Below are 57,671 nucleotides of genomic sequence, written 5' to 3'. Positions count from 1 at the left end.
CCCGCACGCGACCGTGCACGGCACCGTGACCGACGTGGACACCGGCAAGCCGGTCGCGGGAGCCGCGGTCGACATCGGTTACTACCACACCACCACTGCCAAGGACGGCAGTTACCGAGTCAGCGTCCCGGCCGGGTCCTATCCGGTCACAGTCGGCGCCTTCGGCTACGCCGACCTCGACCTCGGCACCCTCGACCTGCCGGACGGCACCGACCTGACGAAGGACGTCGCGCTGACGGCGGTGCCCACACAGACCGTGTCGGGCAACGTGAAGGACAGCGCGCACCACTGGGGCGTCTACTCCAGGATCACCCTGGACGGTGTCCCCGGTGAGACGTACAGCGACCCGGCGTCCGGCGCGTACAGCCTGACGGTCCCGATGAACCGCGACTACACCGTGCACGCCACCCCGCTCGTGCCCGGCTACCAGCCGGTCACCCAGCAGGTCGGTGTGGGCACCGGCCCGCTGTCCGGCGTGGACCTCATCCCGCAGATGAGTACCTACGGCGTGCTGCCCGCGGGGTACGACATCACCTACCACGGCGGTGGGCAGCAGAGCTTCGACACCGCGAGCACGCCGAGCGGCTGGACGGTGAAGAACAACACCCCGGCCGGCGGCTGGCAGTTCGACGACTCCCTCAACCGCGGGAACCAGACCGGCGGTTCCGGTCGCTTCGCCGGCGTGGACGACTTCGCCCTCGGCTGGGCTCCGGTCGACACCGAACTCATCAGTCCCGTATACGACTTCAGTGCCGAGAAGACCCCGGAACTGGACTTCGAGAGCGCCCTGCCCTACACCTACCGCCTCGACGGCGCCGTCGCCGACGTGGACGTCAGCACCGACGGAGGTGCCGACTGGACGACGGTGTGGCACCACGACGACGTGCTGCCCGGTCCTTCCCACCAGAGCGTGCCGCTCGACGCCTACGCGGGCGCCGCGTCGGTGCAGGTCCGCTTCCACTTCACCGGCAGCCTGACCGGTATCTGGCAGATCGACGACATCGCCGTCGGCACCCGCAAGCTGGAGGCGCTGCCCGGCGGGCTGCTCGTCGGCCACGTCACCGACGCCAACACCGGCTCGGGCGTGCCCGGGGCGGCCGTCACCAGCGTCGCGGCGCCCGCGGACAGCACGAAGGCCGTGGTCTCGCCCGGCGACCCGGCGGTCGGCGACGGCGTCTACTGGCTGTTCTCCGGTCTGACCGGGAAGCAGTCCTTCACCGCGGATCTGGCCGGCTTCGGCTACCCCGCGGTCACGTCCAAGGTCAACGTGGGCGCGGACAAGGCCACATGGGCGGACTTCGCGCTGCATCCCGCACGGCTGGCGACCTCGGTGAACGCCCTTGCGGCGTCCGTCGCCTGGGGGAACAGCAAGACGGTGAGCGTGAAGCTGACCAACACCGGCGGTTCCCCGGTCACCTTCTCGCTCGGCGAGCAGGGTGTCGGCGCCGGTGCCGCACCGGCCGGCGCCTCGCACGCGGTGACCGCGCCGACCTCGATCACGCCGAACACGGCGCTGGCCCAGGCCGCCGCGGCGTCCGCCGCGGGCACCGGTGTCCGAGCGGCGGCGACCGGTTCCGGCCAGTCGTGGCAGTCGCTCACCAACCTGCCGCACACGACCTTCAGCGGTGTCGCGGCCGTGAACGGCGGGGTACTCTACGCGGGCCTCGGCGTCGACGGCAGCGGGGCGTGGTCGAAGGACTTCTGGTCCTACGACCAGAGCACCGCGAGCTGGCACCAGTTGGCCGCCCCGGTCACCAAGCGGGCCGCTCCCGCCTACGGGTTCATCCGCGGCAAGCTCTACGTCGTGGGCGGCCGTGACGAGGCGGGCCGCGGCATCCGTGGCGGCGAGGTCTACGACCCGGCGTCCGACACCTGGTCCCAGATCCCCGACGCCCCCCTGGGCTACGGCGGTTCGGGCTACGGGGTGGCCGGCGACAGCCTGTACGTCATCGGCGGCTGCGACATCCAGATCGGCTGCGGCACCACCGACGTGCAGGTCTACCATCCGGCCACCGGCACGTGGTCGGTGGGCAAGTCCTACCCTCTACCGGTCTCCTACCCGGCGTGCGGCACCGTGGAGGGTTCGCTGACCTGCGCCGGCGGCGCGTACGAACCGGACGGCGGGGCCGCGCAGGACACCCCGGAGACCTACCGGCTCGACGCGTCCACCGGCGAGTGGAAGCAGGTGGCCGACGCCCCGGTGGACTTCTGGGGCGGGGCCGGAACCAGTGCGAACGGCCGGCTGCTGGTCGCCGGCGGATCACAGCTCAGCTCCGGCGTCGTGACCAGCCGGACGTTCGCGTACGACCCCGGGTCCGACTCCTGGTCGGAGCTCACCCCGCTGCCGCTGCCGCTGCCGCAGATGCTCGGCCAGGCCGCCCCCGGCTGGTACCTCACCGGCGGGAAGGGCGCCGACGGCTTCGTCATGGACAGCGCGCTCGAACTGACCGGCTGGGACGCGCCGCACGCCGACGTGCCCTGGCTGTCGGAGAGCGCCACGACCGTGACCCTCAAGGGCGGCGCGTCCACCACCGTCAAGGTGGCCCTGGACGCCGGCGCCATGGGCGCGGCCGACTACGGCGACCACCGGGCCAACCTGGTCATCGACAGCGACACGCCGTACGCCTCGCTGACGGTGCCGATCACCATGTCGGTGACCGCGCCGGCCGGGTGGGGCGAGCTGTCGGGCACGGTGACCGGTACGACGCAGAACGGGGCGGTGCCGCTGGCCGGTGCCGTGGTGGAGGTCGACACCATGAACGGCGACACCACCGTGACCACCGACGCGCAGGGCCACTACCGGCTGTGGCGGCCGGTCTCCGACGGCACGCTGACGGTCATCGTGGCGGCCGACGGCTACCGTCCGTCCACCCGAACGCTCAGGCTGATCAGAGGAGGCGCGGTCACGGCCGACTTCGCACTGTCGGCGCTCGCACCGAAGTGACCGGTGGGGCCGCGGGGTTCGGCTCAGACCCGCGGCCCCGCCGCGTCCACCGCACCGGCTGCCGGCCGGTGCGGTGGACGCCACCACCCGCGGTCGGCGGCCAGTACACCGGCCTGGAAGCGGCTGCCCGCGCCGAGCCGGACCAGCAGCGCCTGCACGCGGCGCTGCACCGTCCGCAGCCCGATGCCCAGTTGGCGGGCGATCGCGTCGTCCGAGAGCCCGACGGCGAGCAGCGACAGGATGCGCAGCTCGTCCTGGGTCGGGCCGCCGTCGGCCTCCCCCGCGGCCAGAAGCCCGTCGGGCACATACGGCTGGGCCTGCTGCCACAGCGTCTCGAACAGCGCGGAGAGCGCATCGAGCAGCGCGGAAGGGCGCACCAGGATGCACGAGTCGAGCACCTCGGGCGTGGCTACCAGCGGGATCAGTCCGGCCTGGTCGTCGGCCAGGATGATCTTCATGGGCGCATGCGGCAGGATACGGGCCTCCTCGCCGTCGGCGAGGTCCCGCTCCAGCCGGCCTATGGTGCCTTCCAGCGTCAGGTTGTCCCGGCCGTAGACGAAGCGGCTGCGCACACCCCGCTCGGCCATGTGCGCATGGGAGTTCACCATGGAGCCGTCCCTGGCCTGCGCGTAGGGCGGTGCGTCGATGCCCCTGATCTCACGCTCCGCGCTGTTGAAGAGCTGCTGGCCGCAACGCGCCACCGCCTCGGGGCCGTTGATCACCTCGACCAGGGCGGCCGCGTTGTTGTCGCCCCGGCCCTTGCGGTGCTTCTCGCCGAGCCACTGGGTCAGTGTCCGCACCTTCCTGATGTCCCGCTCCTGCGCCAGCAGCAGCACCTCGATGGCGTGTTCCGGCGGTAGCACGGTCCAGCGGGTGCGGTCGCCGGTCAGCCGGGAGAGCAGCCCGCGGTCCTCCAACCGGGTCAACGCGCCCTTGAGGGAGTCCACTTCGATTCCGGTCCTGCCGTGCAGCTCGTCCAGACCCAGTGGCGGCCCGTCCAGCAGCGCGAAGTACGCGTTCTCCTGCGATTCGTCCAGCCCGAGTACTTCAAGCACGCGCATGCCTTTCCGTTCCACCGCCCCGCGCGCTCCATCCTGCCTGCGCTCGGTGTCGGGGGGCTGGCGGCGTTGTTACAGACCGACCGCGAGGCGCCGGGACATCACCGCTGACGCACTCGCCGCACCGGCGACGCTGCAAGCTGCCGGCAGGGCCTGGGCGGCCCCGGGGGCCGGACCGGCTCGACGAGGTCTCCGACCGGCTCGACGCCCGGCGTACCAGGGCCTTGGAGCCGCACCGGTGCGCGCGGCCTGAGGGTCGCCTTCGTCAGCCGCGCGTTCGCCTCTCCCGGGATGCAAGCGGTTGGCCGGCCGCATCTCGTGCGAACCAGCAGTTCAAAGCTTCGTCCGGCCGTGGCGATTCGCTCCCGCCCGCCGGCTGCCCTGCCGCCCCGGGGGATGGGAGCGGCAGGGCGCCGGCCGGCGGCGCCACGACCTGTTCAGCACGGCAGGCCGGGTGGGGTGGCGCGGACGGGTCGGCCGAAGCTGTGGCCTGATGGTGAGCGGGCTGCCCTGGAGGCAATGCCGCTGCCGTCAAGCCGATCACGGCGTGTTGCGCCGGGTAGCCCCGGCCGACCCGGCACCGCTGGGTTCACCTCACCGGGTCGTGAGTGCCACGTTCACCGGCGGGACGGTGTAGGGCGTGTCGGTGACGAATGCCAGCCGGGCCTGGTACGTGCCCGGGGTGGACGTCGCGGAGGCATCCGTACGCACCTGGACGGTCACTGTCCGGCCGGCCGGGACGGTGACCTTGGTCTGCGAGGTCGAGAGCCATCCGACGTCCGAGCCGGTGACACACCCCTCCTGCCCCGGCAGCACCTCGGCGTACGGCGTTGCCATGGAGGAGGAGTACCCGCCGCCGACGCGTGTCAGACCGCAGGCCGCGCCGCCGCGGAAGACCGCGTACGTCGCATTGGGCAGTGCCGACCACACACCCGTGGTGGGGTCGTACTCCTCCGCCTGGTTGGTGGAGTCGTAGGTGACGATGCCGCCGACGATCTGCAGCTTTCCTCCGGCGCCCGTGTAGCCCATTCCCCAGGTGGGATTCGGCATGTCGGTCACGCGCTTCCAGGTGTCGGACCCGGCGGCGTACTGGTACGCCGAGTCGGACGCTTCGTCCGTCACCGGCCCGATGCCGCCGGCGCAGACCAGACCGTCGCCCGATGCCGCGCAGCCGAGCAGCACCTCGTCCTGCGGGTAGTCGGCCAGCCGCGTCCAGACGTTCGTTCGCGGGTCGTACCGGTAGACGGACGACGCGGTGTCACAGAGGGCGGTGGAGCAGCCCCCGACGACGTAGAGGCGGCCGCCCACCACGGCGGCGGCCGCGTCCGTTGCCGGCGCCGGCAGGTCCGCCACCCGCGACCAGGAGTCCTTGGCCGGGTCGTAGACGTACGTCGTCGACATCGGGTTGCCCTGCGGGTCCCAGCCGCCGGCGACGTACAGCTTCCCGTTGACGAACCCGCCCATGGCGTTCTCGCGTGCTTGCGGCAGGGGGGTGATCGCCCGCCACGTCCCGGCGGACGGGTCGTACGCGGCTCCGTCGGCCGTGACTCCCGAGTCACTCCAGCCGCTCACCGAGTAGACGATCCCGTCGTGCTCCGCCACGACGTTGTCCATGATCGGAGTGGGGTAGTTCGGCAGGTCCGACCAGGCCGGGTTGACCTCGGCCTCCATCGGCGGCAGCGGCCCTGCTTCAGCCGCGTGCCGGGGGCCGAAGGGACGCGGCGACGCCGCCACCTTCGTCCGCTTCAGCGGCGCTCCGGGCGAGGTGTCCTGGTGCTTTCCGCCCGGAGGAGTGAAGCCGCCGTCCTGCTCGACGACGGTCACCGTCGCCGGCTGCGTGCCGGAGTTGGTCAGCGTCAGGGTGTTCGTCTGCGACGTCGTCGAGGAGCCCTTGCCGGAGCGCACCGAGATCGATGCCGGTCCGGCCGTCACCTGTCCGGCCTTCAGCGCCCAGTCCTGGTCGACGGCCGCGTGGGCCCGGGGGGTGACCGTGGCCGTGGCCGTGGTGTAGTGGCGACCGGCCGCGGTCGTCGGCCGGCCGTCGGTACCGGGAGCGAAGAACCAGTAGAAGCCGTCGCCGAGTGCCGGGTCGTCGTTCGTGGTCCGGCTGACGGCGGGAGTGCCACCGGGCATCGAGACCTCGGCGCCCGTCAGCGGGGCACCGGTGTTCGCGTCCGTGACCTGGCCGGTGACGAGGCCGCCCGCCAGGGCTGTGCACGAGCGCGAGCCCACGAAGACGTTGTCGAGCTCCCAGTAGTTGTCCCACTGCCCGACGAACCGGAAGCGGACCTTGACGTTCGCCTTTCCGGCCGCCTGCGGAACGGGCATGGCGAAGCTCGCCTGGAACGTCGTGCGCGGTGTCGTCCAGAGCGTCTGCCAGGTGGTGCCGCCGTCGAGGCTGAGATCGATGTAGCCGGTCTGGTTGCCGAACCCGAGGTCGCTGTAGTAAGTGCTGAGGCCGATCTGGGGGTTCGTCTGGTGGGTGAAGTCGAGCAGGGGGGTCACCAGGCTGCTGTCGTGGGCGGCCGGGTGGTACCAGTCGTCGAGGATCGCGAACTGGCCGCTCGCACCGGTCAGGTTGCCCTTCTGACCGAGATCGTCGAAGACCCACTGCTTGCCCTGGCCGGCGTCGTCGGTGACCGACCAGCCGTCCTGCGCGGCCGACCAGCCCTGGAAGTCGGTGCCGGCGCCGTCGTAGGTGTAGGCGTAGCCGGCGGCGGTGCAGGTCGAGGCGTCGATGTGGAGCCCGATGTCGCGGGTGACCGTGCCGGATCCGGCAGCGAGGTCGACCGTGCCCGTCGCGCTGTTGTAGCCGGGCATGTCGACCGGCGTCGCGCTCAGTGTGTACGACGCCCCCACCGGCAGTTGCAGGCTGTACCGCCCGGTGACCGGGTCGGTGAAGACGGCGCCGTCCGGATCGTCCTTGACGGTGATCTTGGCGTAGATCGGCCAGCCCTGCCCCGAGGCATCGCGGACCGTGCCGCTCACGGCGCGGGTCTGCAGCTTCCTCAGATCGACGGAGCGGCTGACGCCGGCGCCCGCCGTGACGGTCACCCCGTCGAGGGTGTCGCCGTCGTACCCGAAGTCGGAGACCGTCATCCGGTAGGTGCCCGCGGCGACTGCGACGTCGTAGCGGCCGTGTGCGTCGGTGACGCCGTGGAAGGCGTAGCCGTCGGGGCCCGTGAGGGTGACCGTGGCGCCGGGGAGCGCCTTGTTGGCCGCGGTGACCTTGCCCGTGACGTCGGCGGACGGGCCGAGCGTGAGCGCGGAGACGCCGTTCGGGGTTCCGACGCCGGTGGGGCCGTCCCAGCCGGGACCGGCGGTGCACGAGATGCCGCCGCAGGAGTCGTTGCTGCCGTCGGTCACGTCGTTGAGCGACGCGTTCTTGCGGTAGACGTAGTCCGCCGGGTAGGTGCCGGGCACCGCCGGGCCGGCGAGCGCGTACATCGCGGCGACCAGCGGTGAGGCCAGGGAGGTGCCGCCCCACTGCGCCCAGCCGTCCTGGCCGAGGGTGTTGTAGACCGCGAGGCCGCTTTCCGAGTCGGCGTCGGCGGCGACGTCGGCGGTCGCCCGGTTGCCGGCGCACCCGGTCGTGATGTCCTGCTGGAAGTCGGGCGCGGGCTCGTACAGCGAGCAGCCGCTGCCCCCGCTCCACCAGGCGGTCTCGGTCCACCCGCGTGGCGAGGACGCGTCCCTGTTCAGGGTCGTACCGCCGACGGCTATGACGTCGGGGTCGGTCGCGGGATAGCTCTGCACATGGCCGGAGTCGCCACTCGAGACCGTCACGGCGACGCCCGGGTGGTCGTAGTAGTGGTCGTAGTACGACTCGTACGGGAACTCGCCGTCCACTCCGTACGAGTTCGAGATGGCCACGGCGCCCAGGCGGGCCGCGGTGTCGACCGCCTGCCCGAGGTTCGGCGAGCCGTTGTTGTCCGCCTGCACCAGCAGGATGTGGCAGCCGGGGCAAGCCGCGGAGACCGCGTCGAGGTCGAGCGCCGTCTCGATCGACCAGTCGGGGTTCTCGGCCGGGTAGTCCGTTCCGCCGCGCTGGTCGACCTTGGTGAAGCAGCCGTTCTCCGTCGTACAGAGGGAAAGCCCGTAGTGGGCGCGGAAGACGGCCAGATCGGACTCCGCGCCGTCGTAGCCGAACGCGTCGACGATGGCGACCGTGCGGCCGTCGCCGCCCGACGGCAGGTTGTACGCCTGCTGGATGTCGGCGGGGCCGAGCGAGGTCGGCAGCGGCTCGTCGTCCTGCTGTACGAGGCGGCCCTGCGCGTCGGCCATACCGTCGGCGAGGCAGCGTGCGTACGGGACGTCGTTGCCGTCGTCACCCCGGCCGGTGTCATGGCCGACGTTGCATCCTGCCGGCACGGCGAACTTGCCAGGCGTGGGCCGTGCCGTCGCACGGGTGGGTGGCGGCGGTGCCGTCGCGGCTGCGGGCGGGGCCGTTCCGGCAGCGGTGCCGTCGGCAGCGTGGGCGGTGGTCGGCAGGACCACCGCGGTCGCGGCTGTGAGGATCATCACCAGAGCCGCTGTCGATGAGCGGAGCGACGGGTGTGTCGTCCGTCTGCGTCGTCGAGTTCGTGAACGCATGTGTGCACGGGCTCCCATCTCAAATCCCACGGCGTGTCAGGTATCGGTCACGTCAGGGGGGTTGGCGGGATCCTGTCAGACGGTAGACTCGGCCGACAATCATTTCCGGGTGCGGATTCCTGTCATGTGTCAGGTTTCTGACGTGCACTGACGCGGGGTGAGCATGTGGGAGGCGGTCGGCATCTCGGGCGTCGACGCACTGGCGTACGAGGCCCTGGTGCGGCGAGGCAGGAGTGAGGCCGAGACCCTTGCGGCCGACATCGCACTGCCGCGGGGCCAGACGACCCGGATTCTGGGGCGGCTGGTCGAGCGCGGTCTGGCCACCAGGCTGCCCGTCAGTCCCGTCCAGTACGTCGCCGTACCTCCCGATGCCGCAGCGAACGCGCTCATCGCGGAACGGCAGCGGGAACTCATGCAGTTGCGGGCACACGCGCAGCAACTCGCGACCGAGCAGGCAGCGCTCGACCGGGACACGCCCGATCCTGCCTCGCTGATCGAGATCGTCGACGGCGCGGTCAATGTGCAGAACGCCGTCATCCGGCTCCAGCGCACCGCGCAACGCCAGATCCGGGCGCTCGACATGCCGCCCTATCTCGACCACCCGGTGGCCGGCAACCCCGAGCAGTTCAGCCAGGCCGAGCAGCGCTGCCTGGTGTACCGCGTCGTCTACCATCCGTCGGCCCTCGAGATTCCGGGTCGCCTCGACGACGTCTGGCGGCGCATCCAGCACGGCGAGCGCGCACGGGTCTCCGCGCACGTGCCGATGAAGATGGTGCTCTGCGACGACCAGCTCGCGTTGATCCCGATCTCACGGCGAGCGGTGGCCGACGCGGCCTACCTCGTGCGGCCCTCCTCCATGCTCGACGCCTTCAGCGCGCTCTTCGAGGCGATCTGGGATCGGGCGGTCTCCTTCAACCGGCTCAAGCAGGCCGACGGCGAGACCGATCAACCCGCCATCGCCGGGGAGCTCCTGGGCTTGCTCGCCACCGGGGCCACCGACGAGACGATCGCCCGGACGCTCGGCTGGAGTGTGCGGACGGTCCACCGCCACATCCACAAGATGATGGCGGAGACGGGGGCCGAGACCCGTTTCCAGGCCGGGATGGAGGTCGTACGCCGCGGGTGGGTCTGACCACGAGCCCCACACGACCCCTGCTCCGCGCCGGGCCCGCGCAAGCCGACGCTCCGTTACGTCCTCGCTCGCCTCACCCGTACCCGCCTCTCACCTGACCGGGCCGTTCACGCTCCGGTCCGGGCGCACTGCCCCACCGGTTGCCGCGTTCCCGGCCGGGCACCGGTGCACGTCCGGTCGGAGCGCCCGGTCCCCCACCCACATCGCCGCCGCCCGGACTGCTCGCCCGCGCGCTCCGCGCAGTCAGCGGCAGGACTTGCCCGCGGGAACGGGGGCGGAGGGACAACGGGCACCTCGGCAGCTGCATCGGTCGCCGGAACGACCCAAGCACGCCCGCCGAACACGCAACCGCCAAAGGTCCCTCCGCCGTGATGACGGAGGGGCCCCTGACCTGGGCCTCCGGTGTGGGCGTGGACGGTTTCGAAACGCCGCGTCTACCAGCGGCGACACGCGCCGCGCATCTGTCGGCGACCCCACCAGGGCTGCCGATTCACAGCTCCTCCGGCAACTCGGACCGGTGAGTCCCACGGCGCACCGACGGCACTCGCCGGGGGGAGTCACTGTTCCTGCCGGTGAAGTGGCACAGGTACTCGCTCTGCGCCGGACCCACGAACGAGTTGCATCAACACACCCGCCCCTTGATCTCCACGCGGATCGTGCTGTTCCCCACCTACCTGCGCATCAGCTGGTTCCCTGGGTGGAGTTGAGGGGACGCAGCGTCACAGGTGGCGGTAACTTCGGTGAGTCTGCCACAGCCGGAGGGGGCACCAGTGTCGATGGCGACGGGAAGCGCCGTTCTGCTACTTGAGGGTGAGGGAGGTGACCGGCCCCAGCACCGGGGCAGTGGTTACACCATTTCGCCGACGCTGATCCTTACGGCTGCGTTCGTTGTCCAACGTGATGCCGGAAGGCTCTTTGCCCGCCTACCAGGGGGCGGCCAGGTGCGTCCATGCACAGTCGTGTGGAAGTCGTCTTCAGGAGAACTCCCTGTTGCGATCCTACGGATCGACGACCCTGACCTGCGGCCCACTGACCCGCAGGCTCTGGTGGAGTTTGCTCGATTCATCGGCCAAGGCGAGCGGGATTGCACAGTTATCGGGTTTCCCGAATCGCATTGGGGAGACTATGAGCCAGAAACGCGGCGCATCACGGGGACCATCGACCCGGGGGAGTTCCCTGACTCACGGCGTCTGCTGTTCCGGCCCTCCCGTCCCTTGGAAAGGCCGAACGGGATCGGTGGTGCTGCGGCGTGCGCCGAAGGGCGAGTGGTCGGGGTCATCACGAGCTACTCCCTGGCTACGCACGCGCTGACGGTGGTTCCGGTCGCTCAGATCATGGAGGACGCCAGCTTTCGGGATACGTTGAAAAGGGAGCTTGGACTCGTTCCCGAGCCAGTTGACCTACCTCCCTCCGAGACGGATGTCATCGATGCTCTGATTGACGTCTCCCGGGCCGATCCCACCAACATCCAGCAGGTAGCGGCAAGCCAGTTCCGGCTGAGCAGCCTCTACTACGAGAATGTTCTTGCACAGGCTCGGCGGAGTTTCAACGCCGCCGTCGTCGCCGCAGTGGCCGGCTCCGCCTTCTTCCTAGCGGCAGTCACCTTCGCCATGACAACCTCCCAACTGGCCGCGCCGTTGGTCAGCCTCCTGGGAGGTGGTGTGGTTGAGGTAGTGGCGGGCCTGAACTTCTGGCTCTACAGCCGCACCTCGCATCAGCTAAACTCTTTCCACCTACGGCTTGAGCGTATGCAGCGGTTCCTCGTCGCTAACAGCGTTTCCGTCGGACTGTCCGGGGATCGCCGTGAGGAAGCCCTGTCAGAACTGGTGAGGATCATCGCCACAGTCGAGACCGCCGAACCGCCATCCCCGTAGGCCGCTTGAGAAGCATTTGCGCGGAGGAACGTACTGTCGTCCACCGCCGACGGCCTCATGCACATCGCACTTCACCCCTGCCTGGGCGCACGCCGCATGCCTGGAGGAGTCGCCGACCGGTCCCGCGAGCGACTGGCCGAGCTGTTGAGCGCCTGCGGGACGGGCTGCGCGCTGGCCTCACCGACGTCGACGGGACGCTCACTACTTCCTGAACGACGACTACGATTATCCGCCTCCGCGACATCGCATCGCGGAGGCGGTGGGATTTGAACCCACGGTGACGGATTGCGCCCGGCTCTTCTTCCCCATCCCTGGTTCGGAAAAGGGCGGACCCGCCTCCTTACAAGCTGATCCCCGAGCCGTCACCCGCTCGGGTCACGCGCATCGCCAACTTGGACTCATCTTCTTAAGATCGAGCGAAGACGGCCTGCCGGGCAAGCTACCGTCCAGCTCTCACCGGACAGTGACCACCTGCAGCGACAACGGAGGCGTTGTGGAAAGCGACAGCAAGTACGAGTTCAAGTTCGTTCTCACCGATGTCGAACTCACCGAGGAGCAGCAGGAGAGAGTCGGTCGTGCGGTCGCACAGGCCGGCGCCCTGGCGCTGGGCGACCTTCTGCCGAAGGATTCCCTCATGGTTCCGGTGAGGTCGAACGTGTATTGGCACGGCATTCCCCGACCAGATCTGATGACGGAACTTCAAAGGTCGGCGACCGAACGGGAGAATTAATGACCACGGCAGCCGCCGACTACCAGGGCAGGGACCGGGCCTGCCCGAGCGGTGTCTGCCACGAGGGCGGCTCGATCATCGGTGTGATGACGGAGCAAGGCCGACTGGCGTACTTGCCGACGCCCGTCGTGTTGGACACCGCGTTCGCCTCCCGCCTGCAGGATGCGGGGGAACCGGAGCGCCGGTACCGCTTCAGCCAGCCCTGCATCGAAAGTGCCTGCTCGCAGTGGACCGGCGAGGGATGCGGTGTCATCGATCACGTGCTGGACGATCCCCCCGGCAGCGAGTGCGCACACCACCACGGCCTGACGCGTCCGGGCGTACTTCCGAGCTGTGCCATCCGCCGCGACTGCAGGTGGTTCTCGCAGCGTGGCCCAGCCGCCTGCAGGGTCTGCCCCACCATCGTGGCCGATACCGGCGGGTCGGCCACATAACGGCAAAGCTGCTATTTATCGCAGCCGAAGGCCACGCACCCCAGAATGACTACTCCCACCATGGCGATGTAGAACCACATGCCACCTTCTTGCCGTTGAAAAGATTCCTCGTTCAGGCCGAGGCGTGTCGCGATTTCCTTGGTCTCGTCCGTGCGTCCAGCCACAATACTGTTGAAGATTGCGACCATCTCGTCCGGATGCTCCTTCAGCAAAGAGGTTACGATTTCGGCGTCGGCTACCACCTTCTCCATGTCTGCGGAGCGCATTGGCTCCCGAACCCCTAGGTCGATCGTAGCCAGGCTCTGGTGGCTGACGGGGAAGCCTTCTCGCTCTGCCGCAGCGCGCGTGATGCCAAACGTGAATGTGGTACCACCGGTGATCTCGTTGGTCTGCTGCATGAACTTCTCCCTTCGAGAGGTTCTGAGGGGGTTCAGAGTTCGAAGTAGTGCTGCGGGGGCACAGCTTTCAGGCACACGGTAACCCGCTACCGCCGAGGCAGCACGGCTTACGGTCGCCAGGGTGACAAGGGCGCCCGCAATGGCGGAGCAGAGTGATCTTTTCACCCGGAGGTGCCGGGTGCCGTCGGTAATGGGGCTCTGGAAGAGCTGGGCGTGCTGCCCGGCAGCGGGTGGAGGCCCGGCGTGGCGGAATGGCTCGACGCAAGCGTGCCGGCGCCGAACCACCAGCGGATCATGAATGCCCTGGAGGAGCTGAACGGGGCAGGCAGAAACGAGATGGACTGTCGGCAGCTCGCGGCCGCGCTCGGACTTGAGCCGGTTCCGGCGAAGGTCGAGGGCGTGCGGTCGAAGGCCAAACGCCTGACCGCTCGCGGTTGGTCGGCCGAGGGCAGGCCGGGGATGGTCTCGACAGCCAGGTGACCCAACGCCTCCTGCGCACCCGCCTGCGCGGTGCCCGGGACTTCCTCCGTCTTCATGAAGAGCACCCGAAGTGCACCAGGTTCGCGGTGACCCGGGACGGCGCCGGTGCGGCGGCGACGGCGCCCAGGCGGTGATGTACCGCATCGTGCACGACACGCCTGACCTCGCCGCGCTGTCCGGCCCGCTGCGGACGGTCGTCGAGAAGTGCCTGTCCAAGGACCCGGCCGGCCGCCCCGCGCCCGACGACGTGACGGCCGCGCTCGCTCCGCATGCGGCACGGCCCGACTGGCTCCCTGGGCCGGTGACAACCCTGATCCGCGCCACCGCGGCCCAAGCGCGTACGTTCGCGGCGACGCAGGGCGACACGTCGCCCGCTCCCCCGGCGGCGCGGCCGGCCACACGGGACCGCGCCCCCGTCCATGACCGGCCCACCGCCCCTGCCGTCCCTCGCGGCACCGCGCACGCGCCGACCCAGGTGGACCCACCACCCCACCCCGGCCACGGTCGAAGGGTGCTCACGTACACCGCTGCCGTGGCCGCAGGGCTGGGCGTCGCGGCGCTGCTCGTCGTGCTGACCCGGCCCGGCGGAGGGCACCACGCCGGTCAGGATCCGCCCGCGTCCGCCGTGCCCGTGTCCGCCTCCTCCTCCGCCACCACCTCCGTGTCCGCGTCCGCCTGTTCGGCGACACCCGCCTTGCAGAACAGCGACGTCACGGTCGCCGTGTACAACGCGACCACTCGCGGCGGCCTCGCGAAGAGCACGTCGGACCAGCTCGCCGGAAGAGGTTTCCGGGTCACGGAGTTCGGGGTCTACGACGGCTCGGAGACCGTCCCGGGCACCGCGGTGATCGATTACGGTCCGGCCGCCGTCCGCCAGGCCGCCGTCCTGGCCCGCGAAGTACCCGGCGCCCGCCTGACCCCCTCGGGCCGCGCGGGTACCACGGTGGACCTCGTCCTGGGCGACGACTTCACCTCGCTGGGCCCGGAGCCGTCGCCCTCCGCCCCGGCTTGCGGGTGACGGGGCAGGAGAAACAGCCTGGCACGGTCGAGGTCGACGCGCGTGCCGGTCACAGCAAGCCTCCGTCCGCCCAGGGGCGGGGATGCGTACGGCAACGCCGGAGGCCCCTCCGTCGTCGTGACGGAGGGGCCTTCGACCTGGGCTTCCGGTGTGGGCGTGGACGGTTTCGAACCGCCGACATCCGCCTTGTAAGGGCGGCGCTCTACCACTGAGCTACACGCCCCGCAGAATGCGACGTCACAGGTTACCTTGCCGCGGGGGCCGGTGGGCAAGGGCATACGGGGGCGTGTACGGGGGCCGGGCTGCGGGTGGACCGGGCCGTGTGTTCGGGGCGGGCGGGTGGGAGGATGGGACGCGACGGTGTGGGGCGGCGACACGGGGAGAGAGACTTAACGTGACGACGGCACGTTCGTGGTGGCGGCGCGGCGAGAACATGCGCGCCGAGGCTCAGGCCGCGAAGGACGCCGCCGCGCAGGCCTTCTACGAGCTGGACACCGCGCAGCGAGAGCTGGAGATCTCCGTCGAGACGATCTCGGCGGTCGAGCAGTCCGCCGAGGCCCGCCGGGCGCTGTCCGGTTTCGAGGCGCTCAAGAACCGCATCGACGAGGTCAGCGCGGCCTACATCCGTACCGTCGACGCCCACGACCTGGACCGGGACGACCTGGACCACGGCGCCGCGAACCGCGCGATCGCCGAGCTGAACCGCGCCAAGGACGACCTGGCGAACGTACGCAAGGAGCTGGACCGCTACCAGTCGCAGACGGCCCCGCTGCTGGACCGGGCCGAGACGCAGCTGGCCCGGCTCGCCCCGGCCCGCGAGCAGGCCAAGCAGACGCTGCTGGCCGCCAGCCGGGCGCTGGACGCGGTACGGGCCGCCGGGCTCGCCGCGGACGACCTCGCGGCCCGGCTCGCGGCGCTCGCCCCGGAGCTGACCAAGCTCAACGAGGGCGCCGCCAAGCACGGCGTCCAGGACACCGTGCGGCGCGCGAACGACATCCGCCTCAAGGCCGAGGCTGTGCGGGCCGAGGCCGAGCGGCTGCCGGAGCAGGCCCGGGAGATCGACAAGCGCCTGGTGTCGCTGCGCACCCGGGTGCAGGCGCTCGGCACCCGCGCGGAGGGCGTGGCCCCGGTCCTCAGCGAGTTGCGGCGGCGCTTCTCGCTCGCCTGCTGGCAGGACCTCCAGCCCGTGCCGGAGCAGGCCGCGCAGGCCGTACGGCAGGCGGAGGCGACGCTCGCCGAGGCCCGCAAGGCGCGGGACGCGCAGGCGTGGTCGCAGGCGACCGAGAAGCTCGCCACCGTGCGCGCGCTCATGGACGACGTGGACGGCGCGGTGGGTGCCGCGCGGGACCGGCTGCAGCGGCTCAACGAGGTCAGCAAGGACCCGAAGGCCGAGGTGGAGCGCACCCGCTTCGCGATCCGGGACGCCCAGCGACTGGCGATGCAGGGCCGCAACCAGCCCGAGCCGCGGCACGCCCGCCCGCTGGACGAGGCGGTCGCCCGGCTGGACCGCGCGCTGGCGGGCCTGGAGGGCGCGCACCCGGACTACTGGGCGTTCCTGACCGAGACGGCCGCGGTGCGCGAGAAGGTCAACCGCGTGGTGTCCAACATCCGCGAGGACCGCGCGGCGGGCCGCTGACCCGCCCGCGGTCCGCCGCGTCGCGTACGCGGCCGTAGCGGGCCGTTCGCCGGTACGCCGGTTCGCCGGTACGCCGGTACGCCGGACGTCGCAGGTCAGCCGCAGCAGCCACCGCCGCAGCAGCCACCGCCCCCGCCGCCCGCGGGGGCCGGGGCCGGGGCGGAACCGCCGGCGGCCGAGGCGGTGCCGCCGACCGAGACCGTCGAGAGCAGCTTGACGGTGTCGCCGTGGCCCTGGGGGCAGGGCGCGGGGGCGCCGGACTGCGACATGGGGCGGCGCATTTCGAAGGTCGCGCCGCACGTCTTGCAGCGGTATTCGTAACGAGGCATGGCCACAGCGTATCCGGGCCGCGCTGCTGGGCGCCGGTCCCCGGCCTATCCTGGGAAGTGGCGTCCTCGAACGGCCAACTCCCAAGGAGGCGCCCATGCAGCTGAACGACCACGTCCCCGTCGACCACCGGCTCAGCCAGGTCTACCGCTTCGGCGCCGGGCTGATGGGCCTGATCCTCGTCGTCTTCGGCATCCTGGGCCTGCTCAACCACGTCTCGTTCCTGAACCAGGCGGGCGAGCGCGTCGCGGGCCTGAACTCCAACGGCGCGCTCAGCTCGATCTCGATCGGCGTCGGCGCGCTGCTCTTCGTCGGCATGGTCATCGGCGGCAATTTCGCCTCCACCCTCAACATCTGCGTCGGCGCCGCCTTCCTGATCAGCGGTTTCGTCAATCTGGCGCTGCTGGACACGGACAGCAACCTGCTGGCGTTCAAGATGTCCAACGTGCTCTTCAGCTTCGGGGTGGGGCTGCTGCTGCTGTTCTTCGGGATGTACGGGCGGGTGACGGGCGGTCTCCCGCACGACAACCCGTACTGGCGGCAGCGGCACCCTGACCGGGAGGGTTTGCCGGTAGCTTGCGGCGTCCGGTGCGGTGCGTCGCAAGGCGCCGGATCGGCCTCGTAGTGGGCCTGCTCGGTCGATGCGGCAACCCAGCGAGGTGCCGTGCCGGACGCCACAAGCCGGTGGATCCTCCCGGTCACAGCACTAGCGGCGGCGGGCCAGCGTCAGCCCGTCCGCGACCGTGAGCAGCACGTCGTCGACCCGGTCGTCGGCCCGCACGTGGTCGTTGAAGGCGCGGATGGCCGCGCCGCCGCCGGTGGTCTCCGGGTCGGAGACGTCGCCGTGGAAGAGGGTGTTGTCGACGACCAGCAGGCCGCCGGGGTTCATCCGCGGCACCAGCTCCTCCCAGTAGTCGATGTACGCGCCCTTGTCGGCGTCGAGGAAGACCAGGTCGATCCACGGGTCCTGCGGCAGCGCCCGCAGCGTGTCGAGGGCCGGCGCGATCCGCAGGTCGATGCGGTCGGCGACGCCCGCCTTCTGCCACGCCTCGCGGCCCACGGCCGTCCACTCCTCCGAGATGTCGCACGCGATGACGCGCCCGCCCTCGGGCAGCGCCTGGGCCATGGACAGCGTCGAGAAGCCGGTGAACGTGCCGACCTCGACGATCTGCCGCGCGCCGGTCAGCCGTACCAGGAACGCCAGCAGCGGGCCCTGCTCCTCCGCCGTCTGCAGGCCGGCGACCTCGCCGAGCCGCTGGTGGGTGACGTCCACCAGTTCGCGTTGCACCGGGTCGAGCGGATTGTGGTCCAGGACGTATGCGTACAGCTCGGGCGTGAGCTGCGGGTTTTTCGTTTCGTACACGAGTCTGCTCCCAGGTCTGGCACTTAGGGTGACGGGATGCTTGTCGATGACGCGGTCGCCCTGGTGCCCAGCATTCCAGGCCGGCGCGCGCTGCTGGGGCTCGCGGGCGCGCCCGCCGCGGGCAAGTCGACGCTGGCCAGGCGGCTGGTCGCGGGCGTCGACGAGCGGCTGGGCGCCGGGACGGCCGCGTACGTCCCGATGGACGGCTTCCACCTGTCCAACGCGCAGCTGGACCGGCTGGACCTGCGGGACCGCAAGGGCGCGCCCGAGACCTTCGACGTGGACGGCTACGTGGTGCTGCTGGAGCGGCTGCGCGCGGAGCGGGCGCGCCCGGTGTACGCGCCCGACTTCGACCGCGGCCTCGACGAGCCGATAGCGGCGGGGCTCGTCGTGCCGGCGGGCACGGCGCTCGTCGTCACCGAGGGCAACTACCTCGCCGACGACGGGCCCGGCTGGGCGCGGGTGCGCGACCTGCTGGACGAGCTCTGGTACGTCGAGACCCCGCGGAGGCTGCGGGAGCGGCGCCTTCTGCGCAGGCACCTGCGCGGTGGGCGGAGCGAGGAGGAGGCGCGGGAGTTCATCGCTTCCAGCGAGCGGGAGAACGCGGTGCGCGTGGAGAGACGGCGGGGCTTCTGCGACCGGGTCGTCTCTCCGCGGGAGGGTTGACGCGCCGGGGGTGCTCGCTGCTGTGCCGCGACCTCCCCGCCGTCGTGGCTGGTCGCTCCGTTCTCCCCCGGAGCTTCGCCCGGGGGTGCCCCCACGCGCCCCTGGTTTGCCGGCCTTCTTCCGCAACGGCGGCCCGCGCCCCCGGGGCGGCCTCTCCCGTACCGGCACCCCGCGGGCCCGGGGGCCCTACACGTGGGTCAGGAACTCCCGGAGGATGTGTTCGCCTGCCGCCACGCCCGCCGTGGGGAGGGCGGTGACGGTCGGGGCGGTCCAGCCGGTGTCGGAGAGTTCGCCGTGGCCCGGGGTCCAGCCGGCGTCGGCGGCGAGGAGGAGGTCGACGTCGAGGAGGGAGTCGCCCGCGGCCAGGATGCGGTCGGCGCCGGTGCGGCGGACGACCTCGGCCAGGGCCGCGCTCTTGGACAGCGGCCGGGGCACCGCGTAGATCTTGCGGCCCTGGAGGGAGACCGTCCAGCCGAGCGGATCGGCCCAGGCGGTGAGCTCCTTGACCCATCCGGCGGGGAGCCGTTCGCGGTCGACGACCAGATAGCAGAAGAGGTCCTCGGCGATCCGCTCCTTGCGCAGCCACTCGGGGTCGGCGGTCGCGGCCAGGTGCGCGCGCACCTCGTCGAGCGGGGCGGAGCCGTCGGCGAGCCGGCGGCGCATCTCGGCGTTCCAGTCGTGGTCGGTGCGCCCGTTGACCAGCAGGTGCCCGCCGTTGGCGCAGATCGCGTAGCTCGGCGTCGGGCAGGGCAGGCTGACCCGGCGGTACTGCTTGCGGGTGCGGGTGGTGGCGGGCACGAAGCGCACGGTGTCGGAGAGCTCCGCCAGGACGCGGCCGGCGGCCTCGGTCATGAAGGACAGCGGCCGGCTCTCGTGCACCTCGACGCACAGCAGCCGCGGGGCCTGCTCGTCGGGCATGCCCAGGGCGAGCGCGGCGGCCGAGTAGATGAGGGTGCGGTCGAGGTCGCTCGCGACGATCGTCCGGGTGTAGGCGCGGTTCACAGGCCCTGCACCGCCTTGCCGTCGGTGCCGGTCGCACCGCGGGTGTAGCGCGGGTGGATGAGGCCGACGCACGAGTACGGCAGCTCGTCGGTCTCCTCGACGGGCACCCCGCGCTGCTCGGCGAGCAGGCGTACGTGGTCGAGGTCGGCGCCCGCGCCGCGGGAGGCGAGGATCTTCCACGGGACGCGCCGCAGCAGGACGCGGGTGGTCTCGCCGACGCCGGGCTTGACGAGGTTGACGTCGCCGATGCCGTACTCCTCGCTGATCCGCTCGACGGCCGCCCAGCCCGCCCATGTCGGGGAGCGGTCCTGCGCGCGCAGCGCCTTGACGTCGCGGGCCACGTCGTCGCCGACCTCGCCGAAGGCGGCGGTGACGGTGTCGAGGAAGAGCGCGGAGACGTCGGATTCCGCCAGCTCGCGGTAGAACTTGGCGCCGTGGAATTCGCCGGGCCCGACGAGGTCGGCGCGCAGCACGGTGCGCGAGACGAGGCCGGAGACGGTGGAGTTCAGGCACGCGGACGGGATCAGGAAGTCGTCGCGGGTGCCGTACGTGGACACGCAGCCGCCGGGGTCGGCGAGCACCGCGATCTCCGGGCGGAAGCGGGCGAACTCGGGGAAGGCGTCGATGGCGTCGGCGAGTTCGCGGGTGATGGCGCCCTTGCCCGTCCAGCCGTCGACGAAGGCGCAGTCGGCCGGGTCGTGGTGGGCGGCGAGCCAGCGCAGCGCGGCGGGGTCGATGCCGCGGCCGCGGACGATGCTGACGGCGTAGTGCGGCAGCTCCAGGCCGTGCGCCTGCCGGGCCCAGCGGCGCATCAGCACGCCGACCGGGGTGCCGGCCCGGGCCAGCGACACCAGGACGGCGTCGGGCCCGCGCTCGGCGAGCACCAGCTCGGTGACGGCGCCGACCGCGCGGGCGATGCGCCCGGCGGAGGTCTCCAGGGCCGCCCGGAAGAGGTCCTGGTAGGCGGCGCTGGGCTGGTACTCGACCGGCAGCGACTCGGCGTAGTGGGCGCCACCGCTCTGGATGGCCTCCTCGCGCTCCTCGGTGGGCGCTTCGAGCCGCACGTCGGACAGGTCCTTGAGCAGCCAGCCCACCTCGTCCGCGGCGTACGAGCCGAAGTCGGGGCCGCGCAGCGGTCCGGGGGTTGCACTCATCAGGCCGTGGTTTCCGTTCGGTCGGGAGGGAGCGGGGGCGGGAGCGGGGGTGGGGGCGTGGGTGGGGACGACGGCGAGCAGCACCGTGCCGGTGTGCGGGGCGAGCCGGGCGAGCAGCCCGCCGGGCGCGTGGAGGGCCGGGGTGTCGCCCGCGGAGTCGGTGACGCACACGACGGCGTCGAAGCCGGCCCCGGCGACGTTGTACGCGTACCGCTCGCGCGAGCCGTCGTCGGTGGGGTCGTCGTGCGCGGGGAAGACCAGCCGGCTGCGTATCGCGTAGCCGGGGTCGTCGACGGCGAGCACCGGCGAGCGGGTGGTCGTGGAGAAGTACGCCTCGACGCCGGGGGACCCGTCCGGCCGGTTCTCCCCCGCGGGAAGCCCCTCGGCGCCGGCCCGCGGCCCCGCGGGCGCCCCGCCGGGCGCGTACGCCTCCAGGGCCTGCGCGAGCCGCAGCGGCGCGTACATCAGCTCCTCGGTGCCGAGTACGAGCACCCGGCGCGCCCCCGCGGGCAGGGCCTGCGCGAGCCGCCGGCCCATACCGGGGAGTGCGGCCTCCAGGGCGGCGCGGTGCGCGGGCAGGAAGCCGTGCCGGCCCCCGTCGGGCACCCCGGCGGGCCAGTGCAGCCCCACCCGCCGCACCTCGGCGGCGGGCTCGGCGGCGGCCGGGTCGGGAGCGGCCGGGTCGGGAGCGGAGGGCGTCAGCTCGGCCACGAGGGTCTGGGCGTCGGAGAGCACGCCGTCCGGCAGCGTGACCGTCCCGGCGGCCAGGGACAGCACGTCGACCCGGGCGCCCAGCTCCGCGGCGAAGGCGGCGAGGCGGGCGTGGTCGGCGGGGGCGCGCATGTCGGTGAGGGCGACGACGACGTAGTGCCCGCGCGGGTGGCGGGCGTGCAGGTCGCGGATGGTGTTGAGGACGGTCTGCCCGGTGGAGAACTCGTCGTCCACGAGCACCAGCGGCCCCGTCCCGGCGAGCAGTGCCGGGTCCTCGGGCAGCAGCAGGTGCCCGGTGGCGTGGCTGTGCTCCTCCTGGAAGGCGCCGCCGGACGCGAGTCCGGGCACCTCGCGGCGGGTGGAGTGCAGGTACGGCACGGGCCCGACGCCGTCGGCGACGGCGTGGCCGAGCCCGGTCGCGGTCTCGGCGTAGCCGACGACGACGGCGCGGGCGGCGTCCTGCCCGCCGAGCAGCGCGCGGACCCGCAGGCCCAGGTCGCGGGCGTGCCCGTAGACCGTGCCGGGGCGCTGCGGGACGTGCTTGCCGAGGACGTTGGAGACCAGCAGGTGGGCGCGTTTGGGGTTGCGGCGCAGGGCGAGGCCGAGCAGGCCGGGCAGGCCCTCGCCGTGCAGGGCTATGCCGAGCCGGTCGGCGACCCACTGGCCGGTCCAGGGGGCGGCGTCCGCGGCGGGGCGGGGGCGGTCTTCTCCGGTGAATTTCATGTCTCGTACAAGGATGCCTGGTCAGGCCGTGGGAACACAGGCCGCGAGGAGTTCGACGAAGCTGATGCCCTCGCGCGCGACGCCGAAGGCCCCGGCCCGCAGCAGGGTGCGCTCGGCCCAGGCGCGGTGCGGTTTGACCTCGTTCATCTTGTTCGTGTAAGCGGAGCGCAGCACTCCGCCACCGCTGCGGTCCTGGTGCAGGATGTCGGCGGCGTCGCTGTACTCCTCGTGCGTGACCACGTTCAGCGCGTGCACGATCGGGACGTGGGTGGGGTGGATGCAGGTCTTGCCCTGGAGTCCGTTGGCGCGGTCCAGCTCGATCTCGCGCAGCAGCCCGTCCATGTCGCGCTCCAGCAGCGCGTCGCGCAGCTCCTCGGACTCGCCCTCGGCGAAGGGGCTGCGGCGCAGCTGCGGCTTGAAGATGCGCTCCTGGTGGCGGAAGTACTCCCAGACCGGGCCGGTCACCGTGAAGCCGGAGCCGTCGGCGCGGCCGAGGACGTTGACGACGTCGGCGATCACCGAGGCGACGATCCGCACGTCGTACGCGGTCATGGCGGGCCCGCGGCGGATGCCGTAGGAGGAGCAGAAGTCGGTGACGCCCAGGCGCAGCGCGAGCACCCGCTCGCGGTACTTGTCGACGGTGCGGGAGATGCCGTTGAGCGCCTCGACCCGGGTCTCCAGGTGCATCAGCTCCGGCGACTCCAGCACGGGCATGGCGAACAGCCGGCGTCCGCACGCGGCCTCGGCGGCGGTGAGCGCCTCCAGGAAGGGGACGCCGGTCTCCTCGGTGAACTTCGGCAGCACGAAGCCCGACAGGAGCGCCACGCTGTCGCCGAGCCGGGTGGTGAGGTCGGTGATCTGCCACGGGGTGCGGACCCGGATGAAGAGCAGCGGCAGCGCGCCGGCCGCGTCCGGGCGGTCGGCGAGTTCGCGGAACTGCCGGACGATGTTGGCCTCACCGGCCTCCACGTCGCGGTCGTCGATGGAGTCCTCCAGGCACAGCACCATGGACACGACCCCGCGCGACGCCTGCTTCAGCACGTCGTCGGCGAGTGTGGGCCGTGTCGCCGGCGAGTACAGGGTCGCGCCGAGGGCGACCGCGAGCATCGCCGCGGGCGAATCAGGGGTGAATTCCCCCGGCTCGATGTGGAACAGCTCCTGCCGCGTTTCGGCGGCGAGGTGGCCGAAGTGTCGCATGGCGCCCCCTTTCCAGGTACGGGGTCAAGTGACGGGCCTTGAGGACATCTGGCCGATTATCGTACGAGTGAGCATGCACGAGACGTTCCCTCCGCACGTGAAGAACACGTAACCACCGCAGGTCGGCGGGGTGACCCGGAGGATCCACCCACCGTACGGCGGGGGCCGGGGCGGCGGAAGCGCCGCCCCGGGGGCCGGCGGGCCCCTGCGACGTTGTGGGGCGGCCCGCCGGAAGGGCAGGATGGCGGGCATGACGCACGTGATGGTGAAGGGCTCGAACGTCCCCCTCGACGCCCCCGGCATCCGCGCGGTGCTGCGCTGGAGCCCCGGCAGCGGAACGCCCGACGTGGACGCCTCCGTGCTGCTGCTGGGCAGCGGCGGCAAGGTGCGCTCGGACGCCGACTTCGTCTTCTACAACGCCCCCCGGCACCCCTCGGGCGTGGCCCGTCACCTGCCCAAGCACCGGGTGGCCGAGGGCCTGACCGACACCGTCGAGGTGGACCTCGCGGCGCTGGACGCCACGGTCCAGCGGGCGGTCGTCGCCGCCTCCTGCGACGGCGGGCCCTTCCGGTCGGTCCGCGACCTGTGCGTGCTGCTGTACGACACCTCCGCACCCGGCAGCCCGCCGCTGGTGACCTTCGACGTGCGCCCGGACACCGGCGCCGAGACCGCGCTCAACTGCGGTGAGCTGTACCGCAAGGACGGCGGCTGGAAATTCCGCGCGGTGGGGCAGGGCTACGCGACCGGCCTGGTGGGCCTGGCGACCGAGTTCGGCATCACGGTGGACGACGCGGCGGAGGAGGCGGCCGAGGCCGCGAAGGGCGACGACGCCGCGTCCCAGGGCCAGGCCCCCGCTCCCGCGCAGGGCCCCCCGCCGCAGCCGCCGAGCCCGTCGCAGGTGCAGACCCGCCCGCACGCCGCGCCCCCGCCCGACCGGTCCAGCGCGTACGGCTACCCGCTGCCCGCGCCCTCCGTCGGCCATGTCCCCGCGCAGCCGGCGTACGGCTACCCGCAGCCCGTCGCCGCCGCCCCGCCCGTGGCCCCGCCCCCGCCGCCCGCCGCGCCGCCGGTGCACCAGCATCCGCAGCCCGGCTACCCGGCGTACGGATACCCGCAGCCGGTGGCCGCCTCCGCAGTGGGCGGCCCGGTCTTCGTGCTGCCCCCGCAGGGGCCGCAGTTCCAGCAGCAGCGCTGAGCCGCGGCCGTACGGGGAGGGGCCGCGGTCAGAGCTTGGACTTGTAGCCGCGGCCCCATTGCAGGCCCCAGCCGTAGAGCCGGTCGATCTCGGCCTGGAAGCCGTAGACGTACTTCACCTCGCGGCGCACGGTCAGCTCGCCCTTGTTGTTCTCGATGAGCACCACGGCGCACGAGCGGGCCTGCGGCTCGCGCTCGTTGAGCGGGATCTCGATGCGCGGACCGGAGCCGGGGAAGATCTCGATCTTGGCGTGGGTGCGGTCGAAGGCGGGCGTGCCGTCGTAGATGTAGACGAAGACCAGCAGCCGCTTGAACTCGTCGCGCTTGTCGAAGTTGATGTAGAGCGTCTCGCCGGAGGTGCCGCCGAAGCGGTCGTCACCGCTCATCTGGATGTACGGCGGCGAGTCCAGGTCGCCGTGGAATTCACCGAGCGGCTGCACGACGCCCTTGCTGCCGTCGGCCAGCTCGTACATGCACGCCAGGTCCAGGTCGACGTTGACCATCGCCGGGCCGGCCGCCTGGACCACCCGGGGCCGGAAGACGTCGAACTGGCGGCGCAGGAAACCGCGGTCGTCGGTCGCCCAGCTGCCGGTGTCGGAGGTGCGCATCGACCAGGACAGGTTGACCCGCATGTTGCCGACCGCCGCGCCCTGCTTGGTCAGCGACACCACCGGATGCCGCTTGGTCAGCTCGACCGTGTGCGCGTTCGCCATGTCGAACTGCCCCGCGCCGGTGGGCCGGAAGAAGTCCCGCCACGCCATTGCCGCCACCCTCCCGTAGCCGTAGCTCCCCCCCGCACGTGCCGCTGCCCCCGCCGGGCGGCGGGGGCAGCGGCACGTCACGGGCGACCGGTCACACGCCGGTCGTGACTTCCGTCTTGTCGTCGTCCGCCGACTGGGAACCTTCCCCGAGACGGCGGTTGCGTACCACCGACGACCAGTACGACGCCGCGATCAGGACGACGCCGACGAGACCGGTGACGACCTCGCTGATGTCGTACTTGATGGTGGCCAGCAGGATGAAGGCCAGCGCGCCGATCGCGTAGTGGGCGCCGTGCTCCAGGTACACGTAGTCGTCCAGCGTCCCCTTGCGGACCAGGAAGACGGTCAGCGACCGGATGTACATGGCGCCGATGCCGAGGCCGAGCGCGATCTCGAAGATGTCGTTGCTGATGGCGAAGGCGCCGACGACCCCGTCGAAGGAGAACGACGCGTCGATGACCTCCAGGTAGAGGAACATGAAGAACGCGGCCTTGCCGGCCAGCCCCGCCACCTGCCCGGCGGTGGGACCGCTCTTCTTCTCGGCGGCCGCGCCCTCGGCCTCGTCGTCGCCGTCCTCGTCGTCGTCCTCGTCCTCGTCCTCTTCGATCCGCTCCTCGAAGAAGCCGGAGATGCCCCCGACGACCAGGTACGTGATGAGGCCGCCGACACCGGCGAGGAGCACCGTCTCGGCCTTGTCGATCTCGCCGTGCCCGCCGTGCACCGGGACACCGGTGGCCACCGTGGTGCCCGCGATCACCAGCACGACGAGCGCGATGACGACCGAGAGCATGTCCAGCTTGCCGAGCTTGGCCAGCGGCCGCTCCAGCCAGCCGAGCCAGGTGATCTCGCGCTCCTCGAAGATGAAGTCGAGGAAGATCATCAGCAGGAACATCCCGCCGAAGGCCGCGATGGCCGGGTGGGCCCCGGTGACCAGCGCCTCGTACCGGTCGTGGTCGTTGACCGCGACCCTGACCGCTTCCCACGGGCTCAGCTTCGCGGTGATCGCCACGATGATGATCGGGAAGACCAGCCGCATGCCGAAGACCGCGATGAGCACGCCCACCGTCAGGAACATCTTCTGCCAGAAGGCGTTCATCTTCCGCAGGATGCCCGCGTTGATGACGGCGTTGTCGAACGAGAGCGAGATCTCCAGGACCGACAGGATCGCTACGATCGCGAGTCCGTGCCACCCCCAGAGGACGCCGGCCAGGGCGAGGCCGGCGGCGGTGATGCCGAACGACCAGCCGAATGTTCTGAGGAGCACGTGCTTCCCACCCAATCCTTGTGACCCATGACCACGAGGTCCCCCGCACCGTGCGGGCTTTACGAAACGTTGACCCCGAAGTCTAGGGCGATCCCGCGCAGACCGGAGGCGTACCCCTGACCTACCGCGCGGAACTTCCACTCCCCGTTGTAGCGGTACAGCTCACCGAAGATCATCGCTGTCTCGGTCGACGCGTCCTCGGTCAGGTCGTAGCGGGCCAGCTCGACTCCGTCGCTCTGGTTCACCACGCGGATGTACGCGTCGCTGACCTGCCCGAAGGTCTGGGCACGGGCGTCCGCGTCGTAGATCGACACCGGGAAGACGATCTTGTCGGCGCGCTCCGGGACCAGTGTCAGATCCACCAGGATCGTCTCGTCGTCACCGCCGCTGCCGCCGGTCAGATCGTCACCAGTGTGCTCGACAGAGCCCTCCGGACTCTTCAGATTGTTATAGAAGACGAAGAACTCGTCCCCCAGCACCCGGCCGTTTCCGCACAGCAGCGCGCTGGCGTCCAGGTCGAAGTCGGCGCCGGTGGTCGAGCGGGCCCGCCAGCCCAGGCCGATCTGCACCCGGGTGAGATTCGGCGCGGCCTTGGAGAGGGAGACGTTTCCTCCCTTGGCCAATGTGACGCCCATGGTGGTCCTTCCCCCTAGGTCGGTGCTCTGTCGCTACTGCTCGTCGCTGCCGCTCGGCTGCCCGGCCCGGGTCAGACGTTGACGCCGAAGTCCTGCGCGATGCCGCGCAGACCCGAGGCGTACCCCTGACCGATGGCGCGGAACTTCCACTCGCCGCCGTGCCGGTAGAGCTCGCCGAAGACCATGGCCGTCTCGGTCGAGGCGTCCTCGGTCAGGTCGTAGCGGGCCAGCTCGCGCTGGTCGGCCGCGTTGAGGACGCGGATGTAGGCGTTGCGCACCTGGCCGAAGCTCTGCTGGCGCTGCTCGGCCTCGTAGATCGACACCGGGAAGACGATCTTCACGACGTCGGCCGGCACGCCCGCGAGGTTGACGTTGATGACCTCGTCGTCGCCCTCGCCCTCACCGGTGAGGTTGTCGCCGGTGTGCTCGACCGAGCCGTCCGGGCTGCGCAGGTTGTTGAAGAACACGAAGTGCTGGTCCGACAGCACCTTGCCCGCCTCGTTCGTGAGCAGCGCGCTCGCGTCGAGGTCGAAGTCGGCTCCGGTGGTCGTGCGCGCGTCCCAGCCCAGACCGACGACGACCGCCGTGAGATTGGGCGCCTCCTTGGTCAGCGAGACGTTGCCACCCTTGCTCAGGCTGACTCCCACGAGTCCTCCCCATCGGTTCGCGTGTATACGTTCGTACGACCGGGCGGTCCACCCGGTCAACGAGGTGAGCTTAGTGACCCGTTCCCGTCGACCGCACTGCTTCCAGCGCCTTTACGTAGTCGTGAAGATCCCGCGCGTCCGGCAGCCCGTTCACCACGGACCAGCGGATCACGCCTTCACGGTCGATCACGAACGAGCCGCGCAGCGCGCACCCCTTGTCGTCGTCGAAGACGCCGTACGCGCGTGAGGCGTTGCCGTGCGGCCAGAAGTCGCTGAGCAGGGGGAAGGTGAAGCCTTCCTGGTCGGAGAAGATCCGCTGCGCGTGCATGGAGTCGCACGAGACGGCGAGCAGCGCGGTGTCCTCCCGCTGGAGTGCGTCCAGCTCGCGCTGGAGGGCTTGCAGCTCGCCGCTGCACACGCTGGTGAAGGCGAACGGGTAGAAGACCAGGACGAGGTTCTTCTCCCCGCGGAACTCCGCGAGGGTGACCGTCCGACCGTGCTGGTCGGGCAGCGCGAAGTCCGGCGCCGGCCGGTCGGTCATGCTCAATCTTCCTCCTGGCGGCGGGTGTGCGCTCCGGGCTGCCCCTTGCGGACAGTTCCGCGACCTTCTGCCGGTGGGTGGCTTGTCGCGCAGTTCCCCGCGCCCCTTTGCAAACGGTCGTCCTCGTCCCGAGCGGCAGCCCCCCGGCGGAGCCTGCTCCTGCCACTCCGGGCAAGCCATCAGGGGCGCGGGGAACTGCGCGCTCAGCCACAGTCGACGCGTACCCGGCGAACACGAATAGCCCCCGCGGCGGGGTGCCGCCCGCCGGGGGGGAACCGCGGGGAGCGGCTAGCGCTTGCCGGCCTTCGCCGCCTTGGGCGTGACGAGACGGGTACCCGTCCAGTCCTTCGCCGCGTTGACGCTGCTGGTCTGGGCGAGGCCCGCCGTCTTCGCGGCCTCGCCGATCTCGCTGGGCTCGACGTGGCCGTCGCGGCCCGTCTTGGGCGTCATGAGCCAGATCGGGGCCCCGTCGTCGACCGTCGAGGTCGCGTCGACGAGCGCGTCGGTGAGGTCGCCGTCGTCCTCGCGGAACCACAGCAGGACGCCGTCGGGCACGTCGTCGTAATCCTCATCGGCGAGCTCCTCACCCGTGAGCTCCTCGATTGCCTCGCGGAACTCCTGGTCGGTGTCCTCGTCGTACCCGAGCTCCTGGACCACCTGTCCGGGCTCGAAACCAAGCCGGCTCGCCGGTTTGGTCCGCTCCTCCGCGTGGTCCGCGGTCGCGCTCACGCTTTGCCTCCTGTCATGGGGTGAGCCCGCGCGCACGCGGACTTATTGGCGGTAGTCCACACGGGCGCGGCGGATCGCGCAAGTACCCGGCGTACGAGACCGCCGAAACGGTGACGATTCGACCGTGTCGCCGCAACCCGCACCCCCCATGGTGACGCAGCTCACGACGGTTTGCCGGTGTTACGCACGATTGGCGCCGCCAGTCGGTCGTACGTCCGAGTGGGCGTAGAGTTCACGTTTGGCCGCGGGTGGGACCCGGCCCGAATTGCCGCAGTCCCGGATGTTCCGCGGTTACCACTGGGTAGAGATGACGTTTGACGCGGGGCGGTCCACGATGGATGCGGCGCGACCCCGCGGTGCGAACGAGCACCACCACCGAGCAGCAAAGGAACAGCGTGGCTTCCGCATCCGATCGCAACCCGATCATCATTGGCGGCCTTCCGAGCCAGGTCCCGGATTTCGATCCCGAGGAGACGGCGGAATGGCTGGACTCGCTGGACGCGGCCATCGACGAGCGCGGCCGTGAGCGCGCCCGCTACCTGATGCTCCGGCTCATCGAGCGCGCCCGCGAGAAGCGCGTCGCGGTGCCCGAGATGCGCAGCACCGACTACGTCAACACGATCGCCACCCGCGACGAACCGTTCTTTCCCGGCAACGAGGAGATCGAGCGCCGCATCCTCAACGCCACCCGGTGGAACGCCGCCGTCATGGTGTCGCGCGCGCAGCGCCCCGGAATCGGTGTCGGCGGCCACATCGCGACCTTCGCGTCCTCGGCCTCGCTCTACGACGTGGGCTTCAACCACTTCTTCCGCGGCAAGGACGACGGCCGCGGCGGCGACCAGATCTTCTTCCAGGGCCACGCCTCACCCGGCATCTACGCCCGCGCCTTCCTGCTCGACCGGCTGACCGAGGCCAACCTCGACGCCTTCCGCCAGGAGAAGTCGAAGGCGCCGAACGGGCTGTCGAGCTACCCGCACCCGCGGCTGATGCCGGACTTCTGGGAATTCCCGACCGTGTCGATGGGCCTCGGCCCGCTCAGCGCGATCTACCAGGCCCGGATGAACCGCTACATGCACGCGCGCGGCATCGCCGACACCTCGGCGTCGCACGTGTGGGCCTTCCTCGGCGACGGCGAGATGGACGAGCCGGAGTCGCTCGGCCAGCTGTCCATCGCCGCCCGCGAGGGCCTGGACAACCTGACCTTCGTCGTCAACTGCAACCTGCAGCGCCTCGACGGCCCGGTGCGCGGCAACGGCAAGATCATCCAGGAGCTGGAGTCGCAGTTCCGCGGCGCCGGCTGGAACGTGATCAAGCTCGTCTGGGACCGCTCCTGGGACCCGCTGCTCGCCCAGGACCGCGACGGCCTGCTCGTCAACAAGATGAACACCACGCCCGACGGCCAGTTCCAGACGTACGCGACCGAGTCCGGCGGCTACATCCGCGAGCACTTCTTCGGCAGCGACCAGCGGCTGCGCAAGATGGTCGAGAACCTCACCGACGAGCAGATCCTGCACCTCGGGCGCGGCGGCCACGACCACCGCAAGATCTTCGCCGCCTACACCGCCGCGATGGAGCACAAGGGCCAGCCGACGGTGATCCTCGCCCAGACCATCAAGGGCTGGACGCTCGGGCCGAACTTCGAGGGCCGCAACGCGACCCACCAGATGAAGAAGCTCACCGTCGACGACCTCAAGCGCTTCCGCGACCGGCTGCACCTGCCGATCACCGACAAGCAGCTCGACGAGGGCTACCCGCCGTACTACCACCCCGGCCGGCAGTCGGAGGAGATCCAGTACATGCACGACCACCGCAAGGCCTGCGGTGGGTACGTGCCGACCCGGGTGGTGCGCGCCAAGCCGCTGCCACTGCCGGGCGACAAGACGTACGCGTCGGCGAAGAAGGGCTCGGGCGCCCAGTCGATCGCCACCACGATGGCCTTCGTCCGGGTGCTGAAGGACCTGATGCGGGACAAGGAGATCGGCAAGCGCTTCGTGCTGATCGCGCCCGACGAATACCGCACCTTCGGCATGGACGCGTTCTTCCCGAGCGCGAAGATCTACAACCCGCTGGGCCAGCAGTACGAGTCGGTGGACCGCGAGCTGCTGCTCGCGTACAAGGAGTCGCCGACCGGCCAGATGCTGCACGACGGCATCTCCGAGGCGGGCTGCACGGCCTCGCTCATCGCGGCGGGCTCGGCCTACGCCACGCACGGCGAGCCGCTCATCCCGGTCTACGTCTTCTACTCGATGTTCGGCTTCCAGCGCACCGGCGACCAGTTCTGGCAGATGGCCGACCAGCTCTCCCGCGGCTTCGTGCTCGGCGCGACCGCCGGCCGCACCACGCTCACCGGCGAGGGCCTGCAGCACGCCGACGGCCACTCCCAGCTGCTGGCGTCCACCAACCCGGGCTGCGTCGCCTACGACCCGGCCTACGCGTACGAGATCGCGTACATCGTGCAGGACGGCCTGCGCAGGATGTACGGCGAGACGGCGGACGGGCAGCCCGGCGAGGACGTCTTCTACTACCTGACGGTCTACAACGAGCCGATCCAGCACCCGGCCGAGCCCGCAGACGTGGACGTCGAGGGCATCCTCAAGGGCATCCACCGGGTCGGCCGGGGCCAGGCCGGGGCGATCCCGGCGCAGATCATGGCGTCCGGCGTGGCCGTGCCGTGGGCTCTCAAGGCCCAGCGCATCCTCGCCGAGCAGTGGAACGTGGCCGCCGACGTGTGGTCCGCGACCTCCTGGAACGAGCTGCGGCGCGAGGCCGTCGCCGTCGAGGAGCACAACCTGCTGCACCCCGAGGAGGAGCAGCAGGTGCCGTACGTGACGCGCAAGCTCACCGGCGCCGAGGGGCCCTTCGTGGCCGTCTCGGACTGGATGCGCGCGGTACCGGACCAGATCGCCCGCTGGGTGCCGGGCCGGTACACCTCGCTGGGCGCGGACGGCTTCGGCTTCGCCGACACGCGCGGGGCCGCACGGCGTTTCTTCCACATCGACGCCGAGTCGATCGTGCTCGCCGTGCTGACCGAGCTGGCGCAGGACGGCAAGGTCGACCGGTCGGTGCTCAAGCAGGCCGTGGACCGCTACCAGCTGCTCGACGCGTCGGCGGCCGACCCCGGCGCGGCCGGCGGCGACGCCTGACCCGCACACCCCCCGGAGCCCCGGGCGGCCGCCGGCCGCCCGGGGCTCCGCCCTTTCCCGGCCTGTTCCGGGCCCCGGGACCCCCTGGTGCTGTGACCGGGAGGGTTCACCGGCTTGCGACGCCCTGCACGGCACCTCGCTGCGTTGCCGCATCGACCGAGTAGGCCCACTACGAGGCCGATCCGGCGCCTTGCGACACACCGCACCGGACGCCGCAAGCTACCGGCAAACCCTCCCGGTCACAGCACTAGGCTGATCGCGCGTGCCGCCGTCCCCTGACCCCCGGCCGGGCCGCCCGCACCCCGCACGGTCCACGCCCGCTCCGTCCCGAGGCAACCGCGAGTGTCCGCACCCCCAGCGCCGCCCCTTCCCCGCCCGCCCCTCGCCGGGGAGCCGCGCCGCGCCGGAGGCCTGCCGCCCCCGCGCGGGCCCCGCCACGGCACCGGGCCCGCGGCACCGGCGGAGTCCGTCGGGGGGCGCCCGGTGCGGGCCGGGACGCCGCTGCCCGCGCAGGCCGTCACGGCGGTGGTGCTGCCGCGGCCGCGGGTCGAGCCCGTACCCCCGAGGGCCGCGCCGCCGGCCGCCCGCGCCTTCCTGCCCGGCGGGGAGGGGCTCGGCTCCGTGCGGGTGCTGGTGGCGCTGGCCGTCGCGTTCGTCCTGCTGGCCACGACCGGCTGGACGGCCGTCCGCCCGCACGGGCCGCGGGACGCCCGTACGGCGGCCGTGGACGCGTGGCGGCGCGCGACGTTCGCGGGCCACCGGATGCCGGACCCGGACAGCGCGCCGCCCGGCGTCGTCGCCCGCTTCTTCGCGACCCTCACCCGCCCGCAGGCCCTGGGCCTGGCCCGCCGCTACGCCCTCGTCGTCGGCAACCTCGACGGCGCGCCCGTCGCCCTGCGCTACCAGGCCAACCGCTACGCCCTGAGCACCGCCCGCGACCGCGAGCGCGCCCGCTCCTCCAGCAGCGTCCTCTCCCCCGCCGGCCGCGAGGAGGCCGGGCGGCTCGCCAACCGCTACGCCTCGCTGCTGCGCGGCGGACGGCAGATCCTCGCGTTCGACCCCGCCGGGGGCGGGCGGGCCGCCGAGGTCCTCGGCGACCTCGCGACCGCGAGCCGGGTCGCGGTCGTCGTGCCGGGCGTCGGCACGGACATCCTCACCTTCGAGCGCACCTACGGCCGCTACTCGGCCCCCGCCGGCATGGCCCGCGCCCTCTACCGGCGCGAGCGCGCCCTCGCCCCGGCCGCCAGGGTCGCCGTGATCGCCTGGGCCGACTGGACCGCGCCCGGCGGGATCGGCCTGGACGCCTCCAACGCGGAGCTGGCCGAGCGTGGCGCGCCCCGGCTGCTCCGGCTGCTGGCCGCGCTGCCGCGCGGCCTGCACGTGGCGCTCTTCTGCCACTCGTACGGCTCGGTGCTCTGCGGGGTCGCCGCGCCCCGGCTGCGGCCCGGCCAGGTCACCGACATCGCGGTGTCCGGCAGCCCCGGGATGCACGTCGGGCGGGCGTCGGATCTGCACACGTCGGCGCGTGTGTGGGCGGCGAGGGACGACGGCGACTGGATAGCGGACGTCCCGCACATCGAGTTCGCCGGGCTCGGCCACGGTACGGATCCGGTCGCCGAAGGGTTCGGCGCCACGGTGGTGCGGACGGGACGGGCGGAGGGGCACGCCGGATATTTCGTCCCCGGCACCGCGAGCCTTGCGAACTTCGCCCGTATCGCGCTGGCCCGCTACTCCTCCGTCACGCTGGCGGACGAGCGCCCTTCCGCGTAACGGGCCTGCGCCGTGGGGCAGAGGGTTGGACCGACTACGCATAGGGTGACGCGTATGGGCGATGTGCTGGCCGGAAGCAATGCCGTATGGGAGTTCGAGCCCGACGCCGTGGTGATCCGGTACAGCCGGAGCGCGGGCCGCAACGCGCGGCTGCTCCCGGCGCTGCGCGAGCGCCGGATCCCGCACGCCGCGCTGGAGGCGGTGGAGCTGGCGGCGGGCCGCCGCGGCCACGTGGTGCTGCGGGCGGTGCCGCGGGCGGGGGCGGACCCGCTGGTCGAGGCTGCGGGCGGACAGCTCAAGGAGACCGCGGACCCCTACCGGCTGATCCTGCCGGACTCCTCGGAGACCCTCGCGGAGTTCTACCGCGACGAGCTACGCGCGGTGATCGCCGGGCCCGGCGAGCCGCTGACCCGCTTCCTGGTGGACGCCCCGCCGCCGCCGCTGGCCTTCAAGGCGTACGACGCGCGGGCGCTGTTCGACGGCCGCACGGTCAGCTTCCGCTGGTTCTGGACGGGCGCGTCGACGGCCAAGTGGAAGGCCGGGGACCAGAGCTTCCCGGTGGAGGAGCTGCGGGGCGTGGACTGGCGCTCGCCCGAGCTGCTGCACGGCTACCTGCGGCTGCTGCGGCGCGACGGCGGGCCCCAGCCGGGCGAACCCGACCAGGACCCGGCCGCCGTGCTGTTCGGTCTGGGCTACGGCCCGGTGCAGGAGTCGCTGCCCTTCGCCGCCGCGGTGCTCGCGGCGATCCGGGCGGCCCGCGTCCGGCCGTGACCTCGGGTCACTCGCGCGCGTCGGACGTGCTGCTCATGTCCGGGTAGCGGTCGCCCGCCACCTGCGCGGCGATCGGCTCCAGCTCGGCGAGCTCGGCCTCGTCCAGGGTGATACGGGCCGCCGCGACGTTCTCCAGCACGCGGGAGGCCTTGCGGGTACCGGGGATCGGCACGACCGCCAGGCCGTGCGCCTGGGCCCGCGAGTGCACCCACGCCAGCGCGATCTGGCCGAGCGTCGCGTCGTGCGCCTTCGCGACCCGGCGGACCGGCTCCAGCAGCTCCGCGTTGCGCCGGGCGTTGTCGCCGGTGAAGCGCGGCTGGTGGCGGCGGAAGTCGTTCGCCGCGAGGTCGGCGGTGGCGTCCTGGAAGGAGCCGGTCAGGAAACCGCGCCCGAGCGGGGAGTACGGCACGAAGGCCACGCCCAGCTCTGCCGCCGCGCCGACCACCGACTTCTCGACGTCCCGGCTGAAGAGCGACCACTCCGACTGCACCGCGGCGATCGGGTGCACCGCGTGCGCCTCGCGCAGCTCGGGACCGGTCACCTCGGACAGCCCGAGGTGCCGCACCTTGCCCGCGGTCACCAGCTCCGCCATCGCGCCGACCGACTCGGCGAGCGGCACCTCCGGATTGCGGCGGTGCATGTAGTAGAGGTCGATGACGTCGATGCCGAGGCGGCGCAGGCTCGCGTCGACGGCCTGCCGGATGTAGGGCGGGTCGTTGCGGATGGCCCGGTAGGTCGGGTCGTCCGCGCGGCGCTCGTTGGCGAACTTCGTCGCGAGGGTGATCTCGTCGCGGTGCGCGGCCACGAAGGGCGCGAGGAATTCCTCGTTGGCCCCGATGCCGTACATGTCGGCGGTGTCGAAGAGGGTGACGCCCGCGTCCAGCGCGGTCTCCAGCGTCTCGCGGGCGGCCGCCTCGTCGGTGTCGCCGTAGAACTCGCTCATGCCCATGCAGCCCAGGCCCTGGACGCCGACCACCGGGCCTTCCGCGCCCAGCCGTACCGTCTCGATCCGTGCGGCGGCCATCACGCACCTGTCCTCTCCGGCGCCGGTTCGGCGCCCGCATACGTACTGATCTTGTGGTCGAGCACCGTCAGGGTGTCCTGCAGCTCGGCGATCCGCGCGACCACGTCCACCCGGGTCGCCTCCAGCAGCGCCTTGCGCTGCGCGAAGGTCCGCTCCCCGGCCTTCACCATCTCCGCGTACGTCACCATGTCGGCGACCGGCATGCCGGTGAGCCGCAGCTTCCCGACGAAGGCCAGCCAGTCCAGATCCCGGTTGCGGAAGCGGCGCTGCCCGGTGTTCGAGCGGTCCACGTGCGGCATCAGCCCGATCCGCTCGTACCAGCGCAGCGTGTGCGCGCTCAGCCCGGTCAGCTCGGCGACCTCGCTGATCGTGTACTGGTCCCGCCCGTCGGGTCTCGGGTACGGCGGGGGCGGCGCGCACATCGCGGCCGGGGGTGCTTCCTGCTTCACCATCTGGACGACCGTCATGGTCTCCACGCTAAGACCTTGGAGTGCACTCCAAGCAAGTACGGCCCATTAGGCTCGCCGCATGGAGAGCCTGCGGATGATCGAACAGTGGCCGGTACCGAACGCGGCAGCGGTCGTCGTACGCAGGGACGGCACGGTCGCGGGCACCTACGGCCCGCAGGACCGGCCCTTCCCGCTGGCCTCGGTGACCAAGCCGCTCACCGCCTACGCGGCGCTCGTCGCGTACGAGGAGGGCGCCTTCGAGCTCGACGACCCCGCCGGGCCGGACGGCTCGACCGTACGGCACCTGCTCGCGCACACCTCGGGCCTCGCCTTCGACGAACAGCGGGTCATGGCCGCGCCGGGCACCCGGCGGATCTACTCCAACGCGGGCTTCGAGGTGCTCGGCGAGACCGTCGCGAAGGCCACCGGGATGCCCTTCGCGTCCTACCTCGACGAGGCGGTGCTGCGTCCGCTCGGCATGACCGCCACCGCCCTGCCGGGCTCCCCCGGCGCGGGCGCGGTCTCCACCGCGGCCGACCTCTCCCGCTTCGCGGCGGAGGTCCAGGCCCCGCGCCTGCTCCACCCCACGACGGTGGCTGCCGCGACCCTGGAGGTGGCCTTCCCCGCCCTGCGCGGCGTGCTCCCCGGCTACGGCATGCAGTCCCCCAACGACTGGGGCCTCGGCTTCGAGATCCGCTCCACGAAGTCCCCGCACTGGACGGGGGCCCACTCCTCCCCCGCCACCTTCGGCCACTTCGGCCAGTCCGGCACCTTCCTGTGGTTCGACCCGGTGGCGGGGCTGGCCTGCGCGGCCCTGACCGACCGCGATTTCGGCCCGTGGGCCATCGAGGCGTGGCCGTCCTTCACGGACGCGGTGCTGACCGGTCCGAGGGGCTGAGGCTCAGCCGAAGGAATCCGGAGGGCTGGGCCTCAGCCGAAGGAAGGCTCCGCGTTCATCGCCCAGTAGACGTACTCCGCCGGGCCCGGCGTGGTCAGGGCCGGGGAGGGCTCGTCTGTGAGGCGGGCGGCGTCGCCCGGGCCCAGGGCCTCGCCGGCGAGGTGGACGGTGCCGGCGAGCACGTGGACGTAGCCGAAACGGGCGGGCGGGAGGGCGACCTCGTCCGGCGCGGAGGGGCGGCCGGCCCAGAGGGTCGCGGCGGGCTGGCGCAGGGGCAGCGGGGCGCCGGGGCCCGCCCCGGCGAGGAGGGTGAGGCCGGGTCCCGCCGGCACCGGCCCGGTCGCGGCGGCGTACCCGGGGGGCTCCCCGAAGCCGCCGGGGTGCAGCCACATCTGGAGGAAGCGCAGCGGCCCCGCCCCGGCGTTGGCCTCGACGTGCCGCACCCCCGAGCCCGCGCTCAGCAACTGCGCGTCACCGGCGTCCAGCCGTACGACGCGCCCCGACTCCCGGTGCTCCAGCGAGCCCTCGACCACCCACGTCACGATCTCCGTGTCGCGGTGCGCGTGCTCGGCGAATCCGGCGCCCGGCGCGAGCCGCTCCTCGTTGCAGGCCACGAGCAGCCCGAAGCGGACGTTGCCGGGGTCGTAGAAGCCGGAGAAGGAGAAGGCGTGCCGGGTGTCGATCCCGGCAGCGTCGTCACCGCCGCGGTAGCGGTCCGCGGCCCGCCGTACGTCGATCATGCCGCCACCGTAGCGGCAGGCCGGACAAGGGGGCCGTAAAGCCCACGAACGGGCATCCGGCGAATGGCGGGAAATCGGACCCCATAGGCTTGGCCACGTGCCGCATGCCTCTCAGTCTCCGCAGCCCCCCGCCGACCCCGGCCGCGGGGAGCACTCCGCGACGCTGCGCCGGCTGGAGAAGTCGGCCGGGCGGCTGGCCGCCAACGCCATCGCGCGGATGGACGAGACGCTGCCGTGGTACCGCGCGATGCCGCCGGAGAACCGTTCCTGGATCGGCCTGGTCGCCCAGGCGGGCATCGCGGCCTTCACCGAGTGGTTCCGGCACCCCGAGGCGCCGCAGGCGATCAGCACGGACGTCTTCGGCACCGCGCCGCGCGAGCTGACCCGGGCGATCTCGCTGCGGCAGACCGTGGAGATGGTGCGGACCACGATCGAGGTCATGGAGGCCGCGATCGACGAGGTCGCGGCGCCCGGCGACGAGGCGGTGCTGCGTGAGGCGCTGCTGGTGTACGCGCGGGAGATCGCCTTCGCCACCGCGCAGGTCTACGCGCAGGCCGCGGAGGCGCGCGGCGCGTGGGACGCCCGGCTGGAGTCGCTGGTGGTCAACGCGGTGCTGTCCGGCGAGGCGGACGAGGGCGTGCTGTCCCGCGCCGCGGCGCTGGGCTGGAATTCGCCGGACAAGATCGTGGTGGTGCTGGGCACCGCGCCGAACGGCGACAGCGAGCTGACGGTGGAGGCGATCCGGCGGGCCTCCCGGCACGCGAAGCTCCAGGTGCTGACCGGGGTGCTGGGCGAGCGGCTGGTCGTGGTGGCGGGCGGCTCGGACGATCCGCTGCGGGTCGCGAAGGCGCTGATCGGCCCGTTCGCGCCCGGCCCGGTGGTGGCGGGCCCGGTGGTGGGCGACCTGCTGTCGGCGACCCGGTCGGCGCAGGCCGCGGCCGCGGGCCTGCGGGCCTGCCAGGCGTGGCCGGACGCGCCGCGGCCGGTGTCCTCGGACGATCTGCTGCCCGAGCGGGCGATGGCCGGCGACCGGACGGCCCGCGAGCAGTTGGTGGAGGAGATCTACAGGCCCCTCGAAGAGGCGGGTTCGGCGCTGCTGGAGACGCTGAGTGTCTATCTGGAGCAGGCGTCTTCGCTCGAAGGGGCCGCGCGCATGCTGTTCGTGCACCCCAATACCGTTCGCTACCGGCTGCGACGTGTGACCGATGTCACCGGCTGGTCACCCTCCGATGTGCGCTCGGCGTTCACCCTGCGCATTGCCCTGATCCTCGGCCGGCTCTCCGACAGCGAGCGGCCGCACTAGCCGTTTGTTGGACACCCACAAATCACCCCACAGTTCTTGGTCCCTGTCCCCACGGGCGTCGGACCCCGTCGGCGAGAGAGAGTGTGAACGTGCTCGTACTCGTCGCTCCCGGCCAGGGCGCCCAGACGCCCGGCTTCCTCGCCCCCTGGCTCGAACTGCCCGGCGCCGCCGACCGCCTCGCCGGGTGGTCCGCCGCGGCCGAACTCGACCTGGCCCGCTACGGCACCGAGGCCGACGCGGACGAGATCCGCGACACCAAGGTGGCGCAGCCGCTGCTGGTGGCCGCCGGTCTGCTGTCCGCGGACGCGCTCGGTGTCACACCGGGCATGCTCGCCGGACACAGCGTCGGCGAGATCACCGCTGCCGCGCTCGCCGGAGTGATCCCGGCGGACGAGGCGGTCGCCTTCACCGCCGCCCGCGGCCGCGCGATGGCCGAGGCCGCCGCCGTGACCGGGACCGGTATGTCGGCGGTCCTCGGCGGCGACCCCGACACGGTGCTGGCCCACCTCGACTCGCTGGGCCTGACCCCGGCGAACATCAACGGGGCCGGCCAGATCGTCGCCGCGGGCACCCTGGAGCAGCTCGCCGAACTGTCCGCGAACCGGCCGGAGAAGGCGCGGGTCATCGCGCTCAAGGTGGCCGGCGCGTTCCACACCGCCCACATGGCCCCCGCGGTCGCCGCGCTGGAGGCGCTGGCGCCGAAGTTGGCCGTGAACGACCCGTCCGTCCCGTATGTTTCCAACGCCGACGGGCAGACGGTGGACAGTGGCGCCGAGGTCGTCCGCCGGCTCGTCGTGCAGGTGTCCAACCCGGTGCGCTGGGATCTGTGCATGGAGACGTTCGTGGCGCGCGGCGTCACCGCGATCATCGAGGTCTCGCCCGGTGGCACCCTCGTGGGGCTGGCCAAGCGGGCGCTGCCCGGGGTCCGGACGCTGGCGCTCAAGACCCCCGAGGACCTGGATGCGGCCCGCGAGCTGATCGCGGAGGACGCCGAAGCCGCGGCCGCATCCGAAGCACCCGCCGAACAGGAGCCGTTGCAGCGATGACAGCGAAGATCAGCCCCAGCAAGGGCTCCCCGTACGCGCGGATCCTCGGCGTGGGCGGCTACCGCCCCAGCCGGGTGGTGCCCAACGAGGTGATCCTGGAGCGTATCGACTCCAGCGACGAGTGGATCCGGTCGCGGTCCGGCATCGCCAGCCGGCACTGGGCGAGCCCGGAGGAGACGGTCGCGGAGATGTCGCTGGCGGCGGGCGGCAAGGCCGTCGCCGACGCCGGGATCAGCGCCTCCGAGATCGACGCCGTCGTCGTCGCCACGGTGTCGCACTTCAAGCAGACGCCGGCCGTCGCGACCGACATCGCGCACCGCATCGGCGCGGGCAAGCCGGCCGCGTTCGACATCTCCGCGGGCTGCGCGGGCTTCACGTACGGCCTGACCCTCGCCAAGGGCATGGTCACCGACGGCACAGCGAAGTACGTGCTGGTGATCGGCGTGGAGCGGCTGAGCGACCTGACGGACCTGGAGGACCGCGCGACGGCCTTCCTGTTCGGCGACGGCGCGGGCGCGGTCATCGTCGGCCCGTCCGATGTGCCGGCGATAGGCCCGACGGTGTGGGGCTCGGAGGGCGACAAGTCCGAGACCATCAAGCAGACCGTGGCGTGGGACGACCACTTCCGCAGCGCCGAGGCGGCCGAGCTGCCCCTGGACTCGACCGGCAAGGTGAAGTTCCCGGCCATCACCCAGGAGGGCCAGGCGGTCTTCCGCTGGGCCGTCTTCGAGATGGCCAAGGTCGCCCAGGAGGCCCTGGACGCCGCCGGGGTCAGCGCCGACCAGCTGGACGCCTTCATCCCGCACCAGGCGAACATGCGGATCATCGACTCGATGATCAAGGCGCTCAAACTGCCCGACCACGTCGCGGTCGCCCGCGACATCGAGACCACCGGCAACACCTCCGCCGCGTCCATCCCGCTCGCCATGGAGCGGCTGCTCGCCACCGGTGCGGCCAAGAGCGGTGACACCGCGCTGGTCATCGGCTTCGGGGCGGGTCTGGTGTACGCGGCGACTGTGGTTACTCTCCCCTAGTCACACCCCCGCGGCGCCGCAGTCCCGCGCCGTCGCTTTCGGTTACACATCAAGGAGCCCCGAAGACAATGGCCACCCAGGAAGAGATCGTCGAAGGTCTCGCCGAGATCGTGAACGAGATCGCCGGCATCCCCACCGAGGACGTCAAGCTCGACAAGTCCTTCACCGACGACCTGGACGTCGACTCGCTGTCCATGGTCGAGGTCGTCGTGGCGGCCGAGGAGCGGTTCGGTGTGAAGATCCCGGACGACGACGTCAAGAACCTCAAGACGGTCGGCGACGCCGCCGACTACATCCTCAAGGCCCAGCCGGCCTGACGCCCGTAACCGGGCCGAAACGATCCCTCGGCCGTACGGCCCGGGGTCGGCAACCGGGACGACGCGCCTGTCGCCCGCCCTTCTAGACGTGGAGAGACAATTCCTGTGAGCCCGACCAATCGCACCGTGGTCGTCACCGGTATCGGAGCAACCACACCGCTGGGTGGCGACAGCGCGTCGACCTGGGAGGCGCTGCTGGCCGGACGGTCCGGCGTGCGCCTGCTCGAACAGGACTGGGCCGCCGAACTGCCGGTCCGCATCGCCGCCCAGATCGCGGTGGAGCCCGCCGAGGTGCTGCCGCGGCCGCTGGCCCGCAAGCTGGACCGCAGCGCGCAGTTCGCGCTGATCGCCGCGCGCGAGGCGTGGGCCGACGCGGGCTACACCGCGAAGGCGGGCGAGGACGAGAAGGTCGACCCGGACCGGCTCGGCGCGGTCATCGCGTCCGGCATCGGCGGCGTGACGACCCTGCTCGGCCAGTACGACGTGCTCAAGGAGCAGGGTGTCCGCAAGGTCTCCCCGCACACCGTGCCGATGCTGATGCCCAACAGCCCGGCCGCGAACGTCGGCATCGACGTCAACGCGCGGGCCGGCGTGCACACGCCGGTCAGCGCGTGCGCCTCCGGCGCCGAGGCCATCGGCTACGCGGTGGAGATGATCCGCACCGGCCGCGCCGACGTCGTGGTGGCCGGCGGCACGGAGGCGGCGATCCACCCGCTGCCGATCGTCGCCTTCGGCAACATGATGGCGATGTCCAAGAACAACGACGACCCGCAGGGTGCCTCCCGCCCCTTCGACGAGGGCCGCAACGGCTTCGTGATGGGCGAGGGCGCGGGCGTGGTCGTGCTGGAGTCCGCGGAGCACGCGCGGGCGCGCGGCGCCCGGGTGTACGCCGAGGTGATAGGGCAGGGCATCTCCGCCGACGCCCACCACATCACCCAGCCGGAGCCGAGCGGCCGCGGTATCGCGGCGGCCCTCCAGCACCTGCTGGACAACTCCGACCTCAAGCCCGCCGAGATCGTGCACGTCAACGCGCACGCCACGTCCACTCCGCAGGGCGACATCGCGGAGATCAAGGCGCTGCGCAGCATCTTCGGCGACGACGTGGACCACATGGCGGTCTCCGCGACGAAGTCCATGACCGGCCATCTGCTGGGCGGCGCGGGCGGTATCGAGACCGTCGCCACCGTGCTGGCCATGCACCACCGGCTGGCCCCGCCGACGATCAACCTGGCGGCCAAGGACCCGGCCGCCGACGCGGACATCGTCACCGGCGCGCCGCGCCCGCTGCCCGAGGGCACGATCGCGGCCCTCAACGACTCCTTCGGCTTCGGCGGCCACAACGTCGTCCTGGCCGTGCGGAGCTGGAACAGCTGACCTCTGCTCCGTGAGCGCCGGTGAACCCGGGGCGGGCCGCGTGCCCGCCCCGGGTTCACCGCTGTGCGCGCCGCCTCACGCGTCCCGGCTCTCCGCGCGGCCTCACGCGCCCCTACTCTGGGCGCCGCCTCGCGTGTCCCTGCTCTCCGTGCCGCCTCACGCGTCCCAGTTCTCCGCGCGGCCTCACCCGTCCCAGCTCGCGAAGTAGCCCGCCGCCATGTCCTCGGCGCCGTGCCCCTGGGCGGCGGCCCGGCGGAAGCGGGCGGAACCGGCGGCGGCGACGTCCATCCGTACGCCCGCCGACTGGCCTGCCGCGACGATCAGGTCCAGGTCCTTGGCGGCGCCCTCGACCGTGAAATTCGGGCTGAAGTCGCCGCCGAGGATGGCCGCGGCCTTCATCCGCAGGTACGGAGAATCCATCGCGCCGCCCTCGATGGCCTCGAAGAAGCGCGCCGGGTCGACGTCCAGGGCCTTGGCCAGGGCGAGCGTCTCGCCGGTCGCGGCGGTCAGGGCCAGCACCCAGTTGTTGAGCACGAGCTTGAGCCGGCTGGCCGGGCCCTCCTCGGGCGCGCCGGGCAGCCACACGGTCGTCCGCCCGATCGCGTCGAAGACCCGGTCGGCGACCGGCCGGGCGGCGTCGGGCCCGGCCGCGAGCACGGTGAGCTGCCCGGAGTCGGCCACCGAGCGCGTACCGAGCACGGGCGCATCGACGAAGAGCAGGTCGTGGGCGGCGGCCCGGGCGGCGAGCAGCGCCTGCGCCTCGGGCCCGACCGTGCCCGTCTGCAGCCAGACGGCCCCGGCGCGCAGCGCGGGCTCCGCGGCGGTGAGCACTTCCAGGGTGGCCGGGCCGTCCAGCAGCATCGTCAGCACCGCGTCGGCGCCGCGTACGGCGTCCGCGGGGGCGGTGGCGACGTCGATGCCGTCGGCGGCGAGGGGCTCGGCCTTGGCGGCCGTGCGGTTCCAGACACGGACGTCGTGGCCGGCTGCGGACAGGTTGCGGGCCATCCCGGCGCCCATCAGGCCGGTGCCGAGGACCGCGACGGTGAGGTTGTCGGACATGAGCGCAGGTTACGGTGCGGCGCCGCTGCCGCGGCAGGGCCCAAACGGGTCACGCGGGGCCGGACGCGGGGCCGTACCGCCGTCCGGGGGGCGTCCGGGCCCGTGGGGCGGGCTCAGACGACCTGGTGGAGCCAGCGGACCGGGGCGCCCTCACCCGCGTAGCGGAAGGGCTCCAGCTCGTCGTCCCACGGCTTGCCCAGCAGGCGCGCCAGCTCCGCCTCCAGGTCGGCCTCGCCCTTGCGGGCGCGCTGCATGGCGGCGCGCAGCCGGTCCTCGGGGATCAGGATGTCGCCGTGCATGCCGATGACGGCGTGGAAGATGCCCAGTTCGGGGGTGGCGCTGTAGCGCTCGCCCTCCGAGCCGGCGCAGGGCTCCGCGGTGACCTCGAAGCGCAGCAGATGCCAGCCGCGCAGCGCGGACGCGAGCTTTGAGGCGGTGCCGGGCTCGCCCTGCCAGGAGAACTCGGCACGCCAGGTGCCGGGCGCGGCCGGCTGCCGGATCCAGTCCAGGCTCACGCGCACGCCGAGGACGCCCGCGACGGCCCACTCGACATGCGGGCACAGCGCGCGCGGAGCGGCGTGCACGTACAGAACACCACGTGTCGTCACCGGTACCTCCAGTGTGGGACGAGGTTCGCCTTCCCCAGCGGCCTCGCCGCCCGAACCGGCTGCTCCCGGGGCAACATCAGGCTTTATTCTGCACTATTCACGACAAACAGGACAACATCAAACGTCTGACGCCCGGTCATGCCGACCTCCCGTCACATCGCCCGGGTGTCAGGGAAAAAGCTACCTTGCGGCGTCTCCGAGAGCGTGACGTACGGTCGGGCTGGTAGCGGATGTCACCCACACGTCGGAGGGAAGTCCCGTATGCGCGCGCTCCTGCGACACTCCCTGGCGCTCGTCGCCGGTGCCGTTCTGCTGGGCGGATGCTCGACGGGCGGGACACCCGCCGCGACGAAGGGCCCCTCGGCCGGGTCGCCCTCCGCACACACCTCGCATTCCGCGCCGAAGGCCGCTCCCGCGGCCCCCGCGCGCCCCTGGAACGTCCACCCGGCGTCGGTGGCCGCGCTCGGCGACTCCATCACCCGCGGGTTCGACGCGTGCAAGCCGCTCCTGGACTGCCCGGAGGTGTCCTGGGCGACCGGCTCGCGCGGCTCCGTCGGCAGCGTCGCGAGCCGCGTGACCAAGGGCGGCACCTGGAACCTGGCGCAGACCGGGGCACGCGTCCGTGACCTGCCCGGCCAGGCGAAGGAGGCCGCCGCGCACAAACCCGCCATGGTCACGATCCTCATCGGCGCGAACGACGCGTGCCGCTCCTCGACTGCGGCGATGACGTCCGTCGCGGACTTCCGTGCGGACTTCGCGAAGACGCTGAGCTATCTGCACCGGACGCTGCCGGCCACGCAGGTGCTCGTCGCCTCCGTCCCCGACCTGCAGCACCTGTGGTCGGTGGGCCGCGGCAATCCCCTGGCCCAGCAGCTCTGGAAGCTCGGCCTCTGCCCTTCGATGCTGGACGACCCCTCGTCCGACACCCCCGCCGCCCGCTCCCGCCGGGCGGCGGTGCGCGAACGGGTCGTCGCGTACAACGCCGCGATGGGCGCCCAGTGCGCCCGGTACGTCCGGTGCCGCTACGACGGCGGGGCCGTCTTCCGCTACGCCTTCACCTCCGGCCAGCTCAGCTCCTGGGACTGGTTCCACCCCAACCCCCAGGGCCAGCACGAGCTGGCGACCCTCCTGGCAGGGGTCGCTTCGCGACCGCCGGAGTGACGCTCCGGGCCGTCTCCGGGCGCGGGGCTACGGGAGGGCCACCCTCAGGGTGGAGGCGGAGAGGGTGAGGGGGGACGCGGGCAGTTCCCAGGTGCGGGTGGCGGGGTCCCAGGACCGGGCCGACCTCCGCGGGAGGGGTATCACCGCCTCCGCGGCCCCGCCGGGCGGCGCGGTGACGACGGCGAAGCCGGCGAGAGTGGTGGCGGGGCCCTCCGGAGCGGAGCGGTGGGCGTAGAGCTGGACGACCTCCCGTCCGGGGCGGGCCCCGGTGTTCCGGACCCGGACGGTCACGGACGCCAGGAGCGCCGGATCCTCCGCCGGAAGCGCGACGAGTTCCTCGTAGGCCCAGGACGTGTACCCGAGCCCGTGCCCGAAGGCGTAGGCGGGGGCGGGCGCCCCGGCCCGCTGCCAGGCGCGGTAACCCACGTACAGCCCCTCCTCGTACGCGAGGACGCCCTCGCTCGGCGCGACCCGCGTGACGGGCGCGTCCGCGAGCCTCGCCGGCCACGTCGTCGGCAGCCGCCCGCCGGGCTCCTCGAAGCCCAGCAGCACGTCCGCGAGCGCGGCCCCGCCCTCCTGCCCGGGGAACCAGCAGACCAGGACCGCCGCGACGTCCTCGCGCCACGGAAGCTCCACGGGGGCACCGGAGTTGACGATCACGACGGTCCGTGGATTGGCCGCGGCGACCCGGGCGACGAGCTCGTCCTGCCTCCCGGGCAGCCGCAGATCGCGCCGGTCGAAGCCCTCGGACTCGACGCGCTCGGTGGTGCCGACGACCACGACCGCGGTGTGCGCGGCCCGCGCCGCCTCCTCCGCCTCGGCGAGCAACTCCTCCGCGTCCTGCTCGGGTTCGGCGTGCAGCAGGCTGAACCCGACTGCGGGCAGTGGCAGTTCCTCGGGCTTGGGCGGCAGGTGCAGCAGACTCACCCCGACCGGCTCGCCCGCGGTGAGCACGACGGTGCCGCGCTGCGTGGGCGTACCGAAGAACGCCTCGAAGGGGTCGCCGTGCGGGTCGAACTGCGGCCCCTCGAAGAGGACATGGCCGTCGACGGCGAGGAGGAAGCCGCCCGTGCCGCGGGTCCCGAAGCGGTGCGGGCCGCTCACCCGCGGGGTGAAGGTGCCGCGGATCTCGACGGAGTGCAGGGCGTCGTAGTCGACACCTTCCGGCATCTCGCCGAACCACTGCACCTGTCCGCCGGGCAGCGCCTCCGCGCCGATTTCCCGCCCGTCGTACGCGCGGGCGACGGCCTCCAGCACGAACCCGCCTGCGGCGGGCGGCAGTTCCTCCGCGGGATCCGCGCCCACGGCGTACGTGAGCGGCGTCCCCGCGGGCAGCGCCGCGCCCAACGCGTCGAGCAGCGACACGACATGCCCGGGAAAGACCTGCGCGGACCCGCCCCCCAGGATGCGCGGCTCCCGCGCGGCGGCCCCGAGCAGCGCCACGCCGCCCCGCAACCCGTCACCTTCGAGCGGCAGCACCGCCGCGCCTCCCGCCGGTTCGTTGCGCAGCAGCACGCATCCCCGGGCGGCGATCTCCCGGGCGAGGGCGTCGCCGTCGATCGGGGCGGGACGATCCGCCGCGGGCACGACGGCGGGGGCGCCCGCGAGCAGGCCCGCGCGGGCGGCGAGGCGCAGGACGCGGCGGACCGCGGCGTCCACCAGCTCCTCCGGCACCTCGCCCGCACGGACGGCGGCGGCCAGCGGCGGGCCGTAGACCGTACGCGGCCCGGGCATCGCGACATCGAGGCCGCCGCGGATCGCGGCCGTGGTGTCGCGGGCGGCGAGCCAGTCCGAGACGACGACGCCGTCGAAGCCCCACTCCCCCCGCAGCACCGCGTTGTTGAGCTCGGCGTGCTCGGTCATCGGCACGCCGTTCACGCGGTTGTACGCCGCCATGACGCCCCACGGCCGCGCGTCCGCGACGATCGCCTCGAAGGGCGCGAGGTACAGCTCGCGCAACGCCCCTTCCGGGATGCGGTTGTCGACGGTGAAGCGGTCGGTCTCCGCCTCGTTTCCCGCGAAGTGCTTGACGGTGACGCCGACCCCGCCGTCCTGCACCCCGCGCACGTACCCGGTGCCGATCGTGCCCGTCAGCAGCGGGTCCTCGCTGTACGCCTCGAAGTGCCGTCCGCCCAGCGGGCTGCGCTGCAGGTTGACGGTCGGCGCGAGCAGCACGTGCACGCCCTTGCGGTGCGCCTCCTGGGCCAGCAACCGCCCGGCCTGGCGGGCGAGTTCCGGATCCCAGGACGCGGCGAGCGCGGTCGGGGAGGGCAGCGCCACGGACGGGTCGTCCGCGCTCCACCGCCGTCCCCGTACACCCACCGGTCCGTCCGACATCACCAGCGACCCGAGCCCCACCGCGGGGAGCGCGGGCAGCGACCACATGTCCTGACCGGCCAGCAGCCGCGCCTTGTCGTCGAGCCCGAGGGCGCCCAGCGCCGCCTCCACGACGGCCTCGCGCTCGGCGTCCTGCGCCGTACCGACCGTGCCGTTCGAGTCCACCGTCATCGCTCCATGCTGGCCCCGCGGGACCACCTTGCCTGCCGTACGGTAGGTATGGATACCGATCCGTGACCCGAGCGGGGGCAGCACGTGCCGAGGACCAGAAGCGACCGCGGGCAGCGGCGGGCCGAGATCGTCCAGACGGCCACCGAGGTCATCGCCGAACGCGGCTACCGCGGCGCGACGCTCGCCGCCGTCGCCGAACGCGTCGGCCTCACCCAGCAGGGCCTCATGCACCACTTCCCCACGAAGGAGGCGCTGCTGGTCGCGGTGCTCGACGCGCGCGACCAGTGGGACATGGCCTCCGCGGCGCTCGCCCTGCGCGGGCAGCAGGCGTGGCCGCTCGACATCGTGGCCGAGCTCGTGGAGTACAACGCGACCCGGCCCGGCATCGTCCAGGCCTTCACCGTCCTCGTCGGCGACAGCGTGACCGAGGGCCACCCCGCGCAGTCCCACTTCCGCGAGCGGTACGCCCGGGTGCGGGCGGGCGGCGCCGACGCCCTGCGTACGGCGTACGGGGACCGGCTCCCCGGGGGGCTCACGCCCGAGCGGGCCGCGACCCTCCTCATCGCCGCGATGGACGGCCTCCAGATCCAGTGGCTCCTCTCCCCCGACTCCGTCGACATGCCCGCCGCCTTCCGCGACTTCCTCGCCCTCCTGACCCCGCCGGCGCCGTAACTTCCCGCGCCTGGCGGCGCGGGGTGTTACCCACCCCCACCACCCGTGCCGATAGTGGGCGGGTGCACGCCTTCTTGTGGGGGTGACTGACCATCGGCGGCTAACCGCAGTCGCCTGGACATCACCCCCACCGGCAGGCAGCCGCCCACGAGACCTCGGGAGGGGGACGATCCGGGGGTGCCCCCGCAGGAATGCGCACACAGCCCCTTACCGAATGCGGGAAGAGGTCGGACGCGCATTCCGAGGAGGTACCCCCGGAGTGGCACCCGACCCACCCACCGCAGGGACAGCGCGATGCCCCGCCGGGTGACACCAGGGGCGCGGGGAACTGCGCGACCAGCCCCCACGCACGGAGGATCGCGACGCCAACCGCAAGTGGCACCCCCGGAGCGTCCCCCGCGAGCCCAGCGCAGCTAGTCGCACCACCAAAGAACCTGCTTGCACGTCGGAGACGCCGACGGCGACGGCGAATGCGTCGCGGGCCGAGACGTCGTCGGCGACGGCGGCGGGGTCGTCGGACGGTGCGTGACCGGGACCGTGGGCCGCGACGTGGTCGCCGTCGGGGAGGGCGCGGAGGGCGACGCAGTCGTACTCGGCGGCCGCGAGTGCCGCGGCCCCGCCGACGCGGGCGCGTCAGCCGTCGCGGACGGCGCCCCCGACTCGTCCGCCCCGGCCGCCACCCGAGCCGTCGGCGACGTCCCGTCGGGGACTTCCGGCGCCGACGGCGTCGGCGCCGACTCGCCCCCGGACAGCGCCGCCATGGAGAGCATCGCGAGCGCGCCCGCGAGGGCGACCGCCCCGACCCCGTAGACGGCGGCCCGCTGCTGCCGGTCCCGGCTGCGCCGCCGCTTGCGGTTGCGCGCGCGGTTGCGGGCGGCGGCCCGCCCGCCCCCGGGCCCGGAGGAGCCGGGCAGCGGCTCGTCGTCGGCGGGGACGAGCGGGAGTTGCGCGGTCTCCCCGACCTGCGGAAGTTGCAGCTGGTCCGCCGGCGTACCGCACCCCGGGCAGGAGTATGCGCCGTTGAGGTGGCGGCGGCACGCGTAGCAGTAATCCATGGCGCATGGACCCTATGGGACAGGTGTGGCGTGACGAAACCCCCGGGCGCCGCTTGCCCCGACTTTGCCGGGAAGGTCCCACCGGTCCCACCGATGGCGAATCGTCGCAGGCGAGACAGCTTCCGCGGAGTGTCCCGTTCGCGACAGACCGCCGCTGTTGTTCCTTGCCGGGGCCGCGGGGCGCGGTGAGACTCGGGGCCGGACGGGTCGTCCGGGGCGGGACACGGTGTCACGCCCGGTGTGTGCGGCCCGGGTGAGGGGCAGGGCGATGCGTGCGGTGCAGGTACGGGAGTTCGGGCCGCCGGAGGTGCTGCGGGTGGTGGACGTGGACGATCCGCGGCCGGCGGCCGGTGAGGTCGTGGTGGCGGTGGAGGCGGCGGGCGTGATCTACGGGGACGTCATCGTCCGCTCGGGCGGCTACCCCTTCCCGCTGCCGTACGTGCCGGGCCTCGAGGTGGGCGGACGGGTCGTGGCGGTGGGGCCCGAGGGGGACACAGGGCTGCTGGGGCGCCGGGTCGTCGCGACGACGCCGGGCTCGCAGGGCGGTTACGCGGAGCTGGCCCGTGCGGCGGTGGCCGATGTGCACCTGCTGCCCGAGGAGTTGGAGCTGCACCGGGCGGTGGCCGTCTTCCAGGCGGGGGCGCTCGCGGCGGGGCTGCTGGCGGCGATGCGGGTGGAGCGGGGCGACACCGTGCTGGTCACGGCGGCGGCCGGTCGGGTCGGGTCGTTGCTGGTGCAGCTCGCGAAGGCGGCGGGCGCGGTGGTGGTGGGGGCGGTGGCCGGAGAGCGGAAGGTGCGGGCCGCCGGAGAGTTCGGCGCGGACCGGGTCGTGGACTACGCGGAGGAGGGCTGGGCCGAGCGGGCGGGCGGTACGGACGTGGTGCTGGACGCGGTGGGCGGCGATGTCGCCGCGCAGGCGATGAGCACCCTGCGCAAGGGCAGCGGCCGCTTCGGCACGTACGGCTTCACATCGGGTTCGTGGGTGCGGCTCGACGCGTACGAGCTGGGCGTACGCGGCCTGACGGTGGTCGCGGCGGCGGGCATCGCCTTCGCCCGCCCGGCGGCGGAGCAGTACGCGGCGGCGTCCCGTGCGCTGGCCGAGGCGGCGGCGGGCCGCCTGATCCCCCGTGTCCACGCGCTCCGCCCGCTGTCCGAGGCCCCCGCGGCCCACGCGGAGCTGGCGTCCCGCGCGACGGTGGGCGCGACGCTGCTGATCCCCTGACCAGGCGCACCCGCCGCCCGGGACCTCCACCCACCGCCCGCGGCCCGGCGGCCCGGGACCCGCACCCACCGCCCGCGGCCCGGCGGCCCGGGACCCGCACCCGCCGCCCGCAACCCGCCGCCCGGGACCCGCACCCGCGAGCCCGCACCGCACCCGCGCCGGTCGGCGCGCGCTCAGCCTCCCGTGCACACGTCGGTCAGCCCCGTCACCCCGTCCGCCGTGTCCTGGTCGCGGGTGTGCTGCAGGGCTGTCAGCTGGTCGTCCAGCGTCGCCGGGTCGGCGAGGAAGCGGAGGACGGCGAGCGCGAAGGCGTCGCGTTCCGCCGTGGGCATCGCGTCGGAGGCGTCGTAGCAGTGGACGGCCGCGGGGTCGCGCAGGGCGTCGGTGATGTCGCGGGCGAGGGAGTCGTGCGGGGTGTCGGCCAGGACGGACTTGCGGACGGAGAAGCCGGACTGCGTGCTGGCCCAGGCGCGTTGGGCGCGGTCCGAGGCGAGGTAGCTGATCAGCTGCCGCGACTGGGGGGTGTCGTGCAGGACGGCCGCGAGGTCGCCGGAGACCTCCCAGCGGTCGGGGCCGCCCTGGGCAGCGGGGATGAGCCGGGCGGAGGGGACGAAGGCCGGCCCGGTCGTCCGCCAGCCGTCGTCACCCCGCGCAAAGGACGACTGGTGCTCCAGCTCGCAGGTCCGCGGCGTGGCGGCGACGCCCTTCGCGGCCTGCCCGAAGGGCGTCTGCAGGGCCGCCCGGGTGGCGGCCGCGCTGCCGGGCCGGACGAGGTCGTACCAGGTCGTCCAGGCGTCCTTGACGCGGGAGTCGGTCCACGGCAGCTTGCCGGCCGCCCACTGCTCGTAGACGTCCTTGCCGCTGCGCTGGAGCAGGATGTCCTCGATCCAGTCCGAGCCGGGCCAGCCGGACGTGGCCCCGTCGGCGAGCCCGAGGCACCAGGAGGCGGGGTGCCCGGCGGCGGCGATGGCGTCCTGCTGCTTCGCGGGGTACCACACCATGCTCTTGAGGTCGGTCTTGATCGGGACCCAGTACGTGTGCCCGTCGACCTCCGGCACCCAGGTCGGGGCGAAGTCACCGGGGCGCACGATGTCGTCGAGCGCGGTGAGCCCGCCGCTCTCGGCGTATCCGGCGAGCTCGCCGGGACCGGGCAGCACGGCGACGTCCGGCGGGGTGCCGGATTCCACGTCGGCGGCGAGGACCGCGCTCTCGGCGGAGCTGCCCTCGTAGTCCACGCGGATGCGGTACCGCTTCTGGAAGTCGTCGATGACGTTGTCCTTGAACTGCTGCTCCTGCGTGCCGGTCCAGTTGGCGAGCAGGGTCACCGAGCCCTTCCACCCGGTGGCCCGGACGACGACGACACCGGCGGTCGCGAGCAGCGCGAGGCTCACCGCGGCGGCCACGAGGGTGCGCGGGCGCGGCCAGCGCACCGTGGCGACGCGGACCCGGTATTCGTTGATGCGGGGTTGCAGCCCCAGCAGGACGAGCACGGCGAGTACGAGCCCGCCCGCGGCGATCCAGTCCGCCGCGGCGGCGCGGAAGCCCGTCCCGGCGAGCCGCGCGGAGACGTGCGCGCCGGTGGTGGCGATGTCGTCGTCCCGGAGGGCCGGGACGAGTGCCTGCTGCGCGTCGTGCAGCGCGGCGTGGGTGAGGACGGTGAAGGCGACGAGCGTGGCCAGGCCCCCCGCGAGCAGCAGGCGCGCGGCGAGCAGCGGGATGTTCCAGCGCCGCCGGAAGCGCGCGCTGCTGAAACGCGCCGCCTCGCCGAGCAGCACCAGCAGCGCGAGCGCGAGCAGTACGGCGATGCCCCACCCCACCCACAGCAGCGGCCCGAAGTCGCTGTGGTGGCGCGCCTTTTCCTGCTGCCCGGCCTGGAGGTCGCGCAGCCGGCCGAGGATGGTGCCCTCGGCGGCCGTGCCGGTCCCGTCGAGCATGGAGCTCGCGTAGGAGATGTACGCCTCGTGCAGCAGGGAGCCGGGCGGCAGGGCGTCGGCGTCCTCGATCCAGCCGGAGTAGGTGGTGATCAGGCCGGTGACGGTCTGGATGGAAAGCCGCCCCTGCGCCCCGGTCACATCGGCGGCCGCGGCCCGCGCGAGGCTCTGGTGGGCGACGGAGATCCGGGTGTGGAAGGTGGTGCTGCTGCCGGTGCCCGCCCCGCTCCCGCCGGGGTGGGTCCTGGCGTACTCCTCGGTGGTGGCGATGTCCTTCTGGGCCCGCTGGAGCGCGTCCATCGCGGTGTCGACGGCGAGGATGCCGGGCACGTCGGCCGTGCGCAGCGGGCGGGCGTCGGCGTGCACGCCCTGGAAGGCCTCGAACAGCGCGACGGCCGTGAGCACGACGAGGACGAGCAGCGCGAGGCGGCGCCGGGTCAGCTCGCGCAGCGTCCCGCTGGAGCCGGAGCCGCCGGGGCCGCCCGCGTCGGACGGGGTCGTGCGGCGGCCCGGGCGTATCCCGGTCGGGGCGGTGCCCGTGGCCTCGCTCATGACGAAGCCCCCATCGCGGCTCCGCAGTTGCCGCAGAAGCGGGAGCGGGCGGGGTAGCGGCGGTGGCACTCGGGGCAGGGGACCAGCTCGCCGCCCTGCCGGGGCGGGCCGGCGGGCGCGGAGCCGTCCGGGCCGTGCGTGGTGTGGCTGCTCGCCGTCATCAGGTGCTGGAAGTCGACCGGGTCGACGTGGGGGCGCAGCGTGACGCGCCCGGTGTCCGCGTCGTGGATCTCGACGAGGCGGCCCAGTTCGTCCAGCAGCCGCCGGGCGCCCGCCCGTTGGGCCAGGGCGACGGCCCGGCCGAGGAGCGCCTCGGCCCGGTCGTGCTGCCTGCGGTGGTAGGCGTCGGTCGCGTCGGCGACCGCGGTGCCCAGCTCCTCCCACACCCGGGCGTGCGCCACCTGCCCGTCGGTGAGGCCGGAGAGGGCCGGGTCGTCCGTCCAGTGCACGACGAGCGGCTGCGGCGCGGGCGGCACGACACCGGATCCGGCCGGGAGGCGTACGGCCACCTCGGCGGCCAGCAGGTCCTGGTCGCGCCGCTCGCCCTCGGGGTCGACGGCGAGGCAGACGTGGAAGCGGCGCAGCTCCTCGCCCCACGCGCGGGTGACGAACGCGTGCGGCTCGTCCGGCTCGGGCGTCATGGGCCCCTCGTGCGGGAAGGTCTGCTTGACGTACCGCAGGTGCGCGCCGGGCGCCAGCGAGCCGACGGTGAGGGTCAGTTCGGGGACGGTCTTGGCCAGCAGGCCGCGCACCAGGCGCCGGTAGCGCTCGGCGAGGTCGGACTCGACGCGTACGGCGTCGGCGCCGCCGTGCAGGGACCGGGCGACCTCCAGCAGCAGCCGGGCGTCCCAGTCGGTGCCGATGCCCCACGCGTCGCACACGAACTGCCCTGCGCAGGAGGCCAGTACGCCGGTCAGCGGCAGGAAGTGGCCGTGCTCGTCGCGCCCGTCGGTGAGCAGCAGGGTGTGCCGGATCGGCGTCGACTGCGCGGCCAGCTCCCGCCGCGCCAGGTCCAGCCAGCGGCCCAGGCACGTACCGCCCGCGGCGACCAGCTCGTGCACGGCGGCCGTCGCCGCGGCCCGGGTGGTGTCGTCGGCGACGGCCATCGCGCCGCCGGGCGGGTAGGCCGCCGCGGCCTCGTGGGTGCCTGCCACCACGGTGAACGGCGTTCCGTCGGGGAGGAGTTGGAGCGCGGCGACGGCGGCCTTCTTCGCTTCGCGGAATTTCTCCGGGGGCCGGTCCATCGAGCTGGAGCAGTCGACGACGAGGACCTCGGCGAGCGCGGGCCCGGGCGCCGCGCCCGCAGCCCCGCTGACCCGTACCGTCACGACGGCGTGCAGCTCCTGGGCGCCGCCGCCCGCGGGCAGGTACTTCTGCTGGCTGACGGCGAGGTCGACGCCGATCGCCGGGTCGGTGGAACTGCCGGTGGTCTCCGGCCTGTCGGGGTTCGCGGGGTTCGTGGTGTCCACTGTCGCTGTGACTCCTCACCGCTGAGCGGCTGCAACCGCGGGGGCTGCGGGGTTCGTTACGGGCGGTCGCGCGGTCAGACGAGGCTCTCGGGGCGTACGGCGTAGGCGCGGTCGAGCAGTTCGGCGCGCAGGGCGGGCGGGGCCTGGCCCGCGAGGGTGCGCAGCGACCCGTACAGCAGGTCGGCGAGCCCGGCGAGGCTGTCGGTGCCGGCGAACAGCTCGCCGGGGGGCAGGGCGGCGAAGTCGGGGCCGCCGGGGCGGCGGCCGAGCGCGTACCGCCACAGCGCCGGGCGGTCCGGGGGGCGGCGCCCGGCGAGGACGTTCTCGCGGATCTCGGCGACCAGCCGCTCGCGGGCGTCGTCGTGCGGCAGCCGGGCGAGACGCTCGCCGGCCCGCCGCAGGTCGTCGACGGTGGGGGCCTGCCCGGCGAGGCGGCCGGCCAGGACGCGCAGGGCGGCGACGCGGGCGGCGTCGTAGGTGCGGGAGGTCGCCGGCACCTGGTCGAGGAGGCGGACCGCGCCCGCCCGGTCGCCGTGCCGCAGTCGCAGCCGTGCGAGCCCGAACGCGGCGCTCGCCTGCGCCCGGTCGCGCTCCCGGACGGCCTCGTAGTACGCCGTGCTCTCCGCCTCGGCGCGCGCCTCGGCGGCCGCGGCGACGGCCCGCTCCGCGTCGTTCGCGGGCGGCGGCACACCCGGGCCCGGACGCCCGCCCAGGTACTCGGCGCAGTAGCCGAGGGCCAGTTTGGGCGCCCACTCCCCCGGCACGGTCGCGTAGACGGCCGCGAACTCGCCTTCGGCCCGCCGTACCCGGCCGTGCATCAGGTGCAGCAGTCCGCGGTGCCACGGCAGCCGCCAGTCGTAGCCCGCGGCTGCCGGGGTGAGCAGCCGCTCCGCCTCCGCGAGCCAGCCCTCGGCCTGCGTCAGGTCGAACTCGTCGGTGCTGCGCAGCAGATACGAGCGGCACAGCCACAGCGCCATCTCGACGGTGCGCAACTGCGGGTCCTCGCTCACGAGTTCCGCGGTGCGTTCGGGCGCGTCCCCGGCCAGGCCCCCGAGCAGCACCGACGCCGGGTCCGCGGGGTCGGCGATCGGCCCGGGCAGCGCACGGGCGGTCTCCTGCGGGGTGGGCGGGCCGGCGGCCAGGTCGGGCGGCGGGTCGCCCGCGGGGCGGCCGGCCCAGTGGGTGAGCGGGGGCACGGTGCCGAGGTCCGCGCCGAACAGCACCGCCGTGGGCTCGAAGCGGGTGGAGCGCTCGGGGAAGCGCTCGCCGCGGGCGAGCGCGCGGTGCTCGCGCAGCACCTCCCACAGCTGGCGGGACATCTGCGCGGCCGAGGTGAAGCGGGCGGCGGGTTCGTCGTGGGTGGCGCGGCCGACGAGCCGGTCGAAGGAGCGCGCGGCGAGCCCGGCGGCCGGTGCGGCGCGGCGGGCCAGCGCTTCGAGGGTGCGGCCGACCGTGAAGAGGTCGGTGTCGACGTGGAAGCCGCGTGTGTCGCGCTCGCGCTTGTTCGGCGCGTACCACGGCGTGTAGACGAGCGCGCTGGTCCGGTCGTCGGCCCGGCGGACCGCGCCCAGGTCGATGACCTTGATCTCGCGGCCGTAGTGGATGACGTTCTCCGGCTTCATGTCGCAGTAGAGCAGCCCCTGGTCGTGCAGGTACTCCAGCGCACCGAGGATCTTGCAGCCGTAGGTGAGGACGTGGTCGAGCGCGAAGGGCTCGCCGAACAGCTCGGCGAGTGCGTCGTCGGACATCCGCAGCAGCTGGTCGAGCGGCTTGCCCGCGACGTACTCCATGACGATGTAGCCCGCGGGCTCGTCGTGCCCCTCGGCGCGGTGCTGCGTGGAGCTGACGATCCGCACGATGTCGCGGTGGTGCAGGCTGGTGAGCGAGCGCATCTCCTCGACGGCGTTGCGGCGGGCGGCCGCGTCCGAGGTGTTGAGCAGCGCCTTGAGCACGACCCGCTGGTCCGGCAGCGCGAGGTCCCGGGCGAGGTAGACCCAGCCGGTGCCGCCGGGCGCGAGGTAGCCCAGCACCTCGTACTGCCCGGCGACCACGTCCCCGGGGCCGAGCTGCGGGCGCAGGTCGTACGGGGTGCCGCAGTCGGGGCAGAAGCCGTGGTCGGGGGCCGGACCGTCGTCGTACGCGACCCCGATCGTGCCCGGGCACTCCGGCGTGCCGCAGGGCCGCCCGCCCTCGGGGCGCCGGGCGGTGCGGCGGACGACCTCGTCGTCGGGGGGCGGCGGGATGCTGGGGAGCTGCACGAGGCCGTCGCGGTCGAGCCCGCCGGTGCCCGTGGGCGGGGCCGGGCGGGGGCTGTCTCTTATACACATCTCCGAGCCCACGAGACAGGCAGAAAA

Annotated in this window: 46 protein-coding genes, 1 tRNA gene and 1 pseudogene (1 of these 48 running past the window's edge); 23 read left to right on the top strand and 25 right to left on the bottom strand. The window is 72.8% G+C overall.

Annotation, left to right across the window (positions count from 1 at the left end; genetic code table 11):
* Positions 1 to 2,944 carry the 3' portion of a carboxypeptidase regulatory-like domain-containing protein gene (locus IH54_RS0131805; RefSeq protein ID WP_052398099.1) on the top strand. The gene continues 1,376 nt to the left of window position 1, outside the view, so only the last 2,944 of its 4,320 coding nucleotides appear in the window; the start codon falls outside the window, past its left edge; the stop codon is at positions 2,942 to 2,944.
* A 23-nt stretch (positions 2,945 to 2,967) separates the two neighbouring features.
* Here IH54_RS0131805 and IH54_RS0131800 read toward each other — a convergent pair whose 3' ends face one another.
* Entirely contained in the window at positions 2,968 to 4,005 is a 1,038-nt protein-coding gene (locus IH54_RS0131800) for a helix-turn-helix transcriptional regulator (RefSeq protein WP_052398098.1), read from the bottom strand.
* Positions 4,006 to 4,596: 591 nt separating this feature from the next.
* Positions 4,597 to 8,523: a carboxypeptidase regulatory-like domain-containing protein gene (locus IH54_RS0131795; RefSeq protein WP_234344106.1), complete on the bottom strand. Its 3,927-nt coding sequence runs from the start codon at positions 8,521 to 8,523 to the stop codon at positions 4,597 to 4,599.
* A gap of 235 nt (positions 8,524 to 8,758) precedes the next feature.
* Between IH54_RS0131795 and IH54_RS42075 the strand changes: the two genes are divergently transcribed.
* From IH54_RS42075 to IH54_RS0131775, 4 genes are all read left to right on the top strand, one after another.
* Positions 8,759 to 9,727, top strand: coding sequence for a helix-turn-helix domain-containing protein (locus IH54_RS42075; RefSeq protein ID WP_052398096.1), 969 nt, complete (start codon positions 8,759 to 8,761; stop codon positions 9,725 to 9,727).
* A 776-nt stretch (positions 9,728 to 10,503) separates the two neighbouring features.
* Entirely contained in the window at positions 10,504 to 11,601 is a 1,098-nt protein-coding gene (locus IH54_RS45850) for a TRADD-N-associated membrane domain-containing protein (RefSeq protein ID WP_324607840.1), read from the top strand.
* 493 nt (positions 11,602 to 12,094) lie between these two features.
* On the top strand, positions 12,095 to 12,331 hold the full coding sequence (locus tag IH54_RS0131780) for a hypothetical protein (protein WP_031523577.1): 237 nt from the start codon (positions 12,095 to 12,097) through the stop codon (positions 12,329 to 12,331).
* A complete protein-coding gene (locus IH54_RS0131775; protein WP_031523575.1) occupies positions 12,331 to 12,765 on the top strand; it encodes a hypothetical protein in 435 nt (144 codons plus the stop codon). The genes IH54_RS0131780 and IH54_RS0131775 overlap by 1 nt, the downstream gene beginning before the upstream one ends.
* Before the next feature lie 11 nt (positions 12,766 to 12,776).
* Here the strand turns inward: IH54_RS0131775 and IH54_RS0131770 are convergent, their stop codons facing one another.
* On the bottom strand, positions 12,777 to 13,163 hold the full coding sequence (locus IH54_RS0131770; protein WP_031523573.1) for a hypothetical protein: 387 nt from the start codon (positions 13,161 to 13,163) through the stop codon (positions 12,777 to 12,779).
* A 243-nt stretch (positions 13,164 to 13,406) separates the two neighbouring features.
* Here IH54_RS0131770 and IH54_RS0131765 point away from each other — a divergent pair, with 243 nt between their 5' ends.
* The gene (locus tag IH54_RS0131765) at positions 13,407 to 13,643 is read left to right on the top strand and encodes a hypothetical protein (protein WP_199923494.1); all 237 of its coding nucleotides are present in this window, start codon (positions 13,407 to 13,409) and stop codon (positions 13,641 to 13,643) included.
* Between the two features lie 145 nt (positions 13,644 to 13,788).
* Complete coding sequence (locus IH54_RS42070) at positions 13,789 to 14,661, top strand: LytR C-terminal domain-containing protein (RefSeq protein WP_159012191.1); 873 nt, start codon at positions 13,789 to 13,791, stop codon at positions 14,659 to 14,661.
* A gap of 151 nt (positions 14,662 to 14,812) precedes the next feature.
* Here IH54_RS42070 and IH54_RS0131755 read toward each other — a convergent pair.
* Positions 14,813 to 14,884 (bottom strand) — tRNA-Val (locus tag IH54_RS0131755).
* Positions 14,885 to 15,094: 210 nt separating this feature from the next.
* Here IH54_RS0131755 and IH54_RS0131750 point away from each other — a divergent pair.
* Positions 15,095 to 16,297, top strand: a complete 1,203-nt coding sequence (locus IH54_RS0131750; RefSeq protein WP_234344104.1) for a hypothetical protein — start codon at positions 15,095 to 15,097, stop codon at positions 16,295 to 16,297.
* 95 nt (positions 16,298 to 16,392) lie between these two features.
* Here IH54_RS0131750 and IH54_RS0131745 read toward each other — a convergent pair whose 3' ends face one another.
* Positions 16,393 to 16,626, bottom strand: coding sequence for an FmdB family zinc ribbon protein (locus tag IH54_RS0131745; protein WP_031523563.1), 234 nt, complete (start codon positions 16,624 to 16,626; stop codon positions 16,393 to 16,395).
* Positions 16,627 to 16,721: 95 nt separating this feature from the next.
* Between IH54_RS0131745 and IH54_RS0131740 the strand changes: the two genes are divergently transcribed.
* Positions 16,722 to 17,249 (top strand): DUF4383 domain-containing protein, encoded by a 528-nt coding sequence (locus IH54_RS0131740; RefSeq protein WP_052398093.1) that lies wholly within the window; start codon positions 16,722 to 16,724, stop codon positions 17,247 to 17,249.
* A gap of 81 nt (positions 17,250 to 17,330) precedes the next feature.
* On the opposite strand, the gene IH54_RS0131735 is transcribed toward IH54_RS0131740, so the two are convergent.
* Positions 17,331 to 17,987: an O-methyltransferase gene (locus IH54_RS0131735; protein ID WP_031523559.1), complete on the bottom strand. Its 657-nt coding sequence runs from the start codon at positions 17,985 to 17,987 to the stop codon at positions 17,331 to 17,333.
* 36 nt (positions 17,988 to 18,023) lie between these two features.
* Between IH54_RS0131735 and IH54_RS0131730 the strand changes: the two genes are divergently transcribed.
* Positions 18,024 to 18,653: a nucleoside/nucleotide kinase family protein gene (locus tag IH54_RS0131730; protein ID WP_031523557.1), complete on the top strand. Its 630-nt coding sequence runs from the start codon at positions 18,024 to 18,026 to the stop codon at positions 18,651 to 18,653.
* A gap of 186 nt (positions 18,654 to 18,839) precedes the next feature.
* Here the strand turns inward: IH54_RS0131730 and IH54_RS0131725 are convergent, their stop codons facing one another.
* From IH54_RS0131725 to IH54_RS0131715, 3 genes are read right to left on the bottom strand one after another with little or no spacing between them, the layout of a single operon-like run.
* On the bottom strand, positions 18,840 to 19,655 hold the full coding sequence (locus IH54_RS0131725; protein WP_031523555.1) for a hypothetical protein: 816 nt from the start codon (positions 19,653 to 19,655) through the stop codon (positions 18,840 to 18,842).
* Positions 19,652 to 22,243 (bottom strand): phosphoribosyltransferase, encoded by a 2,592-nt coding sequence (locus IH54_RS0131720; protein WP_031523554.1) that lies wholly within the window; start codon positions 22,241 to 22,243, stop codon positions 19,652 to 19,654. Before IH54_RS0131720 ends, IH54_RS0131725 begins: the two co-directional genes overlap by 4 nt.
* Before the next feature lie 21 nt (positions 22,244 to 22,264).
* A complete protein-coding gene (locus tag IH54_RS0131715) occupies positions 22,265 to 23,440 on the bottom strand; it encodes an HpcH/HpaI aldolase/citrate lyase family protein (protein ID WP_031523552.1) in 1,176 nt (391 codons plus the stop codon).
* Positions 23,441 to 23,681: 241 nt separating this feature from the next.
* Between IH54_RS0131715 and IH54_RS0131710 the strand changes: the two genes are divergently transcribed.
* The gene (locus IH54_RS0131710) at positions 23,682 to 24,635 is read left to right on the top strand and encodes a TerD family protein (RefSeq protein WP_031523550.1); all 954 of its coding nucleotides are present in this window, start codon (positions 23,682 to 23,684) and stop codon (positions 24,633 to 24,635) included.
* 28 nt (positions 24,636 to 24,663) lie between these two features.
* Here the strand turns inward: IH54_RS0131710 and IH54_RS0131705 are convergent, their stop codons facing one another.
* The 6 genes from IH54_RS0131705 to IH54_RS0131680 all read right to left on the bottom strand — a co-directional run bounded on the left by IH54_RS0131705 (position 24,664) and on the right by IH54_RS0131680 (position 29,211).
* Complete coding sequence (locus IH54_RS0131705) at positions 24,664 to 25,395, bottom strand: TerD family protein (protein WP_031523548.1); 732 nt, start codon at positions 25,393 to 25,395, stop codon at positions 24,664 to 24,666.
* Positions 25,396 to 25,486: 91 nt separating this feature from the next.
* Positions 25,487 to 26,659, bottom strand: a complete 1,173-nt coding sequence (locus IH54_RS0131700) for a DUF475 domain-containing protein (RefSeq protein WP_031523547.1) — start codon at positions 26,657 to 26,659, stop codon at positions 25,487 to 25,489.
* Between the two features lie 59 nt (positions 26,660 to 26,718).
* Positions 26,719 to 27,294 carry a TerD family protein gene (locus IH54_RS0131695; RefSeq protein WP_031523545.1) on the bottom strand — a complete coding sequence of 192 codons (576 nt, stop codon included), beginning with the start codon at positions 27,292 to 27,294 and terminating at the stop codon, positions 26,719 to 26,721.
* 71 nt (positions 27,295 to 27,365) lie between these two features.
* Positions 27,366 to 27,941, bottom strand: coding sequence for a TerD family protein (locus tag IH54_RS0131690; protein ID WP_031523543.1), 576 nt, complete (start codon positions 27,939 to 27,941; stop codon positions 27,366 to 27,368).
* Positions 27,942 to 28,011: 70 nt separating this feature from the next.
* Positions 28,012 to 28,482: a peroxiredoxin gene (locus IH54_RS0131685; protein ID WP_031523541.1), complete on the bottom strand. Its 471-nt coding sequence runs from the start codon at positions 28,480 to 28,482 to the stop codon at positions 28,012 to 28,014.
* Between the two features lie 288 nt (positions 28,483 to 28,770).
* Positions 28,771 to 29,211 carry a DUF3052 domain-containing protein gene (locus tag IH54_RS0131680; RefSeq protein ID WP_031523539.1) on the bottom strand — a complete coding sequence of 147 codons (441 nt, stop codon included), beginning with the start codon at positions 29,209 to 29,211 and terminating at the stop codon, positions 28,771 to 28,773.
* A gap of 395 nt (positions 29,212 to 29,606) precedes the next feature.
* On the opposite strand from IH54_RS0131680, the gene aceE reads away from it, so the two are divergent.
* From aceE to IH54_RS0131665, 3 genes and pseudogenes are all read left to right on the top strand, one after another.
* A complete protein-coding gene (gene aceE / locus IH54_RS0131675) occupies positions 29,607 to 32,354 on the top strand; it encodes a pyruvate dehydrogenase (acetyl-transferring), homodimeric type (RefSeq protein ID WP_031523537.1) in 2,748 nt (915 codons plus the stop codon).
* Between the two features lie 594 nt (positions 32,355 to 32,948).
* Complete coding sequence (locus IH54_RS0131670; RefSeq protein WP_031523535.1) at positions 32,949 to 34,124, top strand: alpha/beta hydrolase; 1,176 nt, start codon at positions 32,949 to 32,951, stop codon at positions 34,122 to 34,124.
* Positions 34,125 to 34,178: 54 nt separating this feature from the next.
* Positions 34,179 to 34,883, top strand: a pseudogene (locus IH54_RS0131665) (DUF4429 domain-containing protein); the annotation flags it as partial.
* Positions 34,884 to 34,902: 19 nt separating this feature from the next.
* Here IH54_RS0131665 and IH54_RS0131660 read toward each other — a convergent pair.
* Positions 34,903 to 35,919 (bottom strand): aldo/keto reductase, encoded by a 1,017-nt coding sequence (locus IH54_RS0131660; RefSeq protein ID WP_031523531.1) that lies wholly within the window; start codon positions 35,917 to 35,919, stop codon positions 34,903 to 34,905.
* Entirely contained in the window at positions 35,919 to 36,386 is a 468-nt protein-coding gene (locus IH54_RS0131655; protein ID WP_043182860.1) for a MerR family transcriptional regulator, read from the bottom strand. Before IH54_RS0131655 ends, IH54_RS0131660 begins: the two co-directional genes overlap by 1 nt.
* A 61-nt stretch (positions 36,387 to 36,447) precedes the next feature.
* Here IH54_RS0131655 and IH54_RS0131650 point away from each other — a divergent pair, with 61 nt between their 5' ends.
* Entirely contained in the window at positions 36,448 to 37,266 is an 819-nt protein-coding gene (locus IH54_RS0131650) for a serine hydrolase domain-containing protein (protein ID WP_031523527.1), read from the top strand.
* Positions 37,267 to 37,298: 32 nt separating this feature from the next.
* Here the strand turns inward: IH54_RS0131650 and IH54_RS0131645 are convergent, their stop codons facing one another.
* A complete protein-coding gene (locus IH54_RS0131645; RefSeq protein WP_031523525.1) occupies positions 37,299 to 38,006 on the bottom strand; it encodes a pirin family protein in 708 nt (235 codons plus the stop codon).
* 97 nt (positions 38,007 to 38,103) lie between these two features.
* Here IH54_RS0131645 and IH54_RS0131640 point away from each other — a divergent pair, with 97 nt between their 5' ends.
* From IH54_RS0131640 to fabF, 5 genes are all read left to right on the top strand, one after another.
* On the top strand, positions 38,104 to 39,309 hold the full coding sequence (locus IH54_RS0131640; protein WP_031523522.1) for a PucR family transcriptional regulator: 1,206 nt from the start codon (positions 38,104 to 38,106) through the stop codon (positions 39,307 to 39,309).
* Positions 39,310 to 39,398: 89 nt separating this feature from the next.
* Positions 39,399 to 40,355, top strand: a complete 957-nt coding sequence (locus tag IH54_RS0131635; RefSeq protein ID WP_031523520.1) for an ACP S-malonyltransferase — start codon at positions 39,399 to 39,401, stop codon at positions 40,353 to 40,355.
* Entirely contained in the window at positions 40,352 to 41,389 is a 1,038-nt protein-coding gene (locus tag IH54_RS0131630) for a ketoacyl-ACP synthase III (protein ID WP_031523518.1), read from the top strand. Before IH54_RS0131635 ends, IH54_RS0131630 begins: the two co-directional genes overlap by 4 nt.
* Positions 41,390 to 41,457: 68 nt before the next feature.
* Positions 41,458 to 41,706 carry an acyl carrier protein gene (locus IH54_RS0131625; RefSeq protein WP_031523516.1) on the top strand — a complete coding sequence of 83 codons (249 nt, stop codon included), beginning with the start codon at positions 41,458 to 41,460 and terminating at the stop codon, positions 41,704 to 41,706.
* Positions 41,707 to 41,811: 105 nt separating this feature from the next.
* Positions 41,812 to 43,080, top strand: a complete 1,269-nt coding sequence (gene fabF / locus IH54_RS0131620; protein ID WP_031523514.1) for a beta-ketoacyl-ACP synthase II — start codon at positions 41,812 to 41,814, stop codon at positions 43,078 to 43,080.
* 183 nt (positions 43,081 to 43,263) lie between these two features.
* Here fabF and IH54_RS0131615 read toward each other — a convergent pair whose 3' ends face one another.
* Positions 43,264 to 44,139, bottom strand: a complete 876-nt coding sequence (locus IH54_RS0131615; protein WP_031523512.1) for an NAD(P)-dependent oxidoreductase — start codon at positions 44,137 to 44,139, stop codon at positions 43,264 to 43,266.
* Positions 44,140 to 44,252: 113 nt separating this feature from the next.
* Complete coding sequence (locus tag IH54_RS0131610; protein WP_031523510.1) at positions 44,253 to 44,747, bottom strand: DUF3145 domain-containing protein; 495 nt, start codon at positions 44,745 to 44,747, stop codon at positions 44,253 to 44,255.
* A gap of 261 nt (positions 44,748 to 45,008) precedes the next feature.
* On the opposite strand from IH54_RS0131610, the gene IH54_RS0131605 reads away from it, so the two are divergent.
* A complete protein-coding gene (locus IH54_RS0131605) occupies positions 45,009 to 45,908 on the top strand; it encodes an SGNH/GDSL hydrolase family protein (RefSeq protein WP_031523508.1) in 900 nt (299 codons plus the stop codon).
* A gap of 27 nt (positions 45,909 to 45,935) precedes the next feature.
* On the opposite strand, the gene IH54_RS0131600 is transcribed toward IH54_RS0131605, so the two are convergent.
* On the bottom strand, positions 45,936 to 48,416 hold the full coding sequence (locus tag IH54_RS0131600; RefSeq protein ID WP_052398091.1) for a glycoside hydrolase family 3 protein: 2,481 nt from the start codon (positions 48,414 to 48,416) through the stop codon (positions 45,936 to 45,938).
* 84 nt (positions 48,417 to 48,500) lie between these two features.
* On the opposite strand from IH54_RS0131600, the gene IH54_RS0131595 reads away from it, so the two are divergent.
* Positions 48,501 to 49,088, top strand: a complete 588-nt coding sequence (locus IH54_RS0131595; protein ID WP_031523505.1) for a TetR/AcrR family transcriptional regulator — start codon at positions 48,501 to 48,503, stop codon at positions 49,086 to 49,088.
* Between the two features lie 413 nt (positions 49,089 to 49,501).
* On the opposite strand, the gene IH54_RS48170 is transcribed toward IH54_RS0131595, so the two are convergent.
* On the bottom strand, positions 49,502 to 50,143 hold the full coding sequence (locus IH54_RS48170; protein WP_420711812.1) for an SCO2400 family protein: 642 nt from the start codon (positions 50,141 to 50,143) through the stop codon (positions 49,502 to 49,504).
* 268 nt (positions 50,144 to 50,411) lie between these two features.
* Here IH54_RS48170 and IH54_RS42065 point away from each other — a divergent pair, with 268 nt between their 5' ends.
* Entirely contained in the window at positions 50,412 to 51,365 is a 954-nt protein-coding gene (locus IH54_RS42065) for a zinc-binding dehydrogenase (protein ID WP_031523501.1), read from the top strand.
* 173 nt (positions 51,366 to 51,538) lie between these two features.
* Here IH54_RS42065 and IH54_RS0131580 read toward each other — a convergent pair whose 3' ends face one another.
* The 3 genes from IH54_RS0131580 to IH54_RS0131570 all read right to left on the bottom strand — a co-directional run.
* Complete coding sequence (locus IH54_RS0131580; protein WP_107060314.1) at positions 51,539 to 53,848, bottom strand: ABC transporter substrate-binding protein; 2,310 nt, start codon at positions 53,846 to 53,848, stop codon at positions 51,539 to 51,541.
* Entirely contained in the window at positions 53,845 to 55,317 is a 1,473-nt protein-coding gene (locus IH54_RS0131575) for a VWA domain-containing protein (RefSeq protein ID WP_234344101.1), read from the bottom strand. Before IH54_RS0131575 ends, IH54_RS0131580 begins: the two co-directional genes overlap by 4 nt.
* A gap of 74 nt (positions 55,318 to 55,391) precedes the next feature.
* A partial coding sequence (locus IH54_RS0131570) for a tetratricopeptide repeat protein (RefSeq protein WP_107060315.1) occupies positions 55,392 to 57,671 on the bottom strand: 2,280 nt, incomplete at its 5' end.

The organism is Streptomyces sp. NRRL F-5123, from assembly GCF_000721495.1.
Lineage (GTDB): Bacteria > Actinomycetota > Actinomycetes > Streptomycetales > Streptomycetaceae > Actinacidiphila.
The sequence above is the reverse complement of the archived record's forward strand: the minus strand, read 5'-3'. Positions and strand labels throughout refer to the sequence as shown.

Bases quoted from the DNA above. Each gene is read 5' to 3' on its own strand.
- IH54_RS0131770 (WP_031523573.1), bottom strand. From the start codon at position 13,163: ATGCAGCAGACCAACGAGATCACCGGTGGTACCACATTCACGTTTGGC.
- IH54_RS42075 (WP_052398096.1), top strand. From the start codon at position 8,759: ATGTGGGAGGCGGTCGGCATCTCGGGCGTCGACGCACTGGCGTACGAG.
- IH54_RS0131800 (WP_052398098.1), bottom strand. From the start codon at position 4,005: ATGCGCGTGCTTGAAGTACTCGGGCTGGACGAATCGCAGGAGAACGCG.
- IH54_RS0131695 (WP_031523545.1), bottom strand. From the start codon at position 27,294: ATGGGCGTCACATTGGCCAAGGGAGGAAACGTCTCCCTCTCCAAGGCC.
- IH54_RS0131615 (WP_031523512.1), bottom strand. From the start codon at position 44,139: ATGTCCGACAACCTCACCGTCGCGGTCCTCGGCACCGGCCTGATGGGC.
- IH54_RS0131605 (WP_031523508.1), top strand. From the start codon at position 45,009: ATGCGCGCGCTCCTGCGACACTCCCTGGCGCTCGTCGCCGGTGCCGTT.
- IH54_RS0131645 (WP_031523525.1), bottom strand. From the start codon at position 38,006: ATGATCGACGTACGGCGGGCCGCGGACCGCTACCGCGGCGGTGACGAC.
- IH54_RS48170 (WP_420711812.1), bottom strand. From the start codon at position 50,143: ATGGATTACTGCTACGCGTGCCGCCGCCACCTCAACGGCGCATACTCC.
- IH54_RS0131660 (WP_031523531.1), bottom strand. From the start codon at position 35,919: ATGGCCGCCGCACGGATCGAGACGGTACGGCTGGGCGCGGAAGGCCCG.
- IH54_RS0131580 (WP_107060314.1), bottom strand. From the start codon at position 53,848: ATGAGCGAGGCCACGGGCACCGCCCCGACCGGGATACGCCCGGGCCGC.
- IH54_RS45850 (WP_324607840.1), top strand. From the start codon at position 10,504: ATGGCGACGGGAAGCGCCGTTCTGCTACTTGAGGGTGAGGGAGGTGAC.
- IH54_RS0131745 (WP_031523563.1), bottom strand. From the start codon at position 16,626: ATGCCTCGTTACGAATACCGCTGCAAGACGTGCGGCGCGACCTTCGAA.
- IH54_RS0131775 (WP_031523575.1), top strand. From the start codon at position 12,331: ATGACCACGGCAGCCGCCGACTACCAGGGCAGGGACCGGGCCTGCCCG.
- IH54_RS0131730 (WP_031523557.1), top strand. From the start codon at position 18,024: ATGCTTGTCGATGACGCGGTCGCCCTGGTGCCCAGCATTCCAGGCCGG.
- IH54_RS0131625 (WP_031523516.1), top strand. From the start codon at position 41,458: ATGGCCACCCAGGAAGAGATCGTCGAAGGTCTCGCCGAGATCGTGAAC.
- IH54_RS0131750 (WP_234344104.1), top strand. From the start codon at position 15,095: ATGCGCGCCGAGGCTCAGGCCGCGAAGGACGCCGCCGCGCAGGCCTTC.
- IH54_RS0131650 (WP_031523527.1), top strand. From the start codon at position 36,448: ATGGAGAGCCTGCGGATGATCGAACAGTGGCCGGTACCGAACGCGGCA.
- IH54_RS0131715 (WP_031523552.1), bottom strand. From the start codon at position 23,440: ATGCGACACTTCGGCCACCTCGCCGCCGAAACGCGGCAGGAGCTGTTC.
- IH54_RS0131740 (WP_052398093.1), top strand. From the start codon at position 16,722: ATGCAGCTGAACGACCACGTCCCCGTCGACCACCGGCTCAGCCAGGTC.
- IH54_RS0131630 (WP_031523518.1), top strand. From the start codon at position 40,352: ATGACAGCGAAGATCAGCCCCAGCAAGGGCTCCCCGTACGCGCGGATC.
- IH54_RS0131705 (WP_031523548.1), bottom strand. From the start codon at position 25,395: ATGGCGTGGCGGGACTTCTTCCGGCCCACCGGCGCGGGGCAGTTCGAC.
- IH54_RS0131720 (WP_031523554.1), bottom strand. From the start codon at position 22,243: ATGAAATTCACCGGAGAAGACCGCCCCCGCCCCGCCGCGGACGCCGCC.
- IH54_RS0131710 (WP_031523550.1), top strand. From the start codon at position 23,682: ATGGCGGGCATGACGCACGTGATGGTGAAGGGCTCGAACGTCCCCCTC.
- IH54_RS0131600 (WP_052398091.1), bottom strand. From the start codon at position 48,416: ATGACGGTGGACTCGAACGGCACGGTCGGTACGGCGCAGGACGCCGAG.
- IH54_RS0131655 (WP_043182860.1), bottom strand. From the start codon at position 36,386: ATGACGGTCGTCCAGATGGTGAAGCAGGAAGCACCCCCGGCCGCGATG.
- IH54_RS0131685 (WP_031523541.1), bottom strand. From the start codon at position 28,482: ATGACCGACCGGCCGGCGCCGGACTTCGCGCTGCCCGACCAGCACGGT.
- IH54_RS0131795 (WP_234344106.1), bottom strand. From the start codon at position 8,523: ATGATCCTCACAGCCGCGACCGCGGTGGTCCTGCCGACCACCGCCCAC.
- IH54_RS42065 (WP_031523501.1), top strand. From the start codon at position 50,412: ATGCGTGCGGTGCAGGTACGGGAGTTCGGGCCGCCGGAGGTGCTGCGG.